At 64.5% G+C, this 40,602-nt stretch carries 35 protein-coding genes (1 of these 35 only partly in view); 11 read left to right on the top strand and 24 right to left on the bottom strand.

All coding sequences use genetic code 11. The features are described 5' to 3' along the window. The first annotated feature begins 203 nt into the window (after positions 1-203). Entirely contained in the window at positions 204-1,133 is a 930-nt protein-coding gene (locus MUN85_RS02250) for an AAA family ATPase (RefSeq protein ID WP_250505212.1), read from the top strand. A 2-nt stretch (positions 1,134-1,135) separates the two neighbouring features. Further along, a complete protein-coding gene (locus tag MUN85_RS02245; RefSeq protein WP_250505206.1) occupies positions 1,136-2,431 on the top strand; it encodes a DUF58 domain-containing protein in 1,296 nt (431 codons plus the stop codon). On the opposite strand, the gene MUN85_RS02240 is transcribed toward MUN85_RS02245, so the two are convergent. Further along, positions 2,428-3,429 carry a stage II sporulation protein M gene (locus MUN85_RS02240; protein ID WP_250505205.1) on the bottom strand — a complete coding sequence of 334 codons (1,002 nt, stop codon included), beginning with the start codon at positions 3,427-3,429 and terminating at the stop codon, positions 2,428-2,430. The two genes, MUN85_RS02245 and MUN85_RS02240, sit on opposite strands and share 4 nt — an antisense overlap. Before the next feature lie 30 nt (positions 3,430-3,459). Between MUN85_RS02240 and MUN85_RS02235 the strand changes: the two genes are divergently transcribed. Next, positions 3,460-4,248 carry an RDD family protein gene (locus tag MUN85_RS02235; RefSeq protein ID WP_250505204.1) on the top strand — a complete coding sequence of 263 codons (789 nt, stop codon included), beginning with the start codon at positions 3,460-3,462 and terminating at the stop codon, positions 4,246-4,248. Here MUN85_RS02235 and MUN85_RS02230 read toward each other — a convergent pair. Together MUN85_RS02230 and MUN85_RS02225 are read right to left on the bottom strand one after the other, a co-directional pair. Then, positions 4,245-4,427, bottom strand: coding sequence for a Trm112 family protein (locus tag MUN85_RS02230; protein WP_250505203.1), 183 nt, complete (start codon positions 4,425-4,427; stop codon positions 4,245-4,247). The genes MUN85_RS02235 and MUN85_RS02230 overlap by 4 nt on opposite strands. Further along, positions 4,420-4,812 carry a DUF3499 domain-containing protein gene (locus MUN85_RS02225; protein ID WP_250505202.1) on the bottom strand — a complete coding sequence of 131 codons (393 nt, stop codon included), beginning with the start codon at positions 4,810-4,812 and terminating at the stop codon, positions 4,420-4,422. The genes MUN85_RS02230 and MUN85_RS02225 overlap by 8 nt, the downstream gene beginning before the upstream one ends. Positions 4,813-4,849: 37 nt before the next feature. Between MUN85_RS02225 and MUN85_RS02220 the strand changes: the two genes are divergently transcribed. The 3 genes from MUN85_RS02220 to MUN85_RS02210 all read left to right on the top strand — a co-directional run bounded on the left by MUN85_RS02220 (position 4,850) and on the right by MUN85_RS02210 (position 8,643). Next, positions 4,850-5,293, top strand: a complete 444-nt coding sequence (locus tag MUN85_RS02220) for a metallopeptidase family protein (protein WP_250505201.1) — start codon at positions 4,850-4,852, stop codon at positions 5,291-5,293. A gap of 27 nt (positions 5,294-5,320) precedes the next feature. Continuing rightward, a complete protein-coding gene (locus tag MUN85_RS02215; protein ID WP_250505200.1) occupies positions 5,321-6,427 on the top strand; it encodes a pyridoxal-phosphate-dependent aminotransferase family protein in 1,107 nt (368 codons plus the stop codon). Between the two features lie 419 nt (positions 6,428-6,846). Then, a complete protein-coding gene (locus MUN85_RS02210) occupies positions 6,847-8,643 on the top strand; it encodes an HNH endonuclease signature motif containing protein (RefSeq protein ID WP_250505199.1) in 1,797 nt (598 codons plus the stop codon). Between the two features lie 106 nt (positions 8,644-8,749). Here the strand turns inward: MUN85_RS02210 and MUN85_RS02205 are convergent, their stop codons facing one another. The 3 genes from MUN85_RS02205 to MUN85_RS02195 are packed head-to-tail and all read right to left on the bottom strand — an operon-like array spanning position 8,750 to position 14,026. Next, complete coding sequence (locus MUN85_RS02205; protein WP_250505198.1) at positions 8,750-10,216, bottom strand: DUF5719 family protein; 1,467 nt, start codon at positions 10,214-10,216, stop codon at positions 8,750-8,752. After that, entirely contained in the window at positions 10,213-13,704 is a 3,492-nt protein-coding gene (locus MUN85_RS02200; protein ID WP_250505197.1) for a glycosyltransferase, read from the bottom strand. The genes MUN85_RS02205 and MUN85_RS02200 overlap by 4 nt, the downstream gene beginning before the upstream one ends. 10 nt (positions 13,705-13,714) lie before the next feature. Further along, positions 13,715-14,026 carry a WhiB family transcriptional regulator gene (locus MUN85_RS02195; RefSeq protein ID WP_431603532.1) on the bottom strand — a complete coding sequence of 104 codons (312 nt, stop codon included), beginning with the start codon at positions 14,024-14,026 and terminating at the stop codon, positions 13,715-13,717. Positions 14,027-14,135: 109 nt separating this feature from the next. Here MUN85_RS02195 and MUN85_RS02190 point away from each other — a divergent pair, with 109 nt between their 5' ends. Next, positions 14,136-14,834: a TIGR03089 family protein gene (locus tag MUN85_RS02190; protein WP_250505196.1), complete on the top strand. Its 699-nt coding sequence runs from the start codon at positions 14,136-14,138 to the stop codon at positions 14,832-14,834. A 7-nt stretch (positions 14,835-14,841) separates the two neighbouring features. Here MUN85_RS02190 and MUN85_RS02185 read toward each other — a convergent pair whose 3' ends face one another. From MUN85_RS02185 to glf, 7 genes are all read right to left on the bottom strand, one after another. After that, complete coding sequence (locus MUN85_RS02185; protein WP_250505195.1) at positions 14,842-15,030, bottom strand: hypothetical protein; 189 nt, start codon at positions 15,028-15,030, stop codon at positions 14,842-14,844. 1 nt (position 15,031) lies between these two features. Next, positions 15,032-15,316 (bottom strand): hypothetical protein, encoded by a 285-nt coding sequence (locus MUN85_RS02180; protein WP_250505194.1) that lies wholly within the window; start codon positions 15,314-15,316, stop codon positions 15,032-15,034. A gap of 142 nt (positions 15,317-15,458) precedes the next feature. Beyond that, positions 15,459-16,355, bottom strand: a complete 897-nt coding sequence (locus tag MUN85_RS02175) for a glycosyltransferase family 2 protein (protein WP_250505193.1) — start codon at positions 16,353-16,355, stop codon at positions 15,459-15,461. Between the two features lie 2 nt (positions 16,356-16,357). After that, the gene (locus tag MUN85_RS02170) at positions 16,358-18,013 is read right to left on the bottom strand and encodes a glycosyltransferase (RefSeq protein ID WP_250505192.1); all 1,656 of its coding nucleotides are present in this window, start codon (positions 18,011-18,013) and stop codon (positions 16,358-16,360) included. Then, complete coding sequence (locus MUN85_RS02165; protein WP_250505191.1) at positions 18,013-18,759, bottom strand: ABC transporter ATP-binding protein; 747 nt, start codon at positions 18,757-18,759, stop codon at positions 18,013-18,015. The genes MUN85_RS02170 and MUN85_RS02165 overlap by 1 nt, the downstream gene beginning before the upstream one ends. Further along, positions 18,759-19,640, bottom strand: a complete 882-nt coding sequence (locus tag MUN85_RS02160; RefSeq protein WP_250505190.1) for an ABC transporter permease — start codon at positions 19,638-19,640, stop codon at positions 18,759-18,761. Before MUN85_RS02160 ends, MUN85_RS02165 begins: the two co-directional genes overlap by 1 nt. Next, the gene (gene glf / locus MUN85_RS02155; protein ID WP_348647928.1) at positions 19,637-20,818 is read right to left on the bottom strand and encodes a UDP-galactopyranose mutase; all 1,182 of its coding nucleotides are present in this window, start codon (positions 20,816-20,818) and stop codon (positions 19,637-19,639) included. Before glf ends, MUN85_RS02160 begins: the two co-directional genes overlap by 4 nt. Before the next feature lie 161 nt (positions 20,819-20,979). Here glf and mgtE point away from each other — a divergent pair, with 161 nt between their 5' ends. Beyond that, positions 20,980-22,317 carry a magnesium transporter gene (mgtE, locus tag MUN85_RS02150; RefSeq protein ID WP_250505188.1) on the top strand — a complete coding sequence of 446 codons (1,338 nt, stop codon included), beginning with the start codon at positions 20,980-20,982 and terminating at the stop codon, positions 22,315-22,317. Between the two features lie 21 nt (positions 22,318-22,338). Here mgtE and MUN85_RS02145 read toward each other — a convergent pair whose 3' ends face one another. Genes MUN85_RS02145 through MUN85_RS02130 form a run of 4 tightly spaced genes read right to left on the bottom strand, consistent with a single transcriptional unit; the run spans position 22,339 to position 27,393 of the window. Beyond that, positions 22,339-24,306 carry a DUF6541 family protein gene (locus MUN85_RS02145; protein WP_250505187.1) on the bottom strand — a complete coding sequence of 656 codons (1,968 nt, stop codon included), beginning with the start codon at positions 24,304-24,306 and terminating at the stop codon, positions 22,339-22,341. Further along, positions 24,294-25,130 (bottom strand): glycosyltransferase, encoded by an 837-nt coding sequence (locus tag MUN85_RS02140; protein ID WP_250505186.1) that lies wholly within the window; start codon positions 25,128-25,130, stop codon positions 24,294-24,296. Before MUN85_RS02140 ends, MUN85_RS02145 begins: the two co-directional genes overlap by 13 nt. After that, positions 25,123-26,073 carry a glycosyltransferase gene (locus tag MUN85_RS02135; protein ID WP_073715613.1) on the bottom strand — a complete coding sequence of 317 codons (951 nt, stop codon included), beginning with the start codon at positions 26,071-26,073 and terminating at the stop codon, positions 25,123-25,125. Before MUN85_RS02135 ends, MUN85_RS02140 begins: the two co-directional genes overlap by 8 nt. A 21-nt stretch (positions 26,074-26,094) precedes the next feature. Beyond that, positions 26,095-27,393 (bottom strand): nucleotide sugar dehydrogenase, encoded by a 1,299-nt coding sequence (locus tag MUN85_RS02130; protein ID WP_073715614.1) that lies wholly within the window; start codon positions 27,391-27,393, stop codon positions 26,095-26,097. 137 nt (positions 27,394-27,530) lie between these two features. On the opposite strand from MUN85_RS02130, the gene MUN85_RS02125 reads away from it, so the two are divergent. Further along, on the top strand, positions 27,531-28,823 hold the full coding sequence (locus MUN85_RS02125) for an oligosaccharide flippase family protein (RefSeq protein WP_250505185.1): 1,293 nt from the start codon (positions 27,531-27,533) through the stop codon (positions 28,821-28,823). A 9-nt stretch (positions 28,824-28,832) separates the two neighbouring features. Further along, a complete protein-coding gene (gene wecB, locus MUN85_RS02120) occupies positions 28,833-29,894 on the top strand; it encodes a non-hydrolyzing UDP-N-acetylglucosamine 2-epimerase (RefSeq protein ID WP_250505184.1) in 1,062 nt (353 codons plus the stop codon). 6 nt (positions 29,895-29,900) lie between these two features. On the opposite strand, the gene MUN85_RS02115 is transcribed toward wecB, so the two are convergent. From MUN85_RS02115 to MUN85_RS02100, 4 genes are read right to left on the bottom strand one after another with little or no spacing between them, the layout of a single operon-like run. After that, positions 29,901-31,844: a DUF6541 family protein gene (locus MUN85_RS02115; RefSeq protein ID WP_250505183.1), complete on the bottom strand. Its 1,944-nt coding sequence runs from the start codon at positions 31,842-31,844 to the stop codon at positions 29,901-29,903. Positions 31,845-31,865: 21 nt separating this feature from the next. Next, positions 31,866-34,214, bottom strand: coding sequence for a glycosyltransferase (locus MUN85_RS02110; RefSeq protein WP_250505182.1), 2,349 nt, complete (start codon positions 34,212-34,214; stop codon positions 31,866-31,868). Continuing rightward, positions 34,214-35,311 (bottom strand): glycosyltransferase family protein, encoded by a 1,098-nt coding sequence (locus MUN85_RS02105; protein ID WP_250505181.1) that lies wholly within the window; start codon positions 35,309-35,311, stop codon positions 34,214-34,216. Before MUN85_RS02105 ends, MUN85_RS02110 begins: the two co-directional genes overlap by 1 nt. Positions 35,312-35,329: 18 nt before the next feature. After that, positions 35,330-36,424, bottom strand: a complete 1,095-nt coding sequence (locus MUN85_RS02100) for a glycosyltransferase family 4 protein (RefSeq protein WP_250505180.1) — start codon at positions 36,422-36,424, stop codon at positions 35,330-35,332. 104 nt (positions 36,425-36,528) lie between these two features. Here MUN85_RS02100 and MUN85_RS02095 point away from each other — a divergent pair, with 104 nt between their 5' ends. Then, complete coding sequence (locus MUN85_RS02095; protein ID WP_250505179.1) at positions 36,529-38,124, top strand: asparagine synthase-related protein; 1,596 nt, start codon at positions 36,529-36,531, stop codon at positions 38,122-38,124. A 69-nt stretch (positions 38,125-38,193) separates the two neighbouring features. On the opposite strand, the gene MUN85_RS02090 is transcribed toward MUN85_RS02095, so the two are convergent. The 3 genes in view from MUN85_RS02090 to MUN85_RS02080 are tightly spaced (at most 3 nt apart) and all read right to left on the bottom strand, a layout consistent with a single transcriptional unit that may run on beyond the window. Beyond that, positions 38,194-39,180, bottom strand: a complete 987-nt coding sequence (locus MUN85_RS02090) for a Gfo/Idh/MocA family protein (RefSeq protein ID WP_250505178.1) — start codon at positions 39,178-39,180, stop codon at positions 38,194-38,196. A gap of 3 nt (positions 39,181-39,183) precedes the next feature. Next, complete coding sequence (locus MUN85_RS02085; RefSeq protein ID WP_250505177.1) at positions 39,184-40,287, bottom strand: DegT/DnrJ/EryC1/StrS family aminotransferase; 1,104 nt, start codon at positions 40,285-40,287, stop codon at positions 39,184-39,186. Then, on the bottom strand, positions 40,284-40,602 hold the 3' portion of the coding sequence (locus tag MUN85_RS02080; RefSeq protein WP_250505176.1) for an acyltransferase. The gene runs 281 nt beyond the window's last position; the window shows 319 of its 600 coding nt (coding positions 282-600); its start codon lies beyond the right edge, outside the window; the stop codon is at positions 40,284-40,286. Before MUN85_RS02080 ends, MUN85_RS02085 begins: the two co-directional genes overlap by 4 nt.

Here is a 40,602-nt window from a genome sequence, read left to right as displayed (position 1 = left end):
CGCTCTCAAGGGCCGCCCGCCCGCGTGCCCCCCCCCCCCCCCCGGCGGCCGCGGCCCCGCCGCGGGCGCACCCCCCCCCCCCCCCCCGGCCGCCCCCCGCGCCCGCCCCCCCCGCCGCGCCCCCCCCGGCTGGCCCTGCGCGCCCCCCCCCGGCGGACCCCGCCCGCCCTGCCCCGCCGAGCGAATCGCCGGCGCGCTCGCGCCTGGCCGCGCTGCGCAGCGAGATCGGCAAGGCCGTCGTCGGTCAGGACAGCGCCATCACCGGGCTCGTCATCGCACTGCTCGCGCAGGGCCACGTCCTGCTCGAGGGCGTGCCGGGCGTCGCCAAGACGCTGCTCGTGCGCTCGCTCGCGGCAACCCTAGACGTCAAGACGACGCGTGTGCAGTTCACGCCGGACCTCATGCCGGGCGACGTCACGGGCTCGATGATCTACGACGCCGCGACCTCCGCGTTCGAGTTCCGCGAAGGCCCCGTCTTTACCAACCTCTTGCTCGCCGACGAGATCAACCGCACGCCGCCCAAAACCCAGGCCTCGCTGCTGGAGGCGATGGAAGAGCGCCAGGTCTCCGTCGACGGCACACCGCGCGCGCTGCCAGATCCATTCATGGTCGTCGCGACGCAAAACCCCGTCGAATACGAGGGCACCTACCCGCTGCCTGAGGCCCAGCTCGACCGCTTCCTCCTCAAGCTCGTCCTGCCCGTGCCCCCGCGCGAGGACGAGATCGAGATCATGCGCCGCCACGCGCACCGGTTCAACCCGCGTGACCTGCACGGCGCGGGCCTGCGCCCGGTCGCCTCGCCCGCGGACCTCGCGGCGGCGCGCGCCGAGGTCGCCGAGGTCGACGTCGATGAGGCCGTGCTCGCCTATGCCGTCGACATCGTGCGCGCGACCCGCGTCTCGCCCTCGCTCAAGCTCGGCGTTTCGCCGCGTGGCGCCACCGCGCTGCTGGCCGCCTCGCGCGCCTGGGCCTGGCTCTCCGGCCGCACCTTCGTCACGCCCGATGACGTCAAGGCCCTCGCCCTGCCCACCCTGCGCCACCGCGTCTCGCTGCGCCCCGAAGCCGAGCTCGAGGGCATCAGCACGCAGCAGGTCATCGGCTCCGCGCTCTCCAACGTCCCGGTGCCGCGCTAGCCATGGCGCTCACCCACCGCTCCGTCATCCTTGCCGCCCTGGGGATCATCCTCGTGGCGGTGCGCCCCGTCGCCTCGACGGTGGCGCTGTGGGCGGTGATCCTCGCGATCCTGATCGCGCTCGACGTTGTGCTCGCGCCCAAACCCGCGACGCTGTCCTTTGTGCGCTCCACCGACCCGACGACGGTACGCCTCGGCGCGAGCGCCGTAACCTCGCTCGCCGTCTATAACGGCGGCAGCCGCACGGCCCGCATCCAGCTGCGCGACGTGTGGCAGCCCACCGCCCGCATCCAGCCCGAGTCCGGGCGCCTGACGATCCCGCCGCAGGAGCGGCGACGCTTCACAGCCGAGCTCATGCCGGTTCGGCGCGGCAAACGCCGCAGCCAGCAGGTCGCGATCCGCGTCGCCGGCCCGCTGGGGCTGGCCTACCGCACCGGCACGCGCACCGTCGAGGGCTCGCTGCTTGTCCTGCCGCCATTTCACGCCCGCCAGCACCTGCCCTCGCGCCTGGCGCGGCTGCGCGAAATGGACGGCCAATCCTCGGTCAACATCCGCGGCCAGGGCACGGAATTCGACTCGCTGCGTGAATACGTCATCGGCGATGATGTGCGCGCGATCGACTGGCGCGCCACGGCCCGCGCCCAGGACGTCATGGTCCGCACCTGGCGTCCCGAGCGTGACCGCCGCGTCGTCGTCATCATCGACACCGGACGCCTGTCCGCTGTGCGCCTCGGCAACGAAATCCGGCTCGATGCCTCCATTGAGGCGACGCTGCTGCTCGCGGCCCTCGCCGGCCACGCCGGGGACCGCATCGATGTCCTGGCCGTCGACACCGCCGTGCGCGCCCACGTGCGCTCCAGTTCGGTGACGACGCTCATGCATGAGCTCGCCGTGGGCCTCGCCGACGTCGAACCCAACCTCGGGGAGACCGACTGGCAGCTCGCGGCTTCCCTCGTGCGCCGCACCGTCTCCCAGCGCAGCCTCGTCGTCATCGCGACGGCGCTCGATTCCAGCGTCATCTCCGGCTCCATGCGCACCGCCGTCGCGGCGCTCGCCGCCCAGCACACCGTCGTCGTCGCCGGCGCTTACGATACCGAGCTCAATGACCTGACCCAGCGCCGCGAGGACCTCTCCGAGATCTACACCGCCGCGGCCGCCGAGCGCTCCCTGCTCTCCGCGCGCGACGCGGTAGCGGCCCTCGCCCGCACCGGAGCCTTCGTCGTGCAATCCTCGGCCGACGCCCTCCCGCCGGACCTGGCCGATATGTACCTGCAGCTCAAGGCCACCGGCAAGCTCTAGCGCAGCGCGCCCTCCAGCTGGCGGTAGCCGGCATCATCGTCGGCGAGGTCGCCATCGAAGCCCAGCCGGCGGGCACGCGCACCAAAGTAGAGCGTGTAGGCCCAATACGCCGCGAGCGCGAGCGCGCCGATGGCGATCTTCACCGGCGTCGGCAGCTCCGAACCCGTAACAAAGCCCTCGACGAGGCCAGAGACCCCGAGGACGATAACGAGGCCCGCCGCGACGATCGCGAGCGTCCTGCCGTCCTCGGCCAGCGCCCTCGCGCGCGTGCGATTACCGGGCGAGACCCACGCCCAAAACAGTTTGAACGCCGCCCCGGCCGCAATGAAGATCGCCGTCAGCTCCAGCAGCCCGTGAGGCAGGATCGAGTAGAAAAACACGTCGAGGTGATCGTGCATCGCCATGACGGCGCCCGCCTGCCCCACCCCCGTCGCGTTGACGTACATGACGTAGGCCGGCAGCACCCCGGTGATACCCGATCCGACGACGAGCCCCGCGATCCACGCATTATTCGTCCACACCTGGGCGGCGAAATCTGGCGCGGGATAGTTCGTGTAGTACGCGACGAAGGCCTCCTCGGCGTACCGCCGCAGCTGCGAGGGCGTGCCCACCTGGGCCTGCATCGCCGGCGAATGATAGAATGCGTACCCGTAGGCCACCGCGACGAGCACGAACAGTAGCCCCGCCGCGAGCGTTTGATAGCGCACCCGGTAAAACGCGAGCGGCAGCGTCACGATAAAAAACTTGGCGATACCCGCCAGCGAGAAATTCTCCGAGCCCGTCAGCCGGGCGCGCGCCCGCGCCACCGAAATCGACAGCCGCGAGATGACGCTCGGATCTGGCGCCGCGGTGCGAATGAGCGAGAGGTCGCGCGAGGTCGCGTGATACAGCTGCGCAAGCTCATCGATCTCCTCGCCCGTGAGCGAGCGCCGCCCGGCCAGCTCATCGAGCCGATTCCACTTCGCCCCGCGGTAGGCGCTATATGCATCGGTATCCACACCTGTAATGTGCCATATATGAGCACCGCAATGTCAGTCACGTCGCCGGGCGGAAAAGAATCCATCATCACCGGCGAGGCGATCGAGCTGGAGGTCCGGCCCGCCTCGGTGCCGCTGCGGGCCCTCGCCGGCGCGATCGATGCCGCCCTGTGGGGCGCGACCGCGCTGTTTTCGATCACCATGATTCTGCGCTACGTGCCACCGGACAACGCCGCCCAGGGCCAGACGCTCGCCGTCGTCGGCATCGCCATCTTGACCTTCGGCATCCCGTTCGTCCTGGAGTGGGCGACGGGCGGGCGCTCGCTTGGCAAGACCGTCGTCGGAATTCGTGTGCTACGCGAGGACGGCGGCCCGGTGCGCGTGCGGCACGTCTTTGTCCGCTCGCTCGTCGGCGTCGTGGAGAACTGGCTGACGTTCGGCGCACTCGCGACGGTGGTCTCGCTGTCCAACGCGCGCGGCCGACGCCTGGGCGACATGCTCGCGGGTACCTACGTCGTGCGGATACGCGACGTAGAGGCCACCGCCTATCCGCTGCTCATGCCGCCCGAACTCAGCGCCTGGGTGCGCACCGTCGACATCGGACCGATCCCCTCGGCCCTGACGACGCGCGCCCGCATTTTCCTCACGCGCGCCGCGACGCTGAACCCTGAGGCGCGCCGCACGCACGCCGAAGCGTTAGCAAGTGAGGTGGAGGCCTACGTCTCCCCCGCGGCGCCCGCCGGCACCCACCCGGAGCGCTTCCTCGCCGCCGTCCTCGTGCGGCGCCGTAACGAGGAGTACCTCTCCTATGTGCGGTCCGAGGAGCGCAACGGGCTTTAGTCGCCGACGATGGCGCGCTCGGCGAGCAACAGCGGGATCCCCTCGCGCACCGGATAGGAGCGCGTCGGGCTCACGCCGACGGTACGAAAGCAGCCGCCATGCTCATCGCTGTAGCGCAGCTCGGCTCCGGTGACGGGGCAGCGCAGCGCAGCGCTCACCCACGCGGGCAGATCAGTCATCGTCTTCTCCTTGGCTGTGCACGATGCGAAGGTTGGGCCGCGCCGCACCGGCGCTCGGCTCGGTGATATCGCGCGCGGCGAGGCGGCGGGTGGGCGGCACATAGGGTTTGGGGCGCTTGGAGGCCTCGCGCACCGCATCGGCCAGCGCTGTCAGGTCATCGGTGGAGGGCGCGGCAGCCTGATAGTCGACCTGCAGCCGGATGACATCCCAGCCGCGCGGCGCGGTCAGCGTGCGGGCGTGCTCCTCGCACAGATCGTAGGCGTGCGGCTCCGCCTTGACGGACAGCGGCCCGACGATCATCTGGGCATCGCCGTAGACGTAGGTCAACGTCGCGACGGCGGAGCGAGTGCAGCCTGGTCGAACGCACGGGCGGACGGATTTCACCCTTCGATGGTACCTGGATCTGGCCTAGGCTAAGACCGTGCCCTTCCTGCCGATGGTTCCCCCGCGCCGCGCCGGTCGGCGACGCGATCGCCACGGCCGCGGCATTCGCGGCCCCCTGCTGCCCCCGGCGCTACCGGGCTGGCGCACCAAGCGCGAAATCTTCGACGATATTGTCACCGGCCACGTACGCGCCCTCATGACCGAGCATCCGCGCCTTGCCGCCGTCGAATTCGCCGTCGAGGAAGTGCCACCGTCCAACCCCTCGCGTTTTGAGGCGCGCGGGATCACCCTTGCCCGCACCTTCGCCGCCGACCGCAGCCACGGCCTGAAATACCGCGTCGTGCTCTACCGGCTGCCCATCGCCACGCGCTGCGCCTCCGTCGCCGAGATCGACGAGCTCACGCACTACGTCCTGATCGAGCAGTGCGCCGAGATCCTGGGCGTCGCGGTGACGGACCTCGATCCCGATTTCCCGCTCTAACGCGCGCCCGGTGCTACCGTCGGTGATATGACACCTGACGCGCCCCTCATTGATCGCTCGCTGTTCGGCCCCGGCCCGACGAATACCTACCCCGAGGCCGACGCTGCCCTCGTGCGGCCGCTGCTTGGCCACCTCGATCCCGTCTTCATTCAGCTCATGGACGAGACCTGCGAGATGCTGCGCACGCTGTGGGGCACGACGAATGCGCGCACCCTGCCGCTGTCCGCGACGGGTTCGGGCGGCATGGAAGCCGCCTTCGTTAACACCGTTCACCGCGGCGACGTCGTGGTCGTCGCGATCAACGGGCTCTTCGGCCAGCGCATGGCCGAGCTCGCCTCCCGACTCGGCGCGCGCGTCGTGCCCGTCGAATCCGAGTGGGGCCGCCCCCTTGATCCCGACGACGTGCTGCGCGCCCACCCCAGCCCCGCAATCATCTGCGCCGTGCACGCCGAAACCTCCACCGGCGTACGCAACGACGTCGCCGCACTCGGCGCCGGCAAGGGCGATGCGCTGCTGCTGACCGACCACGTCACCTCGATCGGCGGCATGCCACTGGCCGTCGACGACTGGGGAATCGACGTCGCCTACGCGGGCACCCAAAAGTGCCTCTCCGTCGCGCCCGGGCTTGCGCCCTTCACCATCAACGACCGCGCCTTCGAGCGCCGCGTCGAGCGCCCCACCTCGTGGTACTTCGATCTCGGCCTGCTCGGCGGCTATGTCGGCGGCGACGCCGGCGGCAAACGCACCTACCACCACACCGCGCCGACGGCGATGGTCGTCTCCTTGCACGCCGCGCTCACGCGGATCCTTAGCGAGGGCCTCGACGCCGTCACCGCGCGTCACGAGGCGGCCGGCGCGGCGCTGCAGGAAGGCCTGCAGGAGATGGGTCTCGAGCTCTTCGCCGCCGATGGATACCGGTTGCCGCAGCTAACGACGGTGCGGGTACCCGACGGGGTCGACTCGGCCAAGGTGCGCGCCTACCTCCTTGAGACGTTCTCGATCGAAATCGGGGCGGGCGTCGGCGAGTTCGCGGACTCGGTGTGGCGGATCGGGCTCATGGGCCACAATGCGCAGCCGCGCTCGGTGGCGCTCGTGCTCGGCGCGCTCAAGCAGGCGATCGCCGCGACCCGCTAGCCGCGCCTCCCGGCCCAACCATCCCCGACGAGCATCCCCGCCCGGGGCATCCCTCGCCGGAGCATCCCCCGCCCGGGGCATCCCTCGCCGGAGCATCCCCCGCCCGCGCCCGCGCGTGTACTCCCGCTCGCTCACGCGCGTACACGCGCGTACACACGCGCCCACGCGTTTACCCACCTGCGCGCGCCTGCGCGTGCGCGCGCGAGGGTGTGATTGTTGCGGTCTGTTGACCTTGTGGCTCTGTGGTGTGGGCTTGTTGGCCTGGCCGTTGTTCTCCACACCCCGCCTCCCGATGCCTCTCGCATTCCTGTTCTGGGTGGGTGTTCGATTTTCGGGGTTGTGGCATTTGGTTTCCTTCTGGTAGTCGCTTGCAGCACCGGCAGCAGGCAGAGAACATCCGGTTTGGAGGGAGGCGCATTATGGAACTGCAGTCACTGTTCGAAGCGGCTGGTCTTGATGTGCCCACCACCCATCCCGCTGCAGGATCTGCTCCGGTCGTGTCGGAAGACCTACTGAATCTCGGGATCGGGATCCTCGCGGCAGCGGTCGAGAACGGTGTTGATCTACCGGAGGCGCTGCATAAGTTGATCGCGGCCCGCAACATCGAACGCGCCTACAACGCCGTGGCCACACTGCGGACGCAGATTATTGCTGCCGCAGACCAGGCGGGTGCTGCCGAGATCGATGGTTTATCTATGGCGGACGTGATCGCTGAAGAACGCCGCATCCCGAAGAATGCTGCCACCAGCGAGATCCGCACCGCCCGTAGCCAAGCAGAGTTTCCGAACGTATTGAAAGCCGCCGCAGCCTCCCGCATCTCGCAAGAAAACCTGCATACCGCGGTTAAGACGTTGGAGAAGATGCGGCCCCACTACAGCCAGACCGAGTTCCCCCACGTCGAAGCAGCATTGTTGAAGGAGGCGGAGACTCCGGTGCCGGGTGAGTTCCGTAAGAAATGCCGCACCACCCTAGAGATGCTCGACGAAGCCTTACGCAAAGCCAACAACGCCGCCACCGCCAAACGCAGGAAACAGTCCTTCCAGGAGCGGGGGCTCGCGATCACGCTCATCCAAGACGGTGAGTTCGGGGCGAACCTGTTCGCTCACATCCCCACGGAGTATTTACGTATTTTGATGCCGGCGTTGGAGAAGAAGGCCGAAGCCATCGCCAGAGCCCAACGCCACAGCAAAACCCGCAAAGCCGCCGACCGTAAAACCCGCTTGTTGGATGCCTTGTTTACCACCATGACCGGGCACTACCCACCCGAGCCAGACGACCTCACCCACCTCACCGGAAACGACACCGGCCAGGACCCGACAGATCAACATCCTTCCGAAGATCTCTTCGACGGCGTCGAGTCCTTCAACGACGAAGACCCCTTCGATGGGCAGGATCCGTTTGATGGTCCCGGCCCCTACGGCAACGGTGGCGGAGGTACCCGTCCCGACCCGAATCACTCCGGTGGTAACAGCGGCAACGGTGCTGGCATCGAGGGCCCGGAAGCGGACTCCTTTGAAGATGATGCCGAGTCGCTCATCGACCGCATCATGGCAGACGACGATTTCACCTACGGCGACACCTCACGTCCCAGCGCTGAGGTGTTGACTCCGGCGCCGCCCGCCCCGCACATAGTGTCAGCAGACGATGCGCTGCTCGCTTTTCCGGAGCGTACCCGCCACATTTGGGACACGCGCGAAGCAGACCGCGGACGAGAAACCCGCCTCGCCTCCAAAAAACTTCGAAAACTCCTAGCCCTCCGGGACGGCGGGTGTGTCTTCCCGATGTGCACCGACCCACCCGAAGGGTGCGTAGCGCACCACATTATTTCTTGGGAAAGTGGTGGCCCCACTGACCTCACCAACCTTGCCTTGGTGTGCTCGCGGCATCATCCCCGAGTCGAGAAACCACCCGGCGACCCCAACAGCTGGACCATCATCATCGATGAGAACGGGATCCCCGCAGCTCGGCCACCCCGCCGGATCGATCCCGACCAACAGCCGATCTACCATCCGCGCCTCACGTCGCCCATTGTTGCCATCCCTAAACCAGGCGCGCCACCCGGCCCAGACGATCAACCCCACGCCACCCCCGCGAACACCGATACCGCGATGACACCTGAGGCAACCCAGACAAGCGCGGCAGGACAGCCGCGCGGCTTCACCCTAGCCAACGACTGGCGCTTCGACGAAGCCCTCAACGGACCACCACCCTTCTAACGCACACCCGCACGAAGACGTAGCAAAGAGGAAACCCCCTCCCACCAAGAATCCGGTGGCAGGGGGTTCGTCGTTGGCTAGCAGCGCTGATTGCCGCTAGGAGGCGCTAGTCGAAATCGCCGAGGCGTACCGCGACGGTGCGCCGAACGTCGGAGTCCTCGATCGCGGGCAGGATGGCGCCGAGGCCCGCGTCGCTCATCGACAAGATCGTCGCGGCGCTGATCGGTGAGCTGGCGGTCAGGCGCACGGCTCGCGCGCCCTCGGGCAGAGAGAGGGTGCGTTCCGTCGTCGCGGGGACCTGAAGGCTTGCTTCGTCGCCGAGCGAGCCGTCGGCAAGTACCGGCCGGTAGGTGACGGTGGCGGCGGCCTCCCCGGAGACGAGGGAAACGCGCGCGGCTAGGCCGTCGGCGGTGATGATGGGCACGAGGAGCTCGGCGGAGGCTTGCGCCGAGGGTACCCACGTCGTGGAGCGGGCCCCGCCCTCGCCATCGATCGTCGTGCGGGTGGCGGCAAGGATGGGCTCGCTGGCGGTGACGGCGATGGCGTAATCGCCCTCGGCTACGGCGTCGAGGACAACGTCTTGGACCGCGCCCGGATCGATCGTCAGGTCCGTGGCGCCCGGGAGCTCGGCGCTCCCGTCGGCGCCAATGAGGCGCACCGAGACGCGCGCGGGGCCCTCACCGGGGTTGACGAGTCGCAGGGCGTCGGCCTTGCCACCGGCCAGTGCGGCCCCCGCTATGAGTTGGCTGCGGGCGGGGCCCTGACCGGCCGAGATGATTCCGGTGCCGAGCGGGGTGATGCCGTCGAGGCCGCCGTAGACGATCGCGGGCACGATCGCGCCGCCGGTGACCGAGACGTGCACCGCGAGGCGTTCGATATCGCTCGCGGACGACTCGAGCAGGACGCGTTCCGTGGCGCCGGGGGCGACGGAGGTGGTCGCGGCGGTGCGGGCATCGACGGGGCCGCGCTCGGAATACAGCGACGTCGTCACCGTAGCCACGGTCTTCGTCGGGTTGACGAGGACGAGTTCCGCGCTGGCGCCGAGGGTCGTGGCACCGCCGAGGAGCCAGGCGTCCGTCGTGGGAGGTTGGCAGGTGGCCGCGCCGAGGCCGCGCGCGTCACCGCCGGAGTTGAGTGTGACGGTGCCGCCGACGAGGGCCGCGCGGGCGCCGCCGGCCGGGGGCGCCGTAATGATGCCGGGGGCGCGTTCGTTGTCGATCGACAGTACGGCGGCCGCGGGGCCGGACAGGGCGAAGGTCTGGGCATCGCCGGTGCGCTGATACGTTGCCGACGGCGCGCCCTCGCCGGAGCGTGCGATGACGCTAGCCGACGTCAGGGTGCGGGTGGCGGCCGATTTATCGCCGAACTCTTCGTCGCCCTGGGCTTGTCCTTCAACGTGGGTTCCGGTGAGGCAGACCTGGGTGACGTCTTGCGGGGCGAGCTCGACGCTCGTGACGTGCGGGGCGGCCGCGGGATTGGGCGGGCGTACGTCGGGATTGATGAGCGTGAGCGCGGTGACGGCTCCCACCAGCACGATCGCGGTGAGGGCTGCGAGGATCGTCCGGACTCTCATGGGCGTACCTCTCGGCGGGGCCGCGGGATCGCGAGCAGCGCGGTAAGCGCGGCCGTGAGGATCCCGCCGATGGCCCAGTAAGGTTGATAGTCAGGCCGGTAGCGCACGTGTAATTCGCCGGCGTGGGCGGGCAGATCGAAGGCTTGGCGCCAATCGTCGCCGGCCGTGCCAAGGCTTACGCCGTCGTAGCGTGCCTGCCAGCCGGCATCCGCGCGCTCGGCGAGGATGAGCTGGCGGCCGGCTCCGCCGGCGGGCACGTCCGTGGCAAGGCCGGTGCCGCTGGAGGCAAGTGGACGTTCCTGCCCGTCGTCGAGGATGCGGGCGCGCGCAGTCACGGCGTCGATATCGATCCGATAGACCGTTCCCGATCGGTTCACGGTCACGCGCGAGATGCCGGGCGTGGCGTCCAGCCCCGTGAGCAGCGTGGCATGCGCAGATTGGTTGACGCTGGCGTCGAGTTTGTCCGCGGGTGGCACGACGATGACGCCGATGCCCGCGCGACCCAGATCGCCTGCCGCGCGTTCCGATCCCCCGGCCGCGAGATCCGCGACCGCGCCGCGCAACGCATCGGCGGCCGGGTCGCTTTCTTCGTGCAGGGCGCGCACCGCGATGACGGAGGCGGACGCGAGCATGGTGCGACCGTCGGTGCGCACGACGTCAGCGCGGAGCGAGTCGTCGGGGGCGGGCGTGAGCAGCAGCGTCCGCTCCTGGCCCGCGCCGGAGGCGAGCTGCTGGGCGAGCGCCGGAGTGGGTGGCTCAGTCGCGACGGCGACTTGCATGCGCGAGGCGGCCGAGGGGCCAAAGATCAAGGCCCAGGACAGCGGCACGAGCAGTGCGAGGATGCCCGCGAGCGCCGCGAGGCCGTGCCGCCAGCCGAAATCGTGGGCGGCGAGCTGCGCATTCAGGCCGCTCGCGCCGGCGATCGCGGCGACGAAGAGGCCCGCGAGCAGAAGGGAGACGAGTGGTGCCGTCGCGGCGGTGATGGCCTCGCCGCCAACGTAGGCGACGACGATGTTGCGCACGGCAAGGATACTCGCGAGGGCAAGGACGACGGCGAACCAGCCGAGGCGCACGGCGAGTGACGTGCCGCCGCGGCGAGCGAGTGCCACGAGCGCGAAGACCAGCACGATGCCGCCGCCAACCCAGGCAGCGATCGCCAGGGGCAGGACGCCCAGCTCACCCGTGGGTAGGGCCGTAGCAAAACCGATAAGCGCGGCACGCGGGTCCCCGTTCGCGCCGGGTTGCGGCAGCCCCGAGGTCGAGACGGCGAGCTGCCACAGTCCCTCCGAGGCCATCGCGATCAGTCGCGGGGTGTGCAGGACGAGTGCCGGCAGCGGGATGAGGAGGAAGGCGAGGCGATGGTGGGCAATAGTGAGCTGCGCGAGCCACAGGAAGATGATGCCGGGCAGCAGCAGGACGGGCGCTCCGGCGGTGGCGACCGCGAACGCGATCGCGGCACCTGCTGCGGCGGCGACGTTGGTCTTTGTCACGACGGGCGCGGACGGGGCCGGCACTTCCTGCGTCGTGACGGTGGCAGGCAATGGTTCCTCGCGGGTCTCCCCTGCCGCAGATGCCTCGACGTCTGTCGGCGCATCGTCCGTCGGGGCTCTGTCCGTCGGCGCTTTGTCCGTCGGCGCATCGTCCGCCTGGGCGTTGTCTACCTGAGTCAGCGCGTCGTCGCCCGAAGGACGGCCATCGCAGTTTTCACTCACGCGTTCGGACTCGCGGCTCGCGTGCAGCGCCTCACGATCGACGCGCTTGGCACCAACCATGCCGGAATCGACGTGGTCGCGGCGTTCGGCACCGACGGCGCGCACGAGCGCGAGCACGAGCCATGGCAGTGCGACGTGCGCCAGCGCGGGCCCCAGCTGCCCCGTGTGCAGCGCCGGAATGTAGCTGGGAGCAATCGCCCAGGCAACTGCCGCCCAGGCGCGAATCGCGACGGACCGCGTTCCGGCGCCGGCGGCGAACCATGCGCCAATTCCCGCCACCGGGACGGCGAGCCAATATGCCAGCGGGATGAGCGTGGCGAGATCGCCGGTGACGAGGAGCCCCGGCAGGAGTGCCCACAGCAGCGTATCGGGTGGACCCTCATGACCAAGGCCCACGTCGACCCACCCGGAACTTGCGGCGCGTAGCGTCTCCAGGAAGGACCCACTGGCTCGCAGCAGCCCGCCGCCCTCGTAGATTCCGGCGGACATCGGCGGGCGCACCACCCAGATGCCGATCGCCACGAGCGCGAGGATGAGGGCGCCTAGCGCGGCCCGGCGACGCTTGGCCAGCCGCGAGAGTTCCGCGAGCTCGAGCTCGCTCGGTGCCTCGGCGGCCGCTCGGGCATCGCGCGCGCTGCGCCGCAGTTCGCGCTTGCGCGCCCCGATGGCTGAGCGTGGCGTATAGATCCGGTCGAGCGTCGCGCGCGGCACCGTGCGTACGGCCTCCGTGCGGGTGCGCGTGAGTCGCCAATGCTTCGGGTGGGAAAGAACGTGCCAGCCCGCCTTCAGCTCGGCGCCCAGCAGATCGAAGTCTTTGCGCGCGGCCCGCCACAGCGCCCGCAAGGGCGTCAGCAGCGCGATAGCGAGGTAGACAAGCGGGACCTGCCAGGGCGCCACCCCGGAGATCCAGGTGTGCAGCTGCGCTGCCCGGCGCGCGCCAAAGGAGCGGCGAACATCGGGCGCCGCGCCCTCATTGTCGCCACGCAGGTCGTGATAGGAGGCCTGCGCGTGGTAGACGATGGCGTCGGGCACGACGGCAACGCGGTAGCCGGCGAGCCGCACCCGGCGCGAGAGTTCGAGCCCGTCGTTGAATGGGCCAAGGTGAGGATCGGTGCCGTCGAGTGCCGCCCAGATATCGCGCCGAATCAGCGCCCCTGCAGTGGAAACCGCCAGGACATCGGAGCGGTGATCGAGCTGGCCCTGGTCGATTTCGTCGACGTCGGTCTCCAGGTAGCGCCGCGTCGCGCGCGTCGCATGGATACCCGCGGAGATCAACCGATCGGGCCGCGCCCACTCCCGCTGTTTACAGCCCGCGAGCCCAAGGGAGGTGGCAAGTTCGACCTCTCTGAGCAGTTCCGAAAGCGCCGCCGCATCCGGGGCGCTGTCATCGTGCAACAGCCACAGCCACGCCACGGTATCGGGCGTGACGACCGGGATTTCTCCGGTGCGTGCTTCGTGGCGCCGCTCGGCCTTTGCGACGAGCTCGGCATGTTCGGCAAGCCCGAGCCGCACGGCGTCGCCGAAATTGCGCGCAGCAGGCGCGCCGACGATGCGGGTGGGGAGCCGTACCTCGTCGATCGTCTCGGCGATGACGTCGAGCAACGGCCGCCCGGAGCCGACGTCGCGGCCGGGTGCCGCCACATCGATCACCAGCAGGCGGGCGGGCAGGCGTTGTTGCGCGGCAAGCGCGCTGAGCGTCCGGGAGAGATAGGGAGTATCGCCGCACGTCACGACGACGGCGGTGACGTCCTGAGCGTGATGAACAGGTGAGGTCATCGAGGAAAAATCAGCTGATGCGCCGCTTCAAGAGTCGACGTTCGCGCTCGGACTTACCGCCCCAGATGCCGAAGCGTTCATCGTTTTCTAGCGCGTATTCCAGGCACTTCTTGGCGACGGGGCACGAGGCACACACGCGCTTAGCCTCGCGCGTGGAGCCGCCCTTTTCGGGGAAGAAGGCCTCCGGATCGGTCTGTGCGCATAGTGCGAGTTCATACCAGGCGGGGGACCCGTACTCGATGCCGTCATAGGGGTCGGCGAACGCGGGGGCGTTCCCGCCGCCGCGAGCGGAGATTGGGCCGTCACCCAGGATGTTCCACACGGTCGCACTCCGTTCGTTGCATTAGCTGTCTGTCTCTAAATTACACGCGTGTCACTCACCTTCGTCAAGTGGATCGGTGGTATATCTGTCCGGACGTATGATGGCAGCTATGCCCCTGCGCCATGATCCGGGCCATCTCCTGGCCGCTTTCGCTTCCCGATCCACCCCCGCCGTGACGTGGTATTCCGCCGACGAACGCACGGAACTCTCCGGTGCGGTCCTCGCCCGGTGGGTCGCAAAGACAGCAAATTTCCTGGTTTTCGACGCCGGTTTCGCCCCGGGTGACACGCTGTTTGTCGATTTGCCCCCGACGTGGCGCGCCTTCGTGTGGGCGCACGCCACGTGGCTCGCGGGCGGTGCCGTCACCTTCCGTGAAATTGATGACCCGGATGTGATCCTCACCGATCGGCCCGAAGCCTGGGCTGAGACGTCGGGCGATGTGCTCGCCCTCGCGCTGCCCGCGCTCGCCATGAGCTACGACGGTGAGCTGCCGCCCATGGTGAGCGATGCGAACGCGGAGGTGATGAGCGCGGCCGATCAGCTCGGTGCGATGCCGCCGCTTGACCCGACGGCTGTCGCGCTGGCCGGCCCGAACTTGCGTTACGCGGATCTCGATGAGCTGCTCGACGGTGGCAGCGCGCAGCGCCTGATGATCCGCCCCGCCACGAACCATGAGCTCGTGCGCCAGCTCGCCTCCCAGCTGCTGGCCGGCGGTTCCATCGTCGCGATCGATCGCGACTTTGCGGGTGACTGCGCCGCCGTCGCGACGCAGGAACAGGCGCTGCCGCTGCGTGATCCGTGCCGATAGTGGCTAGCTAAAAGACGATCCAGAAGCTCCGCCGGCCTGGCCACAGCAGGTAAATGCCGTATCCGGCCAGGGCAATGGCGACGAGGGTTTCCCAACCGAACCCCATGGTCGGTGTCAGCCAGAGGAGCATGCCCCACCCGATGGGAATGCCGAATATTGTGCCGAAAACGAGCACTGCGAGTAACCATTCAGGCATGTCAGTTCCCGCCGATGTTGCTGATGGGGTCCGAATCCGAGCCGGCCGTCTTGCAGTACAGCGTCGCGGACATGACGCTCAGCGAGATTTCAGCGTTGGACGGATCTGACTTGCCACTATCGGAGAGAAACGCCTTGATGGCATCGCGCTTATCGCCCTTGTCCAGCGTGAGGTAGTCCTTGCAGGTGGTGTTGCCACCGGCGTGTTTCGCGCCGACGCAGCCCCCTGCCCCGGCGAGTAGCGCAAGGGCGAGGGCCCCGGCTAGCAATGTGGTTGGTTTTCGCATGATCGCTGTCCTTTCGGTGGTGATTCACCTTGAACGTAGCGATCGGCAAGAGCGAGTTGGGACGCCCTGGGCAGGCTCCAACGGGCCCGCACGCGGCGCGAGCCTGCCGGGTTGATTATGGCGATGTGCGGGAGTGTGCGGACTAGCGGACGGTGCGAGCGAAGCGCTTCTTGGGGTGGAACACGAGGCCCTTCAGGCCGGCCTTTAAGAGCCGGAGCCGGAGCTTAGGGCTCACGCCGGAGCCGTGCAGCTGCTTGAGCATGTTTTCGGCAAGCTGGACCGCGATCGTCGGCGAGCGCAGCGAAAACGCCGCCGAAATCTGGTTACGCACACCGTATTCGAACTTCCAGACGTTGGCGTCGGTGACGTCGCCGAAATTCACGCCGCGGTTTTCCCCGAGCAGGTGATCGACCTTGGAGTCGGCGACGAAGATGCCCGGGCGGAACTTGCTCAGGCGCATCGTGTATTCGGCGTCGTCGTACCAGATGAAGTACTCGCGATAGGGCAGTCCGCATTCGCGCACGGCATCGGCGGTGATGAGGCAGGAGACGAACGAGCAGGACTTCACGAGCTGGTAGCCCTTGCCATGCGCCATATCGCGCGGCCAGTCCCACGTCGTGTCGGGCGTATTCATCTCGCACAGCTCCCCGTCGGTCCACAGCACCATCGAGCAGGCAAAGGAGGGGACGTGTCCGTGACGTTCGGCGAAGGAATCGACGCCGGTCAGCAGCTCCGCGAGCGCACCGGGCCGCGGCACCGTGTCGTCGTCCATGATCCAGTAGGCGTCATAGCCCGCCCCGAAGGCGGCCTGGATGCCGTGGGCGAAGCCGCCCGCTCCCCCGGTGTTCTTCTTCAGCCGTGTCACCGTCGTGGGAACGGCGGCCTCGCGCTCGCTGAGCATCTGCGGGGTGCGGTCGGTGGAGGCATTGTCGACGACGATGATGCGGTCCACGGGCCGGTCCTGCGCCTCAAGTCCGGCGAGGGTTTTTTCCAGCAGGTCGGCTCGGTTATAGGTGACGACGACGGCGGCAACGCGCATGCTTACTCCTTGGTCTTCGCCACGGCGGTTGTGGCGTAATGATCGGTATAGAACTCTTCGGCGCTGGTGCGCGAGGCCAGATCGGCAACGAGGCCGCGCTGGCGGGCAATGAGGCTGCGGCGCTCCCCGTCATCGGCAGCCAGGCGCCGCAACAGCTCGACGGCGCCCGCCACGAAGGCGTTGGGCTCTCGCGGCAGCAGCGCGCCGGGCGCGACGACGGTGATCTGGGAGCCGACGTCCGCGCTCACGACGAGCACGCCGGCGCTGGTGGCCTCCAGCGAGGTGAGCGTCAGGCCTTCGTTATCGCTCGGGATGAGCAGGACATCGATCTCAGCAAGGAAATCGGTGACCGGTCCCCAGGCGCGGGTCGTCACAACGTCGGCGAGGCCAGCTCTGGCCAGGTGGTCGCGAGTGTAATGCTCGAGCTCGCCGCTGCCCTGCATGACGAACTCGAAGTCCTGCGGAGCGCTCAAGTGCAGCCGTCGCGCCACGTCGACGAAGAGGAACGGGCGCTTTTGCAGGCTCATTCGGCCTAGGAAGCCGACCCGCAGCGCGGCACGGGGCCGCGCGGGAATCTCGCCGCTCGCCTCGGCGCTCGCGCGCGCCGTGAGCCCCGTTAGCGGATAGTAGGCGACCTTCTCCGGCGCGATGCCCGCCTCGCGCAGGTAGATTTCGCGCAGCTGCGGGCTGATGACGTGGTGCAGGTCGATCAGGCGCGAGGCGCGGACGGAATCAGCGACGTAACCGCCGCCGCGATGCTCGACAATGTGCACCGAATCCTCCACGCGCGTATCGGGCAGCAGTGTGCGCACGAGTCCCAGGTGCTCGTAGGCGAGCACCGAGTGGTGGATGTGGATCGCGACGGGGCGGTAGGTGCGCAGCAGCGCTTCGACGAAGGGCGCGCGCTCTTTCACCCCGAAGGTCTGCGCACACAAGAACACCTCGTCGGCGATCTCGTAGGCGCGTCCAAGCAGCCGCTGCGGCGCTCCGCGGTCGACGGTGATGAGGATCTTGTAGCCCGCATCGCGGGCGAGCTCGGCCTGTCGGAACGCCCAGGATTCGGCACCGCCGTTCTCCAGCCAGTGCATCGCCACCCACATCCACGGCGCATCACCCTCGCGCCGAATGAGCGGGGCGGCGGTCGCAAGCTCGGGAGCGGTGGCCTGCCAGGTCTGCTGGTAGGCGGAATTGCGGGACTGGCGGTATCGGTCGAGCATGATCGGCGCCTTGCCGTACAGCCGGCGGTAGACCTGGCTCATCGCCTTGCCCTTGAGCGAATCGGGTTTGACGAAGATGTAGCGGGCCTCGCCCGCCATCACGCGCGCCGAGGGCATCAGCAGGTAACGGTGATGAGGTTCGCCCACCCCGCCCCCGGTCGGCGTCACGATAATGACGCCGTGCGCCACGGGCAGTGCCACGTCGCTCGGGCGGATATCGCGCAGCGTGTTGCGGTCCTCCAGCGGCTGGGTGTCACACAGAAACACCCGCAGCATGATCGTTCGGTCCGGGTACGTCAGCGTCAACGGCGAGATCGCGCTGACCAGCCAGCGCTCATCCAGTTGGGACAGGACCTCGCGAGCCTCCTCGCTCAGCGATATCCGGACGTCGTGGTCGGCTAATGCCGCGGTCAACAGCTCGTATGCGCGAGCAATATCCACTAGTTTTCCTCTCGGTTTTCTCGCATCATCGCGACCGCCTCGTGCACGTCGCCGTCGAAGACAAGTTCGCCCTTGCGCAGCAGGATGCCACGCTCACACATGCTCGCCACGAGGTCGAGGTCGTGGGAGACGATGACGAGCGATTTGCCTTCGGCCTTCAGCTCATCGATGCGCTTCAGGCATTTTTTCTGGAATGGTTCGTCCCCGACGGCCAGGATCTCGTCGATCAGGAAGATATCGGGATTGGTATGGACCGCGACGGAAAAAGCGAGCCGCAAGAACATGCCCGAGGAGTAGAACTTCACCTCGGTGTCGATGAACTGCTCGATTTCGGAAAACGCCACGATGTCGTCAAAGGCAGCATTGATTTCATCTTCGCTCATGCCGAGGATCGCGCCATTGAGGTAGATATTCTCGCGGCCGGTCAGGTCCGGGTGAAAGCCCGCGCCAACCTCAATGAGTCCCGCAATCTTGCCGCGCACGCGGATCTCCCCGCCGTCGGCGCGCATGACGCCGGAAATGAGCTTGAGCATCGTCGATTTGCCGGAGCCATTGAATCCCAGCAGCGCGACGGTCTCGCCCTGGCGCAGGTTGAAGGAGACATCTCGCAGCGCAGTGAAGGACTCGGTAAGCTCACCCCGTCGCCCCTTGGCATTCCACACGACCCATTCCTTGAGCGAATGCGTGTGCTTGAGCGTGAATTTCTTGACCGCGTGGCTGACGCGGATGACGTCGGTTTCGTTCATCACAGCTCCTGCGCAAACCGGCCGTCGAGGCGGCGGAAGACATATTCGCCGAGCCACAGCGTCAGCAGCGAGATGACCGTCGCAATCGCCATCCACATCGCCATGTTGGGCGGCAGTGATCCCCCGCCTGCGCCTTGCGTCGGTTCCCAAAATGCCCAGTGGAAGACCTCAACGACGGGGGTGATGGGATTCAGCATGTAGATCGGAAAGAGCCAGCCGCCGTTTTTCTCCGACACGGCAAAGACCTGCTGCCAGGTGTACAGCACCGGCGAGGCCCAGGTCGCGACCATGACAAACAGGTCGACAAGGTTTTCCGCGTCACGGAACAGGACGTTGATCGCGCCAAAGAGCAGCCCAAGCCCAAGACAGAAGATCGCGAGCACGATGAGCGCTCCGATCGCTGCGAGCAACTGCAGGACCGTCGGCGACCAGCCAAACAGCAGCGCGCCCACGATGAGGACAACGAGCTGCGGGAAGAAGTGGATCGCCGCGACCCACAGCGCCGAGACCGGGAAGAGCTCGCGCGGCAGGTAGATCTTCTTGACCAGCGCATAGTTGCCCGCGATCGAGCGCGTCGCGTTACCGAAGGATTCGGTAAAGAAGTTGACGATGACGATGCCGGAAAACAGGTAGATTGCGTAGTTTTCGACCCGGTCGTTCATGCGCAAGAACTCGCCGACGGCGAAGTAGAAGACGATGAACTGAACGGCCGGCTTCACATAGCTCCACAGCATGCCAAGGATCGAGCCGCGGTAGCGCACCCGCAGATCCTTGTGCACGATGAGTTTGAGCAGGTAGAAGCGGTAGAAAACCTCCGCTAGCCCCTTTCCTCGCCCGGGTTCTCGCCAGGGCAGGTCGATTGGCTGGGTCTCAGTGCTCATGCGTTCTTCGCGACGATCGGTTCACCCGTCTTGATGTGCGGGCTGATGCGGTTGTCGTATGCCGACAGTGCGGAAGCAATAGCCATGTGCATGTCCAGGTACTGGTAGGTGCCTAGGCGACCACCAAACAGGACGTTCTTCTCGCCGGCCATCGCCTCGCGGTAGGCCGCGAGGCGTTCGCGATCCTTCGCGGTATTCACCGGGTAGTAGGGCTCGTCATGGCGATCGGCAAAGCGCGAGAACTCCCGCATGATGACCGTCTTGTCCTTCGGGTAATCACGCTCGGGATGGAAGTGACGGAACTCGTGGATCCGGGTGAAGGGAACGTCCTCGTCGCCATAATTCATGACGGAGGTTCCCTGGAAGTCCCCGACGTTCAAGACTTCCTCTTCGAAGTCGAGCGTGCGCCAGGACAGGTCGCCCTCGGCGTAATCGAAGTAGCGGTCGACGGGACCGGTGTAGACGATCGGAATCTGACCGACCGCTGAATCCTTGTTGAAAGGCTGCGAGGTGTCGAAGAAGTCCGTATTAAGGTGGACGTCGATGTTCTTGTGGTCAGCCATTTTTTCCAGCCACGGCGTGTAACCGTCGACGGGCAGGCCTTCATACGTGTCGGAAAAGTAGCGGGCGTTATAGGTGTAGCGCACCGGCAGGCGCGAGATGATCCCGGCCGGAAGCTCGGTGGGGTCCGTCTGCCACTGCTTGGCGGTGTATCCCTTGACGAAGGCCTCATATAGCGGCCGGCCGATCAGCGAGATCGCCTTTTCTTCCAGATTCTCCGGGCTCTTATCTCCCAGCTCCTGAGCCTGCTCAATGATGAGCGCCTTGGCTTCCTCGGGGCCATAGGCCGCACGGAAGAACTGGTTGATCGTGCCGAGGTTGATCGGCATCTGGTAAACCTCGCCACCCACGTTGGTCAGCACGTGGTGGATGTAGCTCGTGAACTGGGTGAACCGGGTGACGTAGTCCCAGACTCGTTCATTGGAGGTATGGAACAGGTGAGCGCCGTAGCGGTGGACCTCGATCCCGGTTTCGGGTTCGATCTCGGAATAGGCGTTGCCCCCGATATGGTGACGCGATTCGATGATCGCGACCTTAAGGCCCAGTTCCTCGGCACATCTCTCGGCCATGGTGAGTCCATAGAATCCGGACCCCACAACCAGAAGATCAATATCCACTTCCAGACTCGCTTTCGCTTTGGCAGTTCCATCAGTCTAGCGGCCTACTTCGGGCATTCGCGGTAGACTCCCTGGAGGGGCCTGCCACATGTGTTGGGCGCCATTTTTTATGCTTTATTTCCAATGTGCCAGGCACCATATCGTGCAGGAAGGGGGCTACCATGCTGACCCAACTAGAAGAGCGCCTCGTCGACGATATCTCGACGGGTGATATCGCAGAGCTCTCCACACTCGCGGCTAAGGCCTCAATCCCTGACCTCATTAGCGTCGTCGAACACGTGCCCGCGAAACGCGGCGCCGTGATGTTTAGGCTGCTCGCCAAGGACCGCGCGCTGGAGGTCTTCGAAGCCCTCGATGCCGGCCACCAAGCCGACCTGCTCGATGCGCTGCGCGATGAGCAGATTGCGTCGATCTTCACGGATCTCGACCCCGACGATCGTGCCGCGCTACTCGATGAGGTGCCGGCATCCGTCGCAGATAAGCTCCTGCGGGGCCTTTCCCGCCATGAGCGGGGGATGACAGCGGCTCTGCTTGGTTACCCGAAGGGCAGCATCGGCCGGCGGATGTCGCCCGAGGTGGTGCCGGTGCGTGAGACTCGCACGGCCGCTTACGCACTGGAGTTGCTGCGCACTCGCTCCGAGGAGTACGAAACGCTCTACATGATCCCGGTCATGGATGACACCCGTCGGCTCGTGGGAGTGGTTTCCCTGCGCGACATGTTCACCTCCGCCCCGGACACCATCATCGCGGAGATCATGACCTCCCCCATCAGCGCCCAGGCGACCGACGACGCTGAGGACACCGCCCGCCAGCTCCTTGCCATCGGCAAGATTGCTATGCCGATCGTCGATGGGGAGAATCGGATTGTCGGGGTCCTCACCGTCGATGACGCCCTCGAGATCGTAGAGGCGGCCGACACCGAAGACGTGGCTCGTCACGGCGGCCATGAGCCCCTGCGCCGCCCCTATCTTTCAACGCCGGTCTTGAACGTCGTCAAGTCGCGGATCGTGTGGTTGTTCGTCCTTGCAGTTTCGGCGGTGCTGACGGTTCAGGTGCTTGAGATCTTCGAGTCCACCCTGGCCGAGGTTGTCATCCTTGCGCTGTTCATTCCGCTGCTAACCGGCACGGGTGGAAACACCGGTAACCAAGCCGCGACGACGGTGACGCGCGCACTCGCGCTTGGCGATGTATGGAGCAAGGACGTCCTTGCTGTGCTGTGGCGCGAAGCGCGCATCGGCTTCACGCTTGGCGCTGTCCTAGGAGCTCTCGGATTCGGCGTCGCCACCCTCGTCTATGGCGTGGCGATCGGGACGGTCATCGGATTGACGCTGCTGAGCGTGTGTACGATGGCTGCCTCGATCGGTGGCGTCATGCCGATCATCGCGAAAGCTGTCGGCGCGGATCCTGCCGTATTTTCCAATCCGTTTATCTCCACGTTCTGTGATGCTACGGGCCTCGTGATGTACTTCGTCATCGCCAAGGCCGTGCTCGGGATCTAGCGCTTAGCGCCGCGGCCGCCGCTAGTTCTTGTGCTGGTCGCAGATCGCGAGGCGGTAGAGCGCGGCCCCGCCACCGGAATCGATGAGCTCAAATCGGTCGATGTGCCTGCGACCAATACGCAGCCCCTCGTATTTGTTTTTCGCGTCGTTCTCGGGCCAGTAGGTGCGTTCGTCCGTATAGAAGTAGTCGATCCCTAGCGACTGCAGCGTCGTGCAGATGTGGTGGGACATGTTGAGTTGATCGAAATACGCGCCGACTTCGAAGCCCTTCTGCCCCCAGGCGCCATCGAGATGGTGGTATAACACGTTGATGTCCGCTATGCCGTATAGCAGAGCGGCGCCCGTCCGAGGGTCACCGATGACGCGAGCGTTTGCGGGCAATTCGCCCTTCAAACGATGCTGCATCGCGACTTCTTCGGGCGAGATCAGCGCGTTGTAGCCGTCTTCGTTCTTGAACTCATAGTTCAGCTTCAACAGCCAGTAGCCCTGGTTGTAGTTGAACCCATGCGTGGTGAGGCCAAGCGCACCGACCGTCACGACGGCTGCGGCTGTACGGAGCACGGCAGGGCGGTTCGCGGTGAACATGTCGACGACCCAAGCGATACCGAGACCGACGAGGGGCGCAGCGACTACTGGCACAATCGCGCCGAGGCGCACCGGGTCGAAATACCACGGTGCGAGTAAACGGTAGCCCGGTAGATGCACGACGGACGACAGGACGAACAAATAGGCAGCGGTCGCATAAGCGGGAATCAGCCAGCGGGCCTGCCGCGATCGCGCGGCCACGATGAGGCCGAGGATGATCCCGACGAGTAGACCCCACTCCGGGACGGGATCACCGTAGCCCTGTTCGCTCAGTTGCGAGTCTGCAAAGACGCCAAAAAGCTCGCGACCAATCGTCCCGACGGGATCCCGCTCCCAGCTTTTGACAACCTCGAACAACGGCGATTTCCAGATCACGAATAGCATCGCCGGAGTGCCGATGAGGCCCAGCCAGGCAACGATGCGTTGCCAGCGCTCGCTGATTGCTTCTCGCCGGGCGCGGATGAGGAAGAACAGCAGAATCCACCAGCCAACCGCGGTGGCAGCAAAGATCGATGAAGGGTGGACCAACCCGAGACCAGCAAGCCCGACGATTGCCGCTACGAGGGCAACCAGCCCACCGCCATCGCCGCGTTTGGTGAAGCGGACGAGTGCCGCGAGCACGAGCGGCAGCACGACATAGGCGGCCATGACCGGCCAAAGCGTTCCATAGGAGGCAGGACGTTCCGGCAGCGAGGAAAAGCTCATCGCGGCGAACGCTCCGATAATCGGCGCAAAGCGCGAGGTCGGCATCAAAACCGACAGCAGCACCGCGACGCTGAACGGAAACAGGACGCTGCCGAGGACGACAGCCGCGGAATTCGTCGCGACGACGACGTCGGAGGTATAACTCAGGGCAACAAGATCGTGCCATCCACCGGGGTAGAACTGCGCGTTGAGATCGACATTCGCGATCGCGCCGATAGCCGTCGACGATCCGTTGGATGTGTCGAGGATGTAACGGACTGCATTGATATGGAAAACACCGTCCCAGGTTTGGGGCGGAAGTTTCGGGTCGACGATCGCCTTCATTGCCGGCAGGATCCCAAACGGCGCGGCGAGTACCGTTCCGAGGAGCACGGGCCACGTCGGCGCTGAAATCGGGCGAACGATGGGCCATCGCTTCTGCAGAACCGAGGCGATGCCTGCAACGAGCACGAGTGCAATGAGGACGACGAGCCCAAAACTGAGCTTCGTGAACGGGACGCCGGCGAAAGAGAAAACGACGGGCACCCACGCGATCGCGGCAAGAGAGATCAGGGGCGCAAATGCGAGGACTGCGAGCCCACGTACCCGTGCCGCGAGGAGTGCGAGTGCACCGGGTGCAATGAGCCAGGCCAGCACGAGCAGTGAGGACGGGATCGCTGCCAGCCAGTTGCTCACAATCGTCATCGCTACCGTTTCCATCCCGTGCTCATTGCGGTGCGGTACAGCACCTTCTTAATCCCTGCCGGGATGAGTCGATACCCGCCGCGGACCGCGATGTTGCGCGCGAACTGCATCGGCGAGGTGATGCCTGCTTCTAACATCGCGCGCTGGAGCTGGACTTCGGCACGCACCATGTCGAGCCCGCCACGACGCGAGTATGCACCCGCTCCGACGCGGTAGCGCACGAGGATATCGGGAACGTTCGCGACGCGGGCTCCGGCGTGCACCATGCGTGCGAACAGCCAGTAGTCTTCCATCTTCGTCAGGTCGTCATATCCCCCGGCCGCGTTGACGGCAGAGGCACGGAAGACGACGGACGGGTGGTTAAACGGGTCTCGCAGCGGCAACACGTCACGGATGTCCTCGGCTGTCATCGGCAGTCTGCGTACGAGCCCGCTTTCGGTCTCATCGGTCTGGAACTCCGCGATTCCCGCACCGAGGAGATCGAGGTCCGTCATGAGCGGGATCTGGACCGCGAATCGGTTCGGGAGGCAGATGTCATCGGCGTCGGCACGCGCGATAACGTCGTGCTCGCAGTGTTTGAGTCCTTCGCGCAGTGCGCGGGCGAGGCCAACGTTGTCTGGCAGCGGTACGACATCGACGCGGATTCCGCCGGTGATCTCTTCGGCGCGTGAAAGAACCCGAGAGATCTCGGTCGGCACTGGACCGTCACGCACGATGACGATCTGGTCTGGTTTGAGTTCCTGATCAACGCTGACCGACTGCAGCGCTCGGGTCAAAAAGACGGCGTTGTCTCCGCGGTAGACCGCCATGAGAACGGAAAACTGCGGGAGGTTAGCCATGGATACGCCCCGCGCGGGCCTGGATCACTCGCACCTCATCGGCGACCGGAGTGTTCGCAAGTACGACCTCGACGGGCGTAGGTGCCTTCCCGGCATCCTTCATCCCGCGGCGCGCGTGCTTCAACAGAGTGCCACGCTGCCCCGACGCGTAGACAGTCTGGCCCCAGCGCAGGACCGAGCGGCCGCCGTACAGGAGCCGCTCGACCGGACCGAAAGCTTCCGAGCGGGTGAACAACCAGATCTTGTTGCGGACCTCGTTGTAGAACCTGGCTCCCGGGTCGGTCTCGGAGGCTCCGAACGTGCGGGTGAGATGGTGGACGACCGAGTCGGGGACGAACAGCCCCACGCGGTAGCGCAGCAGCCGGGCCGTGTACTCGAAATCGTCGTTCCACAAGAAGAAATCCGCCTCGGGCAGGCCATCTTCCCAGATCGCGCGCGCGTCGATGAGGATCGAAACGAACGAAGCCGAACGGATCTGACGGGCACCGATAGCGCGGGCCGCCGCGATGAGCTCGCGGCTGGCACCAGGTCTGTTACGCGGCGTGTTCATCGGGTGCTCGCGGCCATCGGACCATACGGCCCGCGACGCGAGGATCGCTGGCGTGCCGGGATAGTCCGTGCGCGCCTTCAGCAGCGCCGACAGCGCCGTTGGCGTGGGGATCGTGTCATCATCCATGACCCAAACGAGGTCAGCGTCGTGCTGGACAACAGCCCGCGCCATTCCGGCCGCAAAGCCGCCCGCTCCCCCGAAGTTTTCCGTCATCGTCACGACCTCGGTGACGACATCGTGGGCTCGTGCGAGCTCACCGGAGTCATCGGTCGAGGCGTTGTCGATCACGACAACGCCGTCAACGGGTCGGTCCTGACTCGCCAGTCCGTCGAGTGTCTGAGCGAGGAGGTCGCGGCGGTTGTACGCCACGACGACAGCAATCACGGAAGTCATGGAATCCCTTACGGCTCGCCGTTAGTTCGCGGCGTCGCCGATGACGAGGCGCGGCGTTCCCTTCCACAGCTCCGCCGAGGTCACGCGACGGCCGTCGAACAGGAGCTTGATGCCGGGGAAATCGGCTGGCTTGATCTCGGCGTACTCGGGGTGGTCCGCCTGGACGATGACAGCGTCGACATCCTCACCGAAGTGGTAGGGCTGCCAGCCGAAGCCTTCGATTTCCTCATCGGAATACATCGGGTCGTGCACGGCGACCTTTGCGCCGCGCTCGGCGAGTTCGGTCACCGTGCGGAAGACGCCGGAGAACGCCGTCTCCTTGACCTTGCCTCGGTAGGACGCGCCCAAGACCGCGACCTTGGCGTCCTTGAGCTCGCCGAGGACCTCTTCGACGCGCTGCACGACGTAAACAGGCATCTCGGCGTTGAACTGGCGCGCGGTCCGCACGACGGACGCGTCGGGGTCGGTCGACAGGTACAGGCGCGGGTAGACGGGGATGCAGTGGCCACCGACGGCGATGCCGGGCAGGTGGATGTGCGAGTACGGCTGGGAGTTGCAGGCCTCGATGACCTTGTTGACGTCGATGCCGACCTTGTCGGCGTAGACGGCGAACTGGTTCGCGAGACCAATGTTGACATCGCGGTAGGTGGTCTCGGCGAGCTTGGCCATTTCGGCCGCCTCGGCGCTACCCATGTCCCACACGCCGTTCGGCTTCGGCAGGTCGTCGCGCTCGTCGAAGGACAGGACTGCCTCGTAGAACTCAATCGCGCGCTTGGTGCCTTCTTCGCTCAGGCCGCCAACGAGCTTCGGGTACTTGCGAAGGTCTTCGAACACGCGGCCGGTGAGGACGCGCTCGGGCGAGAACACGAGGTGGAAGTCGTGGCCTTCCTTGAGGCCGGAGCCTTCCTCAATCAGCGGACGCCAGCGGTTGCGGGTCGTGCCGACCGGCAGCGTGGTCTCATACGAGATGAGCGTGCCCGGGCTCATGTGTTTGGAGAAGGAACGCGTCGCCGCATCCATCCAGGCGAAGTCCGGCTCCCAGGTCTCGTCGTTGACGAACAGCGGCACCACGATAACGATCGCTTCGGCACCCGGAATCGCCTCGGAGTAGTCGGTAGTCGCACGCAGCTTGCCCGCCGGCACGAGCTCGGAGAGCTTTTCCTGCAGGTGCGCTTCGCCGGGGAACGGTTCCTTGGCCTCGTTGATCGAAGCGACGGTCTGCTCGTTTACATCAACGCCAATGACTTCATGTCCGGCGTCGGCAAACTGCACGGCCAGTGGCAGGCCGATCTTTCCCATGGCGACAACTGCAATACGCATGCGCGCTACTCCTTAATTTCAGACAACGCCCCCTGGCACGGTCACTAGTCAGTGTAACCATCACACTCGCGCACTGCGGAAAAGCCGGGCCTGTGGCGGTAAGGTCGAGTCAGCAAAATACCGCAGAAGGAGACGATGTGCGCGAGCGCTGGAAGACGTTGACGGCGAAATATCCGATCCTCGTCTCGATTTCCACGTTGCTGTCGGGAACGATGGTGGCGCAGCTCATCGGCTTCCTTACTCAACCGATTCTCGGGCGCATCTACACCGAAGAACAGTTCGGGATGCACGCCCTCCTGCTCGCGATCCCTCTCACCGTTGTTGCTGTGGGCGCGCTGCGCTACGACATGGCGATCATGTTGCCGTCCGATGAGAGTGAAAGCCGTCGCCTGCTGCGAGCATCCCTCGTCATCATCGGGATTCTCTCCTTGCTTACGACCATCATTACGTGGATCTTCCGCACTCCCATCTCCGAACTGGTAAACGCTCCCGAGCTCGCACCCTGGCTCCCCATTAGCGGGCTGATCGTCGCGACTCTGGGCGGTATCGGGACGATCACGTTCTGGCTCAATCGACAGCTCGAGTACGGCACGATCTCGCGTAACAGGATGCTCATGGCCGGCGCCCAGGCTGGCGGCCAGATCGGATCCCACTACGTTGGGCTCGGCGGGCTTTTCGGCCTCGTCTGGGGCCAGATCCTCGCCCAGGGAGCAGCGATTGCATTGCTTGCGCACCGAGCGCGGGACGCGATCTTCACACCCTCCGGCTGCACAACGCCACTCAAGGAGCTATTCAGCCGGTACAAGAAGATGCCGCTGCTTAACGCCCCGAACGCGCTCGTCGATGCCTTCCGGATTAACGGCATCGTCGTGTTGCTTGGCATGGCCTATTCCGCAGGTGTCGTCGGCCAGTTCGGGAGGTCCTGGGGCCTGATGCAAGCCCCCGTAACCCTCATCGCCGGCGCGATCAGCCAGGTCTTCTACCAGCGCTTTGCCACGGCGAAGCGGGGCGAGTTATACAAGCTCGTGCGGCTATCTGTCCTCGTTGCCGTCGGAGCTGCGGCGCTTCCGTTCCTCATCTTGTTCTTCATCGTCCCCTGGTTCGTGCCGTGGTATCTCGGTCCGAATTGGGAGCTCGCGGGTGTCATTTCGCAGGCGCTCATACCGTGGCTGTTCATCATGGTCGCGACGTCACCCATTTCCACGGTGTTCGTCGTCGTCAATCGCCAGCAGGACATGCTCATGTTCGCGATCGCCTACGCTCTCATCCCGCTTTCGCTCATCTTTCTATTCGGCGCAAAGCTCGATATTGTGGCCATGATGTGGCTCATTTCCGCCACGATGAGCATCATGCTCATCGGTTTGACCGCACTCACCCTCTGGGTCGCGCACCGCTTCGATCACGGTGAAGAGACCTACGAAGTTGAATAGGAAGACAACATGAAGGTCCTGTCAGTCGTCGGTGCCCGCCCCCAGTTTGTGAAGCTCGCTCCGATCGCGAAAGCGATGGCCGCTGCCGGCGTCGATCACGTGATTTGCCATACCGGCCAGCACTACGACCCGATGCTCTCGGATGTGTTCTTCGAGGATCTTGGGATCCCCGCCCCCGACGTGCACCTCGGTGTCGGATCGGCGAGCCACGGCAAGCAGACGGGCGGCATCCTTGCCGCAATGGATGACGTTCTCGCCGAGCACGAGCCCGACTGGGTCCTGGTCTACGGGGATACCAACTCGACCGTCGCGGCAGCCCTCGCTGCGGTCAAACAACACATCAAGGTTGCCCACCTCGAGGCAGGCCTGCGCTCCTTCAACCGTCGGATGCCCGAGGAGCACAACCGGGTTCTAACCGATCACTGCGCTGACCTCCTGCTCGCTCCCACAACCGTCGCGGCCGAGCATCTGGAGCGGGAAGGCCTCGCCGACCGTACGATCGTTGTCGGGGATGTCATGACCGACGTCCTCTATCAGGTCCGCGATGCCGTAGCCGATAAGCCCTCCCCCATCGGGGCTGAACTCGGGCTCGAGGATGACACATATTCCGTCGCGACGATCCACCGCGCGGAGAACACCGATGACCCACAGCGTCTTGCGGCCGTTTTGGAATCCCTCGGGCGAGTCGATCACCCGGTCGTGCTGCTCGCGCACCCGCGCCTGGTCGCGAAATGCGAGGCCCACGGCCTCGACATCAACCAGGGCAACCTCCGCTCACACGCGCCGCTTGCCTATCCCGACCTCGTCGCGTCGTGCTTGAAGGCTCGCGGTATCGTCACTGACTCTGGTGGTCTGCAGAAGGAAGCCTTCCTCCTGCGCGTACCCGCTACGACGGTGCGGCCGGAAACCGAATGGGTTGAGACCGTTGAGCTCGGCTGGAACGTCTTGGTGGAGCCGGGCGATGCGCTCACGGCTGCCGCGACGCGCCCGCGCCCCGAAGACACCGACGAACAGCCCTACGGCGATGGCAACGCGGCTGAGCGCGTTGTCGCCGAGTTACTGCGGGCCTAACAGCCGCTACTTATTACAAGCGTCGATCCGGTACAGGGTTGCGCTGCCTCCGGATGCAAGCTTGGTGAAGCCCTTTGACGTGTCGACGCCGTAGAGCCCCGGACGCAGTTCATCGGTGTAGCCACCGTTGTAGTAGCGCGCCTTGTCATCGTAGAAGTACTTGATCCCGTGGTCGTTCAGGATCTTACAGATGAATGGGTCAGAATCGATTAGGCGGAACCGCTGCAGTAAGAACGCGTCAAGCCCGGTCTGGGGATAGTTCGGGTAAGGCCACACCACTCGAATGTTGGAGAGCGGCTGGAGCAGCGCCGCACCTGCAGCGGGATCCCCGAGTACGTAGGCGTCCTTCGGCAGGATGTCCGCCGCAGACTTGATCATCTCGACTTCTTCAGGAGTGGCGAGATAGCGGACGTTATCCTCGCTCGGATTAAAGGTCGTCTTGGCGTCGTGGGCGACACCCTTGAAGCCGTACGCCGTGACGGCAAGCATGATGACGGTGCAGACGCCAAGAGTTCTCGTGAGAGGAATCTCCGTGAGCTTCCACTGTCGTTTTGCGAGCCACGAGGCAGCTTCGTAGAACAGGATCCCTAGCATTGGAACAAGGAAAATCGCCGCCGCAAACTCTGCCCGGTTTGGATTCGAGTAGTACAGCGCGGTTAGGTGGCTAATGCCGTCGATGGGCATGTAGCTTCCCAGGACAATGAGCCACTGGGAGAACCACGCGATGACGAGCGCGTGGCGGCGCTTGCGCCAGGCGACGAAGATAGCAGCGAGCGTAAGGACGCAGACGGCCGCGTAGAACAAGACGGCGTAGGCTCCCCCGCCCGGAAGGAACATCGACGTCGAGAAAAAGACCTTAGCGATAATGTTGTCCCACTCAACCTTTGGGAAGCGAGCGAAGTAGTATCGCTGTGGTCCCGGAAGGATCATGAAGAGGTAGGCTGCGGCGACGAAAAACGCCGCAAGAGCGACGACGCCAACCCCCCTCGCATATCGCTTGTTCTGCAGATCCAGCCAGCCGCGCCACAGGAGGTAGGCGACAACGAGCGCAAACAGCGGAATCGACAGCGGTAGGAGAACCGAGGGATGGACCGCGAATACGCCGATGAGCGGTAGCAAGAAGATCCCGAACGTGAGCACTATTCGCCGGATGCTTGTCTTGCCGAGATTGTCGATGATCGCGCCAATCAACCCGGGGAGCGCAGCAAAGGCCAAAACGAATGGCCACAATGTCGTCGCAAGCGCCAGTCGAGTCAGAGCGAGAGGCGCGAACGAAGCCGCAAGCAGGCCCCAAGGGTAAACCTTCTCTTCCTTCGCAGCGACCATTGCGAAAGCCGCCGCACCGAGGAGGAAGATCAGCGGAGTCACGACGAGCGACGCATTGGTCACGGCAAGGGCGTCCTGCGGCCCAACGGTGACCAGCGAAAGCAGCGCATGCCAGGCGTTGGGGTAATACCAAGGAAGCGGGTCGACTCCAGCCATCGTGGCATTCGACTCGAGCGGAGAAGCATTGCCTGTCCGCTCCATCAGCCACAGCTGGTTGTAGTGGTAGTTCGAATCCCCACCCTGGACCGGGTTTGACGCGTTGGAGGTCAAGACGATCGGCGCAATGGCGATCAGCCATATCACTAGGGCAAAAGCCAGCATCTGCCAGTCATAACGATTCCGCCACAACGAGAGGTCCGGCCTCCACTTACGGGTAATCACCCCGTGAACCCCGAATGCTACAGCGGCAGCGACCACGGTGGCGATGATAAACGGGATGAGGCCCCACCGTATGGGCAGCTGAGACTGTATCGCGGACAGAAGCGCCACGATCCCAAAGGTCCAGGCAGGGGCCTGGGCAACCGCTAGCAGCGGGCGGGTCGCGGGTCGCCCCGCGAGGACGAGGAGCAGGCCCGGCAGAAAAGTAATGAGGACGATTGAGGAAATCTCAGGGAGATACCTCATCCACGAAAGCAGCAAAGCCCGTTATGACCTTTCTGATCGGGCGCATGACAGCACGAAAGACGCGACTGCCTCACCCATCGCCGACATCGATTTATGGTCCTGCACCCATTCCGCAAGGCGTTCTCGTTCCGCATCAGTGGCGGCGGAGCGCCTCACCTTGAGCATCGAGGAAGCGACCTTGTCCGCCGAGAACTCTGCGACTTCTCCAAGCTGATGGTTGGTGATATCGACCGTTGCAGGTCCCGCGCCAGCGTACACCACCGGGGTGCCGCTTGCGAGGGCCGTTAAGACCTTCGTGGGATAGGCAAAGTCGTACCCAAGCCCGGGGACGATAGAAACGAGTGCGCCAATAGCCCCTCTTTGCCACGCGGCGGCTTCTTCTGGCCCAACGGGCTCTAACACGACGACCGGGTTTGTAATTCCGGTCGCAGTTGCAAGAGATGCTGCTTGCTCCTCGATGCGGGGAACCTGCGAGCCGCGAGCGAGGAAGACAATCTGGGTGTCCGGGTACTGATCAAGGACCTTGCTAAAAGCCTCAACGAAGATTTCGGCTCCTTGCCACTCCGAGGCTGTACCCGCGTAGATGAAATATGGATGCTTAACCCCGGCGGCTGCTAGCTCCTCAGTCGTTAGCTGACGGCCGGTGGGGTTAAAGAGTTCGGTATCCGCGCCGTTCGGCTGCACCAGAACGTTTCGTCCACCGAGCTCGCGTACCCGCTTTGCGACGCCATCGGACACAGCGACGACGCCAGAAGCTCCTGAGATCGCGAAACTCTCCATCGCCTTCACAGCGCGCACGACCACGTTGGGAGCTCCCGTACTTTCGGAAGCATCCGACCACACGTCCGCGGCGTACCAAACGTAAGGAAACCGCCTAAGGAGCGAAACGAGCCGCATGAAGGATCCGGTTGTCGGTGGAGGCTCAACGAGAGCCACGTCCGGTTTCGAACCAATGAGGGCCCGGAATGACGCCTGCAAATCGAACGACATGTACGGCAAGTAGCCGCGCAAGTAGTCATTCTTGTCGCGTAGAACCGGGACCCGTACGATATTCGGCTCGAAGGAAACCGTGGGCGCGGAGCTAGGCGGTTTCGATGTGATGACCCGGACGTCGGCCCCTTGGGCCGTCAAGGCTTTCTCCACGGCTTCGAGCCTGAATGATGCTGCTGAAGCTTCCGGCATGTGAATCCGAGAAACGACCAACGCTCGCTTCTTGCGCGAGTATGCATCGATCACGTTCCGATATGCGACTAGGTGGCGGTTAATGAACACGCTGGCCGACGATCTTCCCCATGCGCGGTGCCGAATCTCTCCGTTAGAGAATCCTTCGCCGTTGGCATATGCGCTGACCATCTCTTTCATGGCGCGAGCTAAGGCGCTGGTGTCGTCGATGGGTACGACACACCCCATGCCCTCAGTCGCCATGTGTCGACCACCTGGGGTTGCCGAGGCAATACAGGGGATGCCCATGCTCTGCGCTTCAGCAAAGACTGTTCCACCGGCCTCTCGAGCCGAGAACAGGATGAGACAGTCGCCCCGATTCATTTCTCCGGGCATTTGGTCGCGGCCGACACGACCAGCGAACTCAATGGCGTCGCAGCATCTTAGATCGGCTGCAAAGGACCGTAGTTCTCGAACTCTTTCCGGATCTCCACCGATGACAAGGAAACGAGTGTGGGGAAACTCAGCGTAGACCGCATCGAAAGCTAGGAGGCTCTCTTCTACCCGTTTGTTTCTATCGAGATGCGAAACGTGCATGAAGATGAAGGTGTCCGTGTCCGGGACATGAGTGGGCTGCTCAAAGAAGCGGCCCGGAACCGGCAGACTCATCACGCCAAAGGTCGAACAGCCGTAATACTCGGACAGCTTCTCAGCGAAGTCGGGCGACACTGCGTAATGAAAACTAGCTCCACACACCGCGTCCCAGATCATCCGATAGCGGTAGCTCTTCGGATTCCGCGTAAGCGATGACGGACGGTGCTCCGTAATGCCGTACGGGACCCCCCAACGCCGCGAAAGGGCCTGAGCAACGAGAATGCCAGGGAATACCGAATGCGAGTGAATGACATCCGGAACCCCGAACTCTTCCTCGTACACTTTGGCGATCCGCGCGCTGAACAGTTCGATCAGTTGTCTATCACCCGGAACGATCCCCAGTGGAACCGTGGGAAAATCCTGATGGATTACTTGCTCAGCTCGGTTTAGCCGTAACCCAGTTTCCCGCTTTTTCCACGCTGTCGTGGGGTTAAGCGCGATGACGCCCACTTCGATGCCTGAGCTTCGCAGCATTGAAACCTGTTCCGCGAAGAAGCTTCCATTAAAGGGCTGGCTCTCGGTTGGATACCAGGATGGTGTCCACAGGACGTGCATCAGCGTCCTCCGCTCTCACCGGTCAATGATGCCGCGATCTGTCTCGCACGGGCCGACCAACTGTGGTTATGCCTTACTGCCTCGCACCGGCTCGTTACCTCTGCAAGTTCTGCCGGATTGTCCCGCAACCGGACGAGCACGTCCTTGATCTCGGATACGGAGTTATCGGTCGTCCAACCGATCCCCAACTCGTCGATACGCTTACCGGTCAGCGATCCCTTTGTGCCGATGATGGGCTTGCCACGGCCGATGTACTCATAGAACTTGAACGGCGAGGCGAACTCGCGATACTCGAGTGGCTCGAATGCAACGGAGCAGATGTTCGCGTCCTCGTACAGTTTGTTCAAGCCCTCGCCGGACTCGTGGACGACACGAATGCCATTCGAACCGGCCTCAGGATATTCGTGAGCAACCGCCTGCCAACGCGACGCCTCAGTGCAAATGGTGAGCCACGCACCGTCGATCTCGCTGACGGCACGTACCAGGTTGTGCATCCGATAGTGGTCGCCTACACCACCGACGTAGAAAATCGACACGCCCTCCCTTGGCCCCGAGGACTCTACGATCTGACCACCGGGAGGTAGCGCTTCATGGCGCGGCTTAGTTACCTCAGGTAGGTACTCACCCATCTCCATGGACGGGAGGAAGATGACGTCACAATACTTCTGATATGTGAAAAGCTCAGCTCGGTACAGCAACTTCATGACAGCTGCCAGTGGTTGGCCGACCCGTTGGTCGTACTCCTCGAATTTCCAGTAGATATCGCGGTAAAAGACGCCCGAAGGTATGCCACGAGACTTGGCGAACCGAAAAATCTCCAGATCGAGGAATGGATGTGGAGGCAAGTGCTTACGTTCCGTCACCGACGGCGGGATGGTCGCGTTCTCTGAGTACATGAAGTCGATCTTTTGACCAGCTTCAACGCGCTTCCGGAGCGCCGCAAACCGACGCTTTCGCTCGGCGGCATACCCGGTAATATCTAGGACTTCGAAGCCTAGATCTTTGAATGCCTGCAGCATCTTGATCGGTCGAATCGCGGAAGCTGAGACCGAGTCGGGGTTCAGCGGATACGAGGCATGGTAGATCATCGTCGGCATTGTGGTCTCCATTCGCTGTTAGCCCTGACGCGCGAGCTTTTCGTACAGATCCGTGTAGGCCTGCGCGATTGAGGTCGATTCGAAGCGGTCCCCGACCGTTGCCGCGATCTCATCAGCGGTGAGCGACGCCGTTCGCGCGTTCAATTCGAGAATCGCCTCAGCATACGCTTCAGGATTCTGCTGATCGACCGTGATTCCTACCGAACGATCAATGTACTCACCCTGCCCCCCGTTGGCACCGACGACGAGCGGGCGCCCGTTGACGATCGATTCAGCGGCAGCGACGAAGAAGTTATCGGCACGAGTCGGGCCAAAGAACATGTCGGCCTTAGCGATATATTCGCGCACTTCCTGCGCGCTCTTCGTGCCCGGGAAATCTGCCTTTACACCTAGCTCGGACGCGAGCTCGATCGCCGCTTCCCGCAAGGGGCCATCGCCAAGCCACGTTAGCGACGCGTCGTGTCCGCGATCCTTGAGAACCTTGAGCGTGCGTACGGCAAGGAATGGGTCCTTACGCTCGACGAGCGCGCCGGTCGAGATGAGGTTCAGTGTCTTGCCCTGCTCGGGGCGTTCCGCGAGCGTGGCCGGTGATGGAACCTGGCACGGGATGACGACGACCTCGCGATGCCCACGAACCTCGCGAATCGGGGACGCGAGGAATTCACATACCGCGACGACGACGTCGGGCAGCTTTTCCATCTGCAGCAGCATCGGCAACATCGCACGCGCCGGAGCAGGCAGCGTCTCCGGCGAGGTAATCGCCGACCAGTGTTCGGTGTGGACCCACGGCATCGTCGGGCGAGAGAACACAAGCGGCTCGATTGCACTGAGTGCCTGGGTGTGGACGATGTCGGCCCCGTGGAGCAGCGCAGTCATCTTGCTTGCGGCACGCAGGATGCTGATGGGGTTGTTCGTATCCATCGGGATGCGAATGACCTGGAGCCCTTCATGCCGGACGCGGCGAGTGCCATCGTCTTCGTGAGACGGCACCAAATGGATGATGCGAATGTCGTGGCCCGCTGCCTGGAACGCCGTCGCATCCTTGACCACAAATGCCCCGGAAGATGGGTTCTTCGCCGTCGGGAACCACGGTGTCACTATCGCAACGCGCATCGATCATCCTTCGAGTAGTATGCCCTGTGCAGGCGAGTCGAGATCCCTACCAGCCTACCGTGAGAGCGCACCGGGAATCACTGCGCCACAGTCAAGGAGAAGCGATGACACCGACCTTCGAGCTTTCGGATAAATCCTGGTCCACCACTCATCATCAGGGACTTAACATCCACTCTCGAGGTCGTATAACCGACTCCCTCGAGCAGCTGGATCTGCATGATTCTGCCGCTGTCGTCGACGCCGTCCGATATCACGGCGGCGCTTTGATCGTCGCCACCAATGAGACGGTCACCATCTACCAGGACCTGATTCGCTCCTTCCCCGTGCTCTTCACCGCGTCGACGCCTGCCATCATCGGTGACGACCCTCGCGCGATTGCACGGCACCGGCCGCTATCGATCAGCCCAGCATCGGCGCGCGAGTTCGAAGGCATGGGTTTCGTCTCAGGGGAAGACACCCTATATGAGGGCCTAAAGCAGACGATGCAGGGCACGACAACGACGATCGACCTAGCTACCGGCACCCACACCGTCGACGACTGGGGACGCTGGTCTTTTGAAACCGATCGCATCACCGACCCGGACGAGCTTGGCACCGTTTTCGATAAGGCTCTCGATCAGGCAATGAACCGTCTGGTGGCAGAGGCGAAGGACTCGAACATCCTCATCCCGCTATCTGGCGGCCTCGATTCCCGCCTCCTCATCTCGTGGCTGGTCGCGCACAACATCAAGAACGTCGTGACATTTACCTACGGCGTGGCAGGGTCACGCGAGAGCGAAATCTCCCGCCAGATCGCAACCGCCGCACAGTACCCGTGGGAGTTCGTCGAATACGCCCCCCAAAAACTACTCGAGCGTTGGCATGCGCCGGAAACTGAAGAGTTCTTGCGCTACTGCTACGGCGGTGTCTCACTCCCCCACATCCAGGACTGGTATGCCCTCGAGGACCTGCTTGCCCGCGAGATCGCACATGAAGGCGACATCGTCGTTCCTGGACACACGATCGTCGGAAACATGCACGACGAGGACGCCCTCGATGAGGCTCCCGTGTCGCTCGGCCGGATCGCTCAGCTCATCGCAGGGCACCACTATGACATTCAGGGCCCACGCCTCACTCCTGAGAGCGACCCCGCCTATGTGGCAAAACTGCGCGAGTTCATCGCCAGCGGTGGCTACGACGGATCTGCCGAGTCGGTCCAGGACGCGCTCGAGGCCTATAACGTGCGGGAACGCCAAGCCAAGTACATCAACAACTCGATGCGCGCCTACGAGCACTACGGGCTTCGTTGGTCCCTTCCGATGATCGATGCACCCGTATGGGACGCGTGGCGTAAGGCCAGTCCGGAACTATCCCTCACGCGCGACTGGTACCGCGATTACGTGACTGCTCGCTTTGAGGCCGCGCTCGGCGACCGTGCCGAGATCGCTCCGTACTACCAGCCAATCGCCGTCGAGGATCATCGCCGCGATCAGATCAAGAAGATCCTCACCGCGACTGGGCTCCTGGCACTCGCCAACCGCGCTTTCGCCACCTACTCATCGCTGCATGATGGCACTGCGCTCGACGTTTACATTACGGACCGTTCCAGGCCCGTTGCTGCGTTTGACCTCATGCGCGGCCGCAAGCTCATTGGCTTCTGGACATCGGCATTCCTTGCCGATGCCTGGAGCAAGGGCGCGCGCGTCGTTCAGGTGGATTAGTCGCAGTTCCTTCATACGCGAACCGGCGCCGACCGAAGGGTCGACGCCGGATTCGGTTGGAGATGAGAGCTAGAGCCTGACGGACTCGCCGTCGGCCGCAGACTTCAAGATCGCTTCGACGACTTCGAGGGTGCGAACGCCCTCCGCCATCGAGACGTGATCGTTGCGCTTGCCAAGAATAGCGTCGCGGAAGTTTTCTTGCTCCACTCGCAACGGTTCGCGCTTTTCAAGGGCGAACCGGGTGACCTCACCTTCGGAGACCCCGCGGAAGTTCGCCACCTGTGTCCACTCGATCGGGATGGTGCCGTTGCGGTAGAACGTTAGATCGCCGAGTGCGGTATCCGCGACGAGGGCTCCCTTCTCGCCGGTGACGATTGTCGTCCGGTCCTTAAACGGCGACAGCCAGTTGACCAGGTGGTTGACGAGCACGCCGTTGGCCATGCGGCCAGCCACACTCACCATGTCTTCATGTTCGCGGCCCGACTTGTAGGCGGTCTGAGCGAAGACGACTTCGTAGGTCGCGCCCGCGACCCAGGCAGCCAGGTCAACATCGTGCGTCGCGAGGTCCTTCACCACACCCACATCGGAGATGCGAGCCGGGAACGGAGACTGGCGGCGGGTGACGATCTGGAAGATCTGGCCGAGTTCGCCGTCCTGGATGCGCTTGCGCATCTCCAGCAGTGCCGGATTGCAGCGCTCGACGTAGCCGACAGCACCGACGAGGCCGGCCTTCTCGAAGGCTTCGGCCACGCGCCGACCCGACTCAACGTCGGCGGCGATCGGTTTTTCGACCATCGTGTGAACGCCGGCTTCCGCGAGCGCCAGGGCGGCTTCCTCGTGGTACACGGTCGGGACGGCGACCATTGCGGCATCGAGGCCCTGGTCGATCATCGCGTGGACGTCGGGCAGGACCTCGAGGTCCTTTGCAACGCCAAACTTATCGCCGCCCGGATCCGCGATCGCGACGAGGTCCATGCCCTCGGTCTCACGGATCACGCGGGCGTGGTGGCGGCCCATTGAGCCGACACCGAGCAGGCCTACGCGCAGGTTAGCCATGGACTACGCACCCGCCTTTGCGACAGCGTTGACGGCCTCGACGATGCGGTCGAGGTGCTCGTCGGTCAGCGACGGGTGCACCGGCAGCGAGATGACGGACTTGGCGGCTTCCTCGGTGACGGGCAGGTCGAGGCCCGGCGCAAAGTGCGTGAGGGATTCGAGGCGGTGGTTCGGGATCGGGTAGTAGACACCCGAGCCGACCTGGTACTCGTCCTTCAGGGCAGTCACGAAGGCGCCGCGGTCCTGGCCATCGACGCGGATCGTGTACTGGTGGTAGACGTGCACGGCGCCGTCGGCGACCGGCGGGACGATGACGCCCTCGAGGTTCTCGTTCAAGAATGCGGCGTTCGACTGACGCTTTTCGGTCCACGCGTCGACCTTGGTCAACTGCACGCGGCCGATCGAGGCGTGAATGTCGGTCATGCGGTTGTTCAGGCCCACGAGTTCGTTCGCGTACTGACGCTCCATACCCTGGTTGCGCAGCAGGCGCACGCGGCGGGCGGTTTCCTCATCGGTGCACGAGACCATGCCGCCTTCACCGGAGGTCATGTTCTTCGTCGGGTATAGCGAGAACATCGCGAAGGTGCCGAACGTGCCGACCTTCTCGCCGTTGAGCGAGGCGTTGTGCGCCTGGGCGGCGTCTTCGAACAGCATGAGACCGTGCTTGTCGGCGATCTCCTTCAGGGCCGGCATATTGGCCGGGTGACCGTACAGGTGCACCGGCATGATGGCCTTGGTCTTGTCGGTGATGGCGGCTTCGACGCTCTTCGGGTCGAGGCAGAAGTAGTCGAGCTCGATGTCCGCGAAGACCGGAGTCGCCCCCGTGAGCGCAACGGAGTTGCCGGTCGCGGCGAACGTGAAGGAAGGAACGATCACCTCATCGCCAGCGCCGATGCCGGCGGCCAGGAGTCCGAGATGCAAGCCCGAGGTTCCCGAGTTCACGGCGACGCATTCGCGGCCCGAGACCATGTGCTCGGAGAATTCCTTTTCGAAGGCGGCCACCTGGGGTCCCTGCGCGACCATGCCGGAGCGGAGGACCTCATCGACAGCGGCGCGTTCTTCGTCGCCGATAATCGGTTTGGCGGGCGGGATGAATTCCTTGCTCATTTGCTCTTCTCTTCTTTCAACTTGCCATTGACGAGCTCGTAGCGGACACCGGACTTCGGACAGGTGAAAATGCCAGGCGCGGTCTCTTCCAGTTTGACGCCTGACTTGGAAACCCAACCGATCTGACGCGCCGGAACGCCTGCGACCAGTGCGAAGTCGGGCACATCCTTGACGACGACGGCGCCGGCGGCCACGGTTGCCCAGGCCCCGATCGTCACGGGTGCGACACACACGGCGCGAGCACCGATCGCGGCGCCCTCCTTGATGGTGACGCCCACGGGCTCCCAGTCTTCGCCGGACTTCAGCGAACCGTCG

The organism is Bowdeniella massiliensis (assembly GCF_023634005.1).
GTDB classification, from domain to species: Bacteria; Actinomycetota; Actinomycetes; order Actinomycetales; family Actinomycetaceae; genus Bowdeniella; species Bowdeniella massiliensis.
Note: the sequence above shows the minus strand (reverse complement) of the source record. Positions and strands in the feature narration are given on the sequence as shown.

Excerpts from the sequence above, each read along its gene's own strand:
- MUN85_RS02245 (WP_250505206.1), top strand. The coding sequence starts at position 1,136 with ATGGCGCTCACCCACCGCTCCGTCATCCTTGCCGCCCTGGGGATCATC.
- MUN85_RS02235 (WP_250505204.1), top strand. The coding sequence starts at position 3,460 with ATGTCAGTCACGTCGCCGGGCGGAAAAGAATCCATCATCACCGGCGAG.
- MUN85_RS02230 (WP_250505203.1), bottom strand. The coding sequence starts at position 4,427 with ATGACTGATCTGCCCGCGTGGGTGAGCGCTGCGCTGCGCTGCCCCGTC.
- MUN85_RS02215 (WP_250505200.1), top strand. The coding sequence starts at position 5,321 with ATGACACCTGACGCGCCCCTCATTGATCGCTCGCTGTTCGGCCCCGGC.
- MUN85_RS02210 (WP_250505199.1), top strand. The coding sequence starts at position 6,847 with ATGGAACTGCAGTCACTGTTCGAAGCGGCTGGTCTTGATGTGCCCACC.
- MUN85_RS02205 (WP_250505198.1), bottom strand. The coding sequence starts at position 10,216 with ATGAGAGTCCGGACGATCCTCGCAGCCCTCACCGCGATCGTGCTGGTG.
- MUN85_RS02200 (WP_250505197.1), bottom strand. The coding sequence starts at position 13,704 with ATGACCTCACCTGTTCATCACGCTCAGGACGTCACCGCCGTCGTCGTG.
- MUN85_RS02190 (WP_250505196.1), top strand. The coding sequence starts at position 14,136 with ATGCCCCTGCGCCATGATCCGGGCCATCTCCTGGCCGCTTTCGCTTCC.
- MUN85_RS02185 (WP_250505195.1), bottom strand. The coding sequence starts at position 15,030 with ATGCCTGAATGGTTACTCGCAGTGCTCGTTTTCGGCACAATATTCGGC.
- MUN85_RS02180 (WP_250505194.1), bottom strand. The coding sequence starts at position 15,316 with ATGCGAAAACCAACCACATTGCTAGCCGGGGCCCTCGCCCTTGCGCTA.
- MUN85_RS02175 (WP_250505193.1), bottom strand. The coding sequence starts at position 16,355 with ATGCGCGTTGCCGCCGTCGTCGTCACCTATAACCGAGCCGACCTGCTG.
- MUN85_RS02165 (WP_250505191.1), bottom strand. The coding sequence starts at position 18,759 with ATGAACGAAACCGACGTCATCCGCGTCAGCCACGCGGTCAAGAAATTC.
- MUN85_RS02160 (WP_250505190.1), bottom strand. The coding sequence starts at position 19,640 with ATGAGCACTGAGACCCAGCCAATCGACCTGCCCTGGCGAGAACCCGGG.
- mgtE (WP_250505188.1), top strand. The coding sequence starts at position 20,980 with ATGCTGACCCAACTAGAAGAGCGCCTCGTCGACGATATCTCGACGGGT.
- MUN85_RS02145 (WP_250505187.1), bottom strand. The coding sequence starts at position 24,306 with ATGGAAACGGTAGCGATGACGATTGTGAGCAACTGGCTGGCAGCGATC.
- MUN85_RS02140 (WP_250505186.1), bottom strand. The coding sequence starts at position 25,130 with ATGGCTAACCTCCCGCAGTTTTCCGTTCTCATGGCGGTCTACCGCGGA.
- MUN85_RS02135 (WP_073715613.1), bottom strand. The coding sequence starts at position 26,073 with ATGACTTCCGTGATTGCTGTCGTCGTGGCGTACAACCGCCGCGACCTC.
- MUN85_RS02130 (WP_073715614.1), bottom strand. The coding sequence starts at position 27,393 with ATGCGTATTGCAGTTGTCGCCATGGGAAAGATCGGCCTGCCACTGGCC.
- wecB (WP_250505184.1), top strand. The coding sequence starts at position 28,833 with ATGAAGGTCCTGTCAGTCGTCGGTGCCCGCCCCCAGTTTGTGAAGCTC.
- MUN85_RS02115 (WP_250505183.1), bottom strand. The coding sequence starts at position 31,844 with ATGAGGTATCTCCCTGAGATTTCCTCAATCGTCCTCATTACTTTTCTG.
- MUN85_RS02110 (WP_250505182.1), bottom strand. The coding sequence starts at position 34,214 with ATGCACGTCCTGTGGACACCATCCTGGTATCCAACCGAGAGCCAGCCC.
- MUN85_RS02105 (WP_250505181.1), bottom strand. The coding sequence starts at position 35,311 with ATGCCGACGATGATCTACCATGCCTCGTATCCGCTGAACCCCGACTCG.
- MUN85_RS02100 (WP_250505180.1), bottom strand. The coding sequence starts at position 36,424 with ATGCGCGTTGCGATAGTGACACCGTGGTTCCCGACGGCGAAGAACCCA.
- MUN85_RS02095 (WP_250505179.1), top strand. The coding sequence starts at position 36,529 with ATGACACCGACCTTCGAGCTTTCGGATAAATCCTGGTCCACCACTCAT.
- MUN85_RS02090 (WP_250505178.1), bottom strand. The coding sequence starts at position 39,180 with ATGGCTAACCTGCGCGTAGGCCTGCTCGGTGTCGGCTCAATGGGCCGC.
- MUN85_RS02085 (WP_250505177.1), bottom strand. The coding sequence starts at position 40,287 with ATGAGCAAGGAATTCATCCCGCCCGCCAAACCGATTATCGGCGACGAA.